Origin of the sequence: Micromonospora sp. NPDC049081, from assembly GCF_040648835.1 — a bacterium.
Lineage (GTDB): Bacteria > Actinomycetota > Actinomycetes > Mycobacteriales > Micromonosporaceae > Micromonospora > Micromonospora antibiotica.
Map to the genome: position 1 here is coordinate 774,192 of NZ_JBEZEK010000001.1, position 57,671 is coordinate 831,862.

51 protein-coding genes (1 of these 51 only partly in view) are annotated in these 57,671 nt (G+C 74.4%); 21 read left to right on the forward strand and 30 right to left on the reverse strand.

Annotated features, from left to right (window positions below):
* Positions 1-232: 232 nt before the first annotated feature.
* The 9 genes from AB0B63_RS02875 to AB0B63_RS02915 all read right to left on the reverse strand — a co-directional run bounded on the left by AB0B63_RS02875 (position 233) and on the right by AB0B63_RS02915 (position 11,637).
* The gene (locus tag AB0B63_RS02875) at positions 233-628 is read right to left on the reverse strand and encodes a DUF3040 domain-containing protein (protein WP_067301847.1); all 396 of its coding nucleotides are present in this window, start codon (positions 626-628) and stop codon (positions 233-235) included.
* A gap of 115 nt (positions 629-743) precedes the next feature.
* On the reverse strand, positions 744-2,006 hold the full coding sequence (locus tag AB0B63_RS02880) for a DNA polymerase IV (RefSeq protein WP_357014118.1): 1,263 nt from the start codon (positions 2,004-2,006) through the stop codon (positions 744-746).
* Between the two features lie 41 nt (positions 2,007-2,047).
* Positions 2,048-3,205, reverse strand: a complete 1,158-nt coding sequence (locus tag AB0B63_RS02885) for a nucleotide pyrophosphatase/phosphodiesterase family protein (RefSeq protein WP_357014120.1) — start codon at positions 3,203-3,205, stop codon at positions 2,048-2,050.
* Positions 3,206-3,273: 68 nt separating this feature from the next.
* Positions 3,274-4,044 (reverse strand): methyltransferase domain-containing protein, encoded by a 771-nt coding sequence (locus AB0B63_RS02890; protein WP_357014122.1) that lies wholly within the window; start codon positions 4,042-4,044, stop codon positions 3,274-3,276.
* A gap of 42 nt (positions 4,045-4,086) precedes the next feature.
* The gene (locus AB0B63_RS02895) at positions 4,087-4,266 is read right to left on the reverse strand and encodes a hypothetical protein (protein WP_067301863.1); all 180 of its coding nucleotides are present in this window, start codon (positions 4,264-4,266) and stop codon (positions 4,087-4,089) included.
* A 92-nt stretch (positions 4,267-4,358) separates the two neighbouring features.
* Complete coding sequence (locus AB0B63_RS02900; RefSeq protein ID WP_357014125.1) at positions 4,359-8,009, reverse strand: error-prone DNA polymerase; 3,651 nt, start codon at positions 8,007-8,009, stop codon at positions 4,359-4,361.
* A 434-nt stretch (positions 8,010-8,443) separates the two neighbouring features.
* The gene (locus tag AB0B63_RS02905) at positions 8,444-10,255 is read right to left on the reverse strand and encodes a DNA polymerase Y family protein (protein ID WP_357014127.1); all 1,812 of its coding nucleotides are present in this window, start codon (positions 10,253-10,255) and stop codon (positions 8,444-8,446) included.
* The gene (locus tag AB0B63_RS02910) at positions 10,252-11,043 is read right to left on the reverse strand and encodes a hypothetical protein (protein ID WP_357014129.1); all 792 of its coding nucleotides are present in this window, start codon (positions 11,041-11,043) and stop codon (positions 10,252-10,254) included. The genes AB0B63_RS02905 and AB0B63_RS02910 overlap by 4 nt, the downstream gene beginning before the upstream one ends.
* A 144-nt stretch (positions 11,044-11,187) precedes the next feature.
* On the reverse strand, positions 11,188-11,637 hold the full coding sequence (locus AB0B63_RS02915) for an SAV_6107 family HEPN domain-containing protein (RefSeq protein WP_208569751.1): 450 nt from the start codon (positions 11,635-11,637) through the stop codon (positions 11,188-11,190).
* Positions 11,638-12,138: 501 nt separating this feature from the next.
* Between AB0B63_RS02915 and AB0B63_RS02920 the strand changes: the two genes are divergently transcribed.
* From AB0B63_RS02920 to crtI, 9 genes are all read left to right on the forward strand, one after another.
* Entirely contained in the window at positions 12,139-13,536 is a 1,398-nt protein-coding gene (locus AB0B63_RS02920; RefSeq protein ID WP_357014132.1) for a ferredoxin reductase family protein, read from the forward strand.
* Positions 13,537-13,555: 19 nt separating this feature from the next.
* On the forward strand, positions 13,556-14,092 hold the full coding sequence (locus tag AB0B63_RS02925; protein ID WP_357014134.1) for an FMN-binding protein: 537 nt from the start codon (positions 13,556-13,558) through the stop codon (positions 14,090-14,092).
* The gene (locus tag AB0B63_RS02930) at positions 14,089-14,913 is read left to right on the forward strand and encodes an FAD:protein FMN transferase (protein ID WP_208569754.1); all 825 of its coding nucleotides are present in this window, start codon (positions 14,089-14,091) and stop codon (positions 14,911-14,913) included. Before AB0B63_RS02925 ends, AB0B63_RS02930 begins: the two co-directional genes overlap by 4 nt.
* Before the next feature lie 59 nt (positions 14,914-14,972).
* On the forward strand, positions 14,973-15,461 hold the full coding sequence (locus AB0B63_RS02935; RefSeq protein ID WP_208569755.1) for a YbaK/EbsC family protein: 489 nt from the start codon (positions 14,973-14,975) through the stop codon (positions 15,459-15,461).
* Positions 15,458-16,177: a monooxygenase gene (locus AB0B63_RS02940; RefSeq protein WP_357014137.1), complete on the forward strand. Its 720-nt coding sequence runs from the start codon at positions 15,458-15,460 to the stop codon at positions 16,175-16,177. The genes AB0B63_RS02935 and AB0B63_RS02940 overlap by 4 nt, the downstream gene beginning before the upstream one ends.
* A 10-nt stretch (positions 16,178-16,187) precedes the next feature.
* On the forward strand, positions 16,188-16,757 hold the full coding sequence (locus AB0B63_RS02945) for a GNAT family N-acetyltransferase (RefSeq protein ID WP_208569757.1): 570 nt from the start codon (positions 16,188-16,190) through the stop codon (positions 16,755-16,757).
* Entirely contained in the window at positions 16,754-17,650 is an 897-nt protein-coding gene (locus tag AB0B63_RS02950; protein ID WP_357014139.1) for a carotenoid biosynthesis protein, read from the forward strand. Before AB0B63_RS02945 ends, AB0B63_RS02950 begins: the two co-directional genes overlap by 4 nt.
* 100 nt (positions 17,651-17,750) lie before the next feature.
* Positions 17,751-18,875 (forward strand): glycosyltransferase family A protein, encoded by a 1,125-nt coding sequence (locus AB0B63_RS02955; protein WP_357014398.1) that lies wholly within the window; start codon positions 17,751-17,753, stop codon positions 18,873-18,875.
* Positions 18,876-18,885: 10 nt separating this feature from the next.
* A complete protein-coding gene (crtI, locus tag AB0B63_RS02960; RefSeq protein WP_357014141.1) occupies positions 18,886-20,373 on the forward strand; it encodes a phytoene desaturase family protein in 1,488 nt (495 codons plus the stop codon).
* A gap of 36 nt (positions 20,374-20,409) precedes the next feature.
* Here crtI and AB0B63_RS02965 read toward each other — a convergent pair whose 3' ends face one another.
* A complete protein-coding gene (locus AB0B63_RS02965) occupies positions 20,410-21,099 on the reverse strand; it encodes a CDP-alcohol phosphatidyltransferase family protein (RefSeq protein WP_208569760.1) in 690 nt (229 codons plus the stop codon).
* Positions 21,100-21,143: 44 nt separating this feature from the next.
* Complete coding sequence (gene metF / locus AB0B63_RS02970) at positions 21,144-22,061, reverse strand: methylenetetrahydrofolate reductase [NAD(P)H] (protein ID WP_219463984.1); 918 nt, start codon at positions 22,059-22,061, stop codon at positions 21,144-21,146.
* Positions 22,062-23,114: 1,053 nt separating this feature from the next.
* Between metF and AB0B63_RS02975 the strand changes: the two genes are divergently transcribed.
* A complete protein-coding gene (locus AB0B63_RS02975) occupies positions 23,115-24,197 on the forward strand; it encodes a polyprenyl synthetase family protein (RefSeq protein WP_208569763.1) in 1,083 nt (360 codons plus the stop codon).
* A 220-nt stretch (positions 24,198-24,417) separates the two neighbouring features.
* On the opposite strand, the gene AB0B63_RS02980 is transcribed toward AB0B63_RS02975, so the two are convergent.
* Positions 24,418-24,807 carry an Rv2175c family DNA-binding protein gene (locus tag AB0B63_RS02980; protein WP_208568675.1) on the reverse strand — a complete coding sequence of 130 codons (390 nt, stop codon included), beginning with the start codon at positions 24,805-24,807 and terminating at the stop codon, positions 24,418-24,420.
* A 143-nt stretch (positions 24,808-24,950) separates the two neighbouring features.
* Between AB0B63_RS02980 and pknB the strand changes: the two genes are divergently transcribed.
* Positions 24,951-26,939, forward strand: a complete 1,989-nt coding sequence (pknB, locus tag AB0B63_RS02985; RefSeq protein WP_208568676.1) for a Stk1 family PASTA domain-containing Ser/Thr kinase — start codon at positions 24,951-24,953, stop codon at positions 26,937-26,939.
* Positions 26,936-27,799 carry a deoxyribonuclease IV gene (locus AB0B63_RS02990; protein WP_357014146.1) on the forward strand — a complete coding sequence of 288 codons (864 nt, stop codon included), beginning with the start codon at positions 26,936-26,938 and terminating at the stop codon, positions 27,797-27,799. Before pknB ends, AB0B63_RS02990 begins: the two co-directional genes overlap by 4 nt.
* A gap of 156 nt (positions 27,800-27,955) precedes the next feature.
* On the opposite strand, the gene AB0B63_RS02995 is transcribed toward AB0B63_RS02990, so the two are convergent.
* From AB0B63_RS02995 to AB0B63_RS03010, 4 genes are all read right to left on the reverse strand, one after another.
* Complete coding sequence (locus tag AB0B63_RS02995) at positions 27,956-28,975, reverse strand: GntG family PLP-dependent aldolase (RefSeq protein ID WP_357014400.1); 1,020 nt, start codon at positions 28,973-28,975, stop codon at positions 27,956-27,958.
* 79 nt (positions 28,976-29,054) lie between these two features.
* Positions 29,055-30,461, reverse strand: a complete 1,407-nt coding sequence (locus AB0B63_RS03000; protein ID WP_208568678.1) for a class II 3-deoxy-7-phosphoheptulonate synthase — start codon at positions 30,459-30,461, stop codon at positions 29,055-29,057.
* Between the two features lie 67 nt (positions 30,462-30,528).
* Positions 30,529-31,005, reverse strand: coding sequence for a hypothetical protein (locus tag AB0B63_RS03005; RefSeq protein WP_357014149.1), 477 nt, complete (start codon positions 31,003-31,005; stop codon positions 30,529-30,531).
* 285 nt (positions 31,006-31,290) lie between these two features.
* Positions 31,291-32,925 (reverse strand): glycosyl hydrolase family 18 protein, encoded by a 1,635-nt coding sequence (locus AB0B63_RS03010; RefSeq protein ID WP_357014151.1) that lies wholly within the window; start codon positions 32,923-32,925, stop codon positions 31,291-31,293.
* A gap of 186 nt (positions 32,926-33,111) precedes the next feature.
* On the opposite strand from AB0B63_RS03010, the gene AB0B63_RS03015 reads away from it, so the two are divergent.
* Entirely contained in the window at positions 33,112-33,600 is a 489-nt protein-coding gene (locus AB0B63_RS03015; protein WP_357014153.1) for a glutathione peroxidase, read from the forward strand.
* Between the two features lie 745 nt (positions 33,601-34,345).
* On the opposite strand, the gene AB0B63_RS03020 is transcribed toward AB0B63_RS03015, so the two are convergent.
* Positions 34,346-35,149: an SGNH/GDSL hydrolase family protein gene (locus AB0B63_RS03020; protein ID WP_208568682.1), complete on the reverse strand. Its 804-nt coding sequence runs from the start codon at positions 35,147-35,149 to the stop codon at positions 34,346-34,348.
* Between the two features lie 227 nt (positions 35,150-35,376).
* Here AB0B63_RS03020 and AB0B63_RS03025 point away from each other — a divergent pair, with 227 nt between their 5' ends.
* Entirely contained in the window at positions 35,377-36,069 is a 693-nt protein-coding gene (locus tag AB0B63_RS03025) for an NADPH-dependent F420 reductase (protein WP_357014156.1), read from the forward strand.
* An 81-nt stretch (positions 36,070-36,150) separates the two neighbouring features.
* Here the strand turns inward: AB0B63_RS03025 and AB0B63_RS03030 are convergent, their stop codons facing one another.
* A complete protein-coding gene (locus AB0B63_RS03030; RefSeq protein ID WP_357014159.1) occupies positions 36,151-36,699 on the reverse strand; it encodes a GNAT family protein in 549 nt (182 codons plus the stop codon).
* A gap of 3 nt (positions 36,700-36,702) precedes the next feature.
* Entirely contained in the window at positions 36,703-37,197 is a 495-nt protein-coding gene (locus tag AB0B63_RS03035) for a GNAT family N-acetyltransferase (protein WP_307799461.1), read from the reverse strand.
* Between the two features lie 196 nt (positions 37,198-37,393).
* On the opposite strand from AB0B63_RS03035, the gene AB0B63_RS03040 reads away from it, so the two are divergent.
* On the forward strand, positions 37,394-38,257 hold the full coding sequence (locus tag AB0B63_RS03040; RefSeq protein WP_208568685.1) for a DUF4397 domain-containing protein: 864 nt from the start codon (positions 37,394-37,396) through the stop codon (positions 38,255-38,257).
* A complete protein-coding gene (locus AB0B63_RS03045; RefSeq protein ID WP_357014162.1) occupies positions 38,254-38,955 on the forward strand; it encodes a class F sortase in 702 nt (233 codons plus the stop codon). The genes AB0B63_RS03040 and AB0B63_RS03045 overlap by 4 nt, the downstream gene beginning before the upstream one ends.
* Before the next feature lie 154 nt (positions 38,956-39,109).
* On the opposite strand, the gene AB0B63_RS03050 is transcribed toward AB0B63_RS03045, so the two are convergent.
* The 5 genes from AB0B63_RS03050 to AB0B63_RS03070 all read right to left on the reverse strand — a co-directional run bounded on the left by AB0B63_RS03050 (position 39,110) and on the right by AB0B63_RS03070 (position 42,845).
* Entirely contained in the window at positions 39,110-39,463 is a 354-nt protein-coding gene (locus AB0B63_RS03050) for a DUF2203 domain-containing protein (protein ID WP_208568686.1), read from the reverse strand.
* A gap of 123 nt (positions 39,464-39,586) precedes the next feature.
* Entirely contained in the window at positions 39,587-40,405 is an 819-nt protein-coding gene (gene proC / locus AB0B63_RS03055; RefSeq protein WP_208568687.1) for a pyrroline-5-carboxylate reductase, read from the reverse strand.
* Between the two features lie 78 nt (positions 40,406-40,483).
* The gene (locus AB0B63_RS03060; protein ID WP_208568688.1) at positions 40,484-41,512 is read right to left on the reverse strand and encodes a 6-phosphofructokinase; all 1,029 of its coding nucleotides are present in this window, start codon (positions 41,510-41,512) and stop codon (positions 40,484-40,486) included.
* Between the two features lie 178 nt (positions 41,513-41,690).
* Positions 41,691-42,194 (reverse strand): pyridoxamine 5'-phosphate oxidase family protein, encoded by a 504-nt coding sequence (locus AB0B63_RS03065; RefSeq protein WP_208568689.1) that lies wholly within the window; start codon positions 42,192-42,194, stop codon positions 41,691-41,693.
* Positions 42,195-42,341: 147 nt separating this feature from the next.
* Entirely contained in the window at positions 42,342-42,845 is a 504-nt protein-coding gene (locus tag AB0B63_RS03070) for a polyadenylate-specific 3'-exoribonuclease AS (RefSeq protein WP_208568690.1), read from the reverse strand.
* 297 nt (positions 42,846-43,142) lie between these two features.
* Here AB0B63_RS03070 and AB0B63_RS03075 point away from each other — a divergent pair, with 297 nt between their 5' ends.
* From AB0B63_RS03075 to AB0B63_RS03090, 4 genes are all read left to right on the forward strand, one after another.
* Entirely contained in the window at positions 43,143-43,835 is a 693-nt protein-coding gene (locus AB0B63_RS03075; RefSeq protein WP_208568691.1) for a Crp/Fnr family transcriptional regulator, read from the forward strand.
* A 533-nt stretch (positions 43,836-44,368) separates the two neighbouring features.
* Entirely contained in the window at positions 44,369-48,034 is a 3,666-nt protein-coding gene (locus AB0B63_RS03080) for an adenylate/guanylate cyclase domain-containing protein (protein WP_357014402.1), read from the forward strand.
* A 542-nt stretch (positions 48,035-48,576) separates the two neighbouring features.
* Complete coding sequence (locus AB0B63_RS03085) at positions 48,577-49,419, forward strand: DUF308 domain-containing protein (RefSeq protein ID WP_357014166.1); 843 nt, start codon at positions 48,577-48,579, stop codon at positions 49,417-49,419.
* A 195-nt stretch (positions 49,420-49,614) separates the two neighbouring features.
* A complete protein-coding gene (locus tag AB0B63_RS03090; RefSeq protein ID WP_208568693.1) occupies positions 49,615-51,033 on the forward strand; it encodes a trehalose-6-phosphate synthase in 1,419 nt (472 codons plus the stop codon).
* Positions 51,034-51,107: 74 nt separating this feature from the next.
* Here AB0B63_RS03090 and AB0B63_RS03095 read toward each other — a convergent pair whose 3' ends face one another.
* The 6 genes from AB0B63_RS03095 to AB0B63_RS03120 all read right to left on the reverse strand — a co-directional run bounded on the left by AB0B63_RS03095 (position 51,108) and on the right by AB0B63_RS03120 (position 56,498).
* Positions 51,108-51,935 (reverse strand): alpha/beta fold hydrolase, encoded by an 828-nt coding sequence (locus tag AB0B63_RS03095; protein ID WP_357014169.1) that lies wholly within the window; start codon positions 51,933-51,935, stop codon positions 51,108-51,110.
* Positions 51,932-53,338: an NAD(P)-binding domain-containing protein gene (locus tag AB0B63_RS03100; RefSeq protein WP_357014171.1), complete on the reverse strand. Its 1,407-nt coding sequence runs from the start codon at positions 53,336-53,338 to the stop codon at positions 51,932-51,934. The genes AB0B63_RS03095 and AB0B63_RS03100 overlap by 4 nt, the downstream gene beginning before the upstream one ends.
* A gap of 156 nt (positions 53,339-53,494) precedes the next feature.
* Positions 53,495-54,181 (reverse strand): endonuclease/exonuclease/phosphatase family protein, encoded by a 687-nt coding sequence (locus tag AB0B63_RS03105; RefSeq protein WP_208568809.1) that lies wholly within the window; start codon positions 54,179-54,181, stop codon positions 53,495-53,497.
* A gap of 122 nt (positions 54,182-54,303) precedes the next feature.
* Entirely contained in the window at positions 54,304-55,251 is a 948-nt protein-coding gene (locus AB0B63_RS03110; RefSeq protein WP_208568696.1) for an ROK family glucokinase, read from the reverse strand.
* Between the two features lie 73 nt (positions 55,252-55,324).
* Positions 55,325-56,008 carry a hypothetical protein gene (locus AB0B63_RS03115; RefSeq protein ID WP_357014174.1) on the reverse strand — a complete coding sequence of 228 codons (684 nt, stop codon included), beginning with the start codon at positions 56,006-56,008 and terminating at the stop codon, positions 55,325-55,327.
* A 37-nt stretch (positions 56,009-56,045) separates the two neighbouring features.
* Positions 56,046-56,498 carry an SRPBCC family protein gene (locus AB0B63_RS03120; RefSeq protein ID WP_208568698.1) on the reverse strand — a complete coding sequence of 151 codons (453 nt, stop codon included), beginning with the start codon at positions 56,496-56,498 and terminating at the stop codon, positions 56,046-56,048.
* 236 nt (positions 56,499-56,734) lie between these two features.
* Here AB0B63_RS03120 and AB0B63_RS03125 point away from each other — a divergent pair, with 236 nt between their 5' ends.
* Positions 56,735-57,671: the 5' portion of a long-chain fatty acid--CoA ligase gene (locus AB0B63_RS03125; protein WP_357014176.1), read on the forward strand. The gene runs 863 nt beyond the window's last position; 937 of the gene's 1,800 nt are visible here — the first part of the coding sequence; the start codon lies at positions 56,735-56,737; its stop codon lies off the right edge, out of view.

Below are 57,671 nucleotides of genomic sequence, written 5' to 3' on the forward strand. Positions count from 1 at the left end.
GGACCGCTCGTGGGGTGATACAGCGGTGTCAGCCGTGCTGGACACCGCCACGTCGCCGCACGGGAGTGGGCCAGGGGTGGTGACGGGCGGCGTGGGGGCACCGACGGGCCCGGGTGGGCAGCCGGGCTGGCAGCAGAGCGCGGGCATGGCGAAATGACGGAGGTGGCCGGACCACAGGTCCGGCACCTACCGTCGTCGGCGACGCCCGTCCACCCTCACGGGTGGGCCGGGTTCAGCGATGTCCCTCCGGACGTTGCCGCCACCGATCCTCCATGCGGTCCAGCAGCGACGGCCGACGGCCGCCCCGGCCACGCGGACGACGACGACTCGTCGTGCCGCCCACCACGTGCAGGTCCGGTGACTGCGCCCGCCGGTGCGACTGCACCGCATAGCCCAACGCGGCCAGCATGACGACGAAGCCCGCCACTGCCAGTGGCGGTGTCTTGATCACCGCGCCGTAGACCAACAGGGCCAGGCCGACGACCACCACGCCGGCAGCGACGAGCAGGCGACGCCGCGTATGGAAACGCGGGTCGCTGGCGCGCACGGCCGAGGCGAATTTGGGGTCCTCGGCAAGCGACCGCTCGATCTGCTCGAACAGCCGCTGCTCGTGCTCCGAGAGCGGCACGGCACTCCTCCCCGGTCACGTTGGTCGGCCCGGTCGGGCCGACAGACCGTGGCAGCCATCCGGCTGCTTGCCGCCAAGTCTACGAGGGGGGTCGCGCGTCGGAAAGCGGGACGACCTATGGCCGACTGCTATTTTCCCCGCGCCGGGGATCACGTTTACCGAGCAGACTGGCCGGACCTATGACGGACCGCCCGAAACGGGCAGCCGCCGCGTCGGCGGCGGTCTCCGCTTCCCGCCATCCCCGCTCCGGTGCGCCCAGCGTGAGTTGTCGCGGTGTGTCGACCGCTCCCGCCAGTCCCTCCACCCGGACGCCGACCAGCCGGACCGGCTCACCCGGGTCGAGAACCGTCCAGAGGCCCCAGGACGTGTCAAATATCTCCCGGGCCACGTCGGTCGCCCCGTCGAGGGTGCGGGACCGGCTGACGGTGCGGAAATCGGACATTCGGACCTTGATCGAGATGGTCCGGCCGACCTGGCCGGCCGCCCGGAGCCGACTGCCCACCTTTTCGCTGAGGGCGAGCAGCGCGCGCCGGATCTCCTGCGGGTCGACGACGTCGACGTCGAAGGTCACCTCGGCCCCGATCGACTTCTCCACCTGGTCCGGGCTGACCGGGCGCGCGTCGCGCCCCCGGGCCAACTCGTGCAGGTGGGTCGCGGACGCCACACCGAGCGCCTTGCGGAGCATCCCGGCGGGTGCCTCGGCCAGGTCACCGATGGTGCGTAGGCCGAGCCGCCGCAGCGTCTCGGCGGACCGCTCCCCCACCCCCCACAACGCGTCGACCGGCAGCGGGTGGAGGAACTCCAACACCCGATCGGCCGGCACCACCAGCAGGCCGTCCGGCTTGGCCCGGGTGGAGCCGAGCTTGGCCACGAACTTACTCGGACCCACCCCGACCGAGCAGGTCAACGCCTGCTCGGCGGCGACCCGGGCCCGGATCCGCCGGGCGATGGCGGCGGGTGGGCCGAACAGCCGGCGGGCACCCGTCACGTCGAGGAACGCCTCGTCGAGGGAGAGCGGCTCGACCAGCGGGGTGACGTCCCGGAAGATCCGCATCACCGCGTCGGAGGCCGCCCGGTAGCGGGCGAAGTCGGGGGGCAGGTAGACCGCGCCGGGGCAGAGCGCGCGGGCCCGCGCGGTGGGCATGGCGCTGCGCACGCCGAAGCGGCGGGCCTCGTAGCTGGCGGAACTGACCACACCCCGCGGCCCGACCCCGCCGACCACCACCGGACGGCCGGCCAACTCGGGCCGGTGACGCACCTCGACGGAGGCGAAGAAGGCATCCATGTCGACGTGCAGGATCGGGCTGGCCGAGTCGTCGGCGTCGGGCCCGAAACGCGGGTCACCAGCACCACGCGGCAACGACTGGCTCCGGCCCATCACCGCAGGCTAGCCGCCCGGTACGACAACCGGCCCGGCGGTCAGCCCCGGACCACCAGCAGCGGCACGGTCATCTCCGCCGCGCTGTCCGCCCCGTGGTACGCCACCAGCCGGGACGCCGCCGGCGGCTCCGACCGGGTGGCCAGCACCGCGTACGTGTCGCGGCAGGTCACCACCACGTCACCGACCCGGGACAGGTGTTCCTCGGCGACCGGGCCGAACCAGCCCTCGGCCACCAGCTCCTCCCGGGTGCACACCCGGGCGGCCGGCCCGAGCACCGCCGACCAGGTGGCCACCACGTCGTCCACCGCCCCCGGCTCGACGTGCAGGTACCGCACCCGGGGCTCACCGGCGACCACCCGGATGCCGGCCCGCAGCCGCAGATCGGTGTCCAGGTCGAAACGGTGGGCCGCCGGCACGTCGAGCTGGCCGTGGTCGGCGGTGACCAGCAGCGCGGCGTCGGCCGGCAACCCGTCGACGAGCCGGGCGAGCAGGCCGTCCACCTCGGCGGCGGCGATCCGCCAGGGCGCCGAGTCGACCCCGCTGAGGTGCCCGTGCCGGTCCAGGTCGGGGTGGTAACCGGAGACCAGGGTGGGGCCGGCCCCGGCGGACAGCGCCGCCAGCATCGTCCGGCCCAGGGCGTCCACCCCGGCGGCGCCCCGGTAGTCGCCACCCCGGTTGGCGGCCAGGGTGAGCCCGCTGCCGGCGTACTCGGGACGGCTCACCACGCTCACCGCGACCCCGGCGGCACGGGCCCGTTGCCACTGGGTGCGTACCGGCTGCCAGTGCAGCGGGTCCGGGTCGCCGTGCCAGTCGATGTGGTTGAGCACCCGGTCGGTGCCGGGCACCCGGACGGTGAAGCCGAGCACGCCGTGCGCGCCGGGGGCCGCGCCCGCACCCAGGGTCACCAGGCTGGTCGGGGTGGTGGAGGGGAAGCCGGAGGTGAGCGGGCGGCCCACCGTCGCGGCCAGCCCGGTCAGGGTCGGGGCGTACCGGGCGGCGGTGGGCAGCTGGTACCAGCCGAGACCGTCGACGAGCAGCACGGCGACCCGGCGTACCCCGGCCAGGCCGGGGGCGAGCCCGAGCAGGTCGACCGCGCCCGGCACACCGAGCACGGCCAGCGCGCTTGGCAGCACGTCGGCCAGGCTGCCCCCGCCGTAGCGCGGCGACACCACCGCGAGCGGGTCTGCCGGAGGCACCGGCCCCGCCGCTCGGTCCACCGGCACAGCGGCCGGGGGCGGGGTCGTCCCGGCCGGGGGCAGGTCGGTCATGCCGGGCGGCGGGCGAACAGGTGCAGTTGGGCGGCGAGATCCCGGTAGGGCGGACGCCCGGCCAGCGCCTTCTCCAACTCGACCAGGGCACCCGGCTGACCGTCGGCGACGGCGGCGGGCAGCAGGTCGGCGAGGACGCGTACCCCGTGGATCTCCTCGACGGTGAGGCCGGCGGCGCGCAACAGGGCGGTGGCCTGCTCGGCGTCGAAGCGGCGGCGCAGCGTGTCCCGGGGGCCGGCGGCGCCGTCGGTGGCGGCGGCCAGCGCGGCGGCGACGTCCAGGTGACCGTTCATCGCCCGACCCAGCACGGCGGCGGCCCGCCCGGCGACCAGCACACTCGCCGCCCCACCGGGGCGCAACGCGGCGGCCAGCGCGGTCGTCACCGGCAGCGGGTCGTCGACCACCTCCAACACCGCATGGCACAGCACCAGGTCGACGGAGGACGGTTCGACCAGGCCGGTCAACGCGTCACCGTCGCCCTGCACGGCGCGGACCCGGTCGGCCACCCCGGCCTCGGCGGCCCGGCGGGTGAGGGCGGCGAGGGCGTCGGGGCTGGCGTCGACCACGGTCACCCGGTGGCCGGCCTGGGCGAGCGGCACGGCGAAGCCGCCGGTGCCGCCGCCCACGTCGAGCACGGTCAGCGTGTCGTCGGCCCGCCGGTCCAGCTCGGCGGCGAGCACCGACCAGATGACGGCGGTACGGGGGGTCAACGGCGGCTCGACGAACCGGCCTCGGGTGCTCTGCTCCACCCGGTGGAGCCTAGTCACCCGCCTCACCCGACCCCCGCTGGCGGTGCCGACGCCGACGGCTCAGATCTCGCCGCCGCCGGCCGGGTCCTCCTCGGCGCGGGACCGGCGGTCGTTCGCCACCGGGCCCTCGGTCACCTGGTACTCCCGCGGCTCGGCGTCCTGGGCGGGCGTCCAACCGGCGCCCAGCCGGGTACGCCGGGCGTTCGCCAGTCCACCGGTGTACGTGCTGTCCATCGTCACTGGTCATCCCCCTTGCCGCGCGCGTGCCACTCTGCCCGCGCGTGCCGGAAGTCTCCCGTCTCCCGGCCCGGAAAACCGTAATGTGGATCACTTCACCGGAAGTCGCGGGAGGCGGATTCCACCGGCGGCGTGATCGGGTCCAGCCGGTCGGCGGTGAGGTTGGTGACCCCCTCGTGCCGCTGCAACCGACCACGGACCACGAGGGCGCTGCTGGTGCGGGCGATTCGACGGTAGCGCTGCCACAGCCCCGGGGAGCAAGTGACATTCAGCATTCCCGTCTCGTCCTCCAGGTTGAGGAAGGTGACCCCACCGGCGGTCGCCGGCCGTTGCCGGTGGGTGACGATCCCGCCGACCCGGACCCGCCGACCCGACTCCACCCGCCCCAGCCGGGCGATCGGCACCGCACCCAGCGCGTCGAGCCGGTCCCGGACGAACCGGGCCGGGTGGGTCTCCGGGGACAGCCCGGTGGCCCAGACGTCGGCGACGAGCCGGTCCACCGCCTCCATCCCCGGCAGGGTCGGGGCCGCCGCGCCGGTCACCGTGCCGGGCAGCCGGCCCGGCCGGTCCTGGGCCGCCGCCCCGGCCGCCCAGAGCGCCTCCCGCCGGGTCAGCCCGAAACAGGCGAAGGCGTCCGCGGTGGCCAGCGCCTCCAGCTGACCCGCGGTGAGACCGACCCGCCGGGCCAGATCAGGCATGTCCCGGTACGCCCCGTACGCCGTCCGCTCCGCCACGATCCGCCCGGCCAGGTCGTCGCCGAGGGTACGCACCCCGCCCAGCCCGAGCCGGACCGCCGGACCGCCTAGCCCCCAGGCGTGCGGCGGTTCCCCCGGCACGCTCCCCCACCGGGTCTGCGGGGTGGACTCCAGCACCGCCCCGGCCCCACTGGCGTTGACGTCCGGCCGGCGGACCTCGACCCCGTGCCGCCGGGCGTCGTCGACCAGGGTCTGCGGCGCGTAGAACCCCATCGGCTGGGCGTTGAGCAGGGCGGCCAGGAACGCCGCCGGATGGTGCCGCTTGAGCCACGAGCTGGCGTACACCAGGTAGGCGAAGCTCATCGCGTGGCTCTCCGGGAAGCCGTAGCTGGCGAACGCGGTGAGCTTGCGGTAGACGTCGTCGGCCAACTCGCCGGTGATGCCCCGCTCGGCCATCCCGGCGTAGAGCCGGTCGGCGAGCTGCGCCATCCGCTGCACCGACCGTTTCGCCCCCATCGCCCGACGCAACTGGTCGGCCCCGGCGGCGTCGAAACCGGCCAGGTCGATGGCGAGTTGCATCAGCTGCTCCTGGAACAGCGGCACACCGAGGGTCTTCTCCAGCGCGTTGCGCATCAGCGGATGCGGGTACGTCACCGGTTCCTGGCCGTTCTTGCGCCGGATGTACGGGTGCACCGAGCCGCCCTGGATCGGGCCGGGCCGGATCAGCGCCACCTCCACCACCAGGTCGTAGAACTCGCGGGGTTTCAGCCGGGGCAGGGTGGCCATCTGGGCGCGGCTCTCCACCTGGAACACCCCGACCGAGTCGGCCCGGCAGAGCATGTCGTAGACCTCGGGGTCGTCCAACGTCATGTCGCCCAGGTCCAGGCTCATCCCGATCAGGTCGTAGCCGTAGTGCAGGGCCGACAGCATGCCCAGCCCGAGCAGGTCGAACTTGACCAGCCCGACGGCCGCGCAGTCGTCCTTGTCCCACTGGAGCACGCTGCGGCCGGGCATCCGCCCCCACTCCACCGGGCACACCTCGATCACCGGCCGGTCGCAGATCACCATCCCACCGGAGTGGATGCCGAGGTGCCGGGGGAAGGTCTGCAACTCGTTGGCGTACGCCACCACCTGCTCGGGAATGCCTTCGACGTCGACCGCCGCGACGGAACCCCAGCGGTCGATCTGCTTGCTCCAGGCGTCCTGCTGGCCGGGCGAGTAGCCGAACGCCTTCGCCACGTCCCGCACCGCCGACCGGGGCCGGTAGGAGATGACGTTGGCGACCTGGGCGGTGTGCTCCCGGCCGTAGCGGGCGTAGACGTGCTGGATCACCTCCTCCCGCCGGTCGGACTCGATGTCCACGTCGATGTCGGGTGGCCCGTCGCGTTCCGGGGCGAGGAACCGTTCGAACAGCAGCCGGTGCCGTACCGCGTCCACGTTGGTGATCCGCAGCGCGTAGCAGACCGCCGAGTTGGCCGCCGAACCCCGGCCCTGGCAGTAGATGTCCTGTACGCGGCAGAACGCCACGATGTCGTAGACCACCAGGAAGTAGCCGGGGAAGCCCAGCTCGTCGATCATCCGCAGCTCGTGCTCCAGCTGCGCGTACGCCTCCGGGTGCGCCCCGGGCGGCCCGTAGCGCTCGTGCGCCCCGGCCAGCGTCAGGTGGCGCAGCCAGCTCATCTCGGTGTGCCCCGCCGGCACCGGGTACGCCGGCAGCCGGGGCGCGACCAGGTGCAGGTCGAAGGCGAGTTCCGCGCCGAACTCGGCGGCCCGGGACACCGCACCCGGGTACGCGGCGAAGCGGGCCGTCATCTCCGCGCCGCTGCGCAGGTGGGCGGTGGCGGCGGCGGGCAGCCAGCCGTCGATCTCGTCCAGGCTGCGGCGGGCCCGGACAGCGGCCAGGGTGGTCGCCAACCGTCGTCGCCCCGGGCTGGCGTAGTGCACGTTGTTGCTGGCCACGGTGGCCAGCCCGGCGGTGGCGGCCAGCTCGGCGAGCGCGTCGTTGCGGTCGGCGTCGACCGGGTGCCCGTGGTCGGTCAGCTCCACCGCCACCGTCTCCGCGCCGAACAGCGCGGTGAGCCGGTCCAGCTCCCGGGCCGCCGCGTCGACCCCCGCGGTGAGCAGCGCCGCCGGCACGTGCCCCTTGCGGCAACCGGTCAGCACCAGCACGTGGTCGCGCAGCTCGGCGGCGACCTCCTCCAGCTCGCCGTAGACCGGCCGGCCCTTCTCCCCGCCGCGCAGTTGGGCCCGGGAGATGACCGACGCGAGCCGGGCGTACCCCTCGTGGCCGTGGGCGAGCACCAGCAGGTGCCGGCCCAGCGGGTCGGGCTCGCCCTGCTGCGGGCCGGGCAGCCCCAACGACAGTTCCGCCCCGAAGACCGTGGGCAGGTGCAGCGTACGGGCCGCCTCGGCGAACCGGACCACCCCGTAGAACCCGTCGTGGTCGGTCACGGCGAGCGCGGTCAACCCCAGCCGAACGGCCTCCTCGGCCAGCTCCTCCGGGTGGCTCGCCCCGTCGAGGAAACTGAAGTTGGTGTGCGCGTGCAGCTCGGCGTAGGGCACCGGGTCGTCCGGGCGGTCCAGCTCCGGCGGTGCGTACCGCTCACGGTGCCGGGTCCAGGCCGGTGAGTCGCCGCCGTCGGCCTCGGCGAGCGGGTCCACCACGTGCAGGTGCCGTTCCCCGCGCCGCCGCCCGCCCTGGGCCCCGCCGTCCCGGCCCCCGCTGTCCTGAGCCTCGCCGTCCTGAGCCCTGCCGTCCCGAACCCCGCCGCCCCGGGCCCTGCCGTCCTGGGCCCTGCCGTCCTGGGCCCTGCCGTCCTGGGCCCTGCCGTCCTGGGCCCTGCCGTCCTGAGACCTGCCGTCACGGAGGCGGTCGTCACGGGAGCGGTGGTCCGCGCCGCCGTCGGTGGTGGTGGACCGTCCGGACAGCACCCGTTCCAGCTCCGACCAGGGCAGTTTCGGATTGTGGAAGCTCATCCGGCCGCCCCGGTAGCGCGGGTCGGCCTTGTGCGGGCGGCGGTGGGACCGGGCGTGGCCACTAAGGGCAGCCATGGTCCTCCCGATGAGTGATATGCCGCTGAGGCATATTTATGCCGCTGAGGCATACCACTCACCCCGGAAACATCGTCGGGACGCGGGATGACCCCGGACGGAACACCGCACCGGTCGGCAGCGCAAGCGCCACCGACCGGACCCGACCGCCATACAGCCCGACCGGCATGCGGTCAGCCGACACGCGGTCAACCGGCAATGCCCGAACCGGCAGCACTCCGGCAGACCCGGAACCAGCGCGCACCCGACCGACCGGCATACCACCGGCCGACACATGGCCGACCTGCGCGCAGCCGGCCGATCCGGGTCCAGCCCGGAAAGGTCTCACCGGCGCGCACGAGACCAGCGCGAACGAGGCCAGCCCAGGCAAAACCAGCCCGGACCGGACCAGCGCGGTCCGAACCAGGCCGGGCCGGACCAGCCCGCACCACCGGTCAGTCATAGATCGCCTCCACCAGCCACCGGCCCGCCTCGACGGCCAGCAGCAGGGCGGCACCGTCGGCCAGGCAGACCTGGAACCGGGCCCGGCGACGGGCCTCGGCGGGGGCCCACCACCGCTCGTCCACCGGCCACGGGCCGGTCCAGCCGACGATCTCCGTCGGCGCGGTGCCGCCGACGGCCAGCCGGGCGGGCGCCGCGCTGACCACCAGCCGGGCGCTGACCAGCACCGGTTCCCCGGTGGCGTCGTGCACGGTCGCGGTGAGCGGGGCGGGCAGCACCACGGCCGGCGCGGGTGGCGGCAGTCGCCCCGGCCAGGGCGGTACGGGACCCGGCCGCCGTGGCCCGCCCCGCCCGGCACCCCCGGCCGCCGTCACCGCCCGCCCGGTACCACCGGCCCCCGTCACCGCCCGCCCGGTACCACCGGCCCCCGTCACCGCCCGCCCGGCATCAGCAGACTGCGTCACCGCCCGCCCGACGCCACCGGTCACCGCGCGCCCAACGCCACCGGACTGCGCCGCCGCCCGCCCGGCGGCACCAGGCTCCGCCTCGGTGACGCCCGGCAGTGGGGGCGGGCCGGGGCGGGCGGGGAGGCGTTCGTCGCCCCAGGGGACCAGGCGGGTCTGGTCGGCCGGGGACCGACCACCGCCCAGCACGGCGGTGACCACCGCCTCCGGACCGAGGATGCCCTGCACCCGGCTCAACGCCCGGTGTGCCCGGTCGCGTTCCTCGCCGACCTCCCCCCACAGGCCGGGTTGCAGCCCACCCCGGGACAGCAGCCCGTCGGGCACCAGCCGCAGCCGGATGATCCCGGCGGTCGGTCGGGCCGGTCGGGTACCGGCCCGACCGGTGCCGCCGGAGAGCCAACCGTCGAGCTGCCAACGCACCCGGTCGGCGATGGCGGCGGCGGTGAGCAGCCCGTCGTGCCGCCACACCCGGTGCAGTTCCTGGCCGTGCGCGGTGACCGCCTCGATGCCGAGCCGGGTGCAGGCCAGCCCGTGCCCGGCCAGCCGGTCGTGCAGCCGTTCGGCGAGCATCCGGGCGGCGAAGGCCGCCGCGTCGACCCGGTCGAGGGGTTCGTCGTGGTGGGCGGTGACGGTCAGGTCGACCGGGGGCTGCCGGACGGCGAGCGGCCGGTGGTCGTGCCCGGCGGCGAGCCGGTGGGCGAGGGCCCCGTCGAAGCCGAACCGGGCCAGCACGTCACCGGCGGGCAGCGCCGCGAAGTCGCCCAGCGTGCGTACGCCGAGCCGGCGCAGCAGGTCGGCCAGGGCCGGGCGGCCGATCGCCTCGACGGGCAGCCCCGCCAGGAACCCCGGCGTCCCGCCCGGCGGCACCACCTGACCGGTACGCGCGGCGAGGCCTGCGGCGAAGACCCCGTCGGCGATGCCGATCTGGCTCTCCACCGCGCAGGACTCGGCGACCTGTTCGACGATCCGCTCGGCGGCGGCCTCCTCACCGCCGAGGTAGCGGGCGGGCCCCCGGGCGGCGAGCGCGCAGACGCCGGGGCGGACCACCTCGACCCCGGCGGCGACCTCCTCCACGGCGGCGACGACCGGTTCGAAGGCGCGGGCGTCCCGACCGGGGTCGTGGTCGACGACGGTCAGCGTGGGGCAGCGCCCCTGCGCCTCCCGGCGGCGCAGGCCCCGGCGTACCCCGGCGGCGCGGGCCGGTGCGGAGCAGGACACCACCCGGTTGGCGTGCAGCACGGCCACCGGGCCGGTGGCGGGCACCCCGTCGACGATCTCGGCGGCGAGCACCGGCCAGTCCGGGCACCAGAGCAGCAGGGTGCGCACGGGCGTGCCGGTCACCCGGACCCGACCACGGTGAACCCGCCCGGCCGGGGCCCAACGAGGACGGCCGGTCCGACGGGGACGGCAGGCGCGGCAGGCGCGGCGGGGACGGCCGGTCCGACGGGGACGGCCGACGCGGCGGGGGGCACGACCCGGGTGAGCGCGTCGCCGGGCAGCCACATCGTGATCTCCTTGGGACGGGCCGCCGCTCCGCGTCCGCGTGCCGACACGGTGACCTCGCGGCGGCGCAGCCGGCCCCGCCCCGCCCCGAGCCCCTCCCAGACCCCCCGGACCACCTGGAGCGTCACGTCCGCACCGGTCCACCGGCCGTACGGGACGAGCACGCAGCCGCGCTGCCGGGCCCGGGCGGCCAGCCGGTCGGCGACCGGGGCGGAGACGGTGTGCGGCACGGCGGTCACCACCACGTCGACACCGTCGATCAGGGCGGCGACCACGGTGGGCCACTCCGGGCCGGGATGGGGCACCAGGGCCAGCCGGTCCAGGGCGATGCCGGCCTCGGCGGCGGCGCCGGCCCCGAACGTGGGCACCCCGACCACCGCGCACCACGACCCGGCCCGGGACGCCTCGGCGAGCAACGCCAGCACCAGGGAGGTGCCGCCGCTGCGCCGGGGTTGGCCGACGGTGACGGCGACGGTGCTGCCCCGGCGCAGCCCCCGGTGCGGCAGCAGGCCGGTCAGCTCGGGTGCCACCGGGAGCAGCCGGTGACCGACCGCCGGGTCCGGGGCGCTCGCCGGGCGTACCAGAGCGGCCAGTGCGGCGGAACCGCCCACCATGCGGCCCGCCATCGGACCAACCCCCCGTCGTGTCGTTGCGTGGATCAGGTGCACTGCGTGCTCGCCCGGACGCGGTGGGACGCTGCGTCGAGGTGCTCAGCGGGGCCCGGTGCCGGCCGGATCAGGTGCCCGGCGGGGACCCGGGCACGCCCCGGGTCAGGCGGCGAGGCCGTCGAGGGCGGGCTGGTGGGTCACGCCGAGCGCCTGCTCCACCACCGTCACGAACTGTTCGGCGGCCCGGAGCAGGTCGTCGGCCTCCCGAGCGTTCACCACCCGGGGTATGCCGGCCTCGGCGGCGGCCCGCTTGCCGGCGGCGGCGGCGAAGTAGCGGGACCACTCGTCCAGTTCGGGGGCGACCCCGGCGAGCAGCACCCAGACGCTGGTGATCCGGCGGCGGCGGGCGGGCGCGGGCCGGGCCCGGGCGGCCAGCAGGGCGGCGGCGGCGCGGAGCGCGGCCAGGTGGGCGGCGGCGTAGCGCAGCCCGTCGGGGCGGGTCTGGGCGGCCTCGGCCAGCCCTTGTCGGGCCACCGTGAGGAGTTGGGTCGGGGTGCGGTGCGGCAGCACGTGCGCGGGCACCGTCGGCGCCTGGGCCGGGTTGGTCGGCATGACTGTCTCCTCCGCGTGACCGGATCGGGCGGGACGCCCGGTGGAGGAGGTCCACCGGCACGATGCCCGGGGCGGGTGGTGCGGAGGAAGACGCACCGCTGGGGGCCGGCCGGGTGCGGATGCTTCCCCACACCACACCCGGCCGGCGAACCGGCGGGTTCGTCGCCCGCCGCCCGGGGGTCGTGGGCGGCGGGCGACGACCTGCCTTGACGGGACCGGGCTCGCGACTGCCCGGAACCCGGTGCGGTCCGCGAAACCGCACCTGCCCGGGTCGACGCCGCGAAACACCGCCCGGGGGCGCTGGAACGGGTGTGCGAGTGAATCGAACATCCGTTCTAACTGCTCTGACAGTACACCCTGCCCCCGACGAAAACGCAACGTCTGGCGTACGGCAGGCCAGCGGCGATTCCCAGCCGGCGCACAGCGACGGCAAAGCCTGGCCCGAGGTCACCGCCGCAGGGTGGACCACATGAGTGAAGGACCCGCCGGAACGACCCACGGATGAGCGCCACCGTCCTGGACCGGGGTACCCCGCGCCGACCGTTGCCCACCGCCCCCGGCTGGTGGGCCGACCTGGCCGGCAGCGCGGCGGTGCTCAGCCTGCTGGTCGTCGTCGCGCTCTGGACCGCCGACCGGGGGGTGCAGGAACTGCTCTCCGGGGTGGCCACCGGCCTCACCTCCGCCGGCCGGCTCACCGGCCTGCTCAGCGCCGACCTGATGCTCGTCCAGGTGGTGCTGATGGCCCGGGTGCCGCTCGTCGAACGGCGCTTCGGCCAGGACCGGATCGCCCGCTGGCACCGGCTGGCCGGCTTCACCTCGTTCCACCTGCTGCTGGCCCACGTGCTGCTGACCACCCTGGGGTACGCCGGCACCGCCCGGGAGAACCCCGTGACGCAGCTCTGGCTGCTGGTCACCGGGTACCCGGGGATGCTGCTGGCCACCGCCGCGCTGGCACTGCTGGTGCTGGTGGTGGTCACCTCCGTCCGGGCGGCCCGCCGTCGGCTGCGCTACGAGTCCTGGCACCTGCTGCACCTGTACGCGTACCTGGGGATCGGGTTGGCGCTGCCGCACCAGTTGTGGACCGGCGCGGACTTCGTCTCCTCGGCCGCCGCGCGGGCGTACTGGTGGACGGTGTACCTGGGGGCGCTGGGCAGTGTGCTGGTGTTCCGGCTCGGCCTGCCGGCGTACCGCTCGCTGCGGCACCGGGTCGAGGTGGCCGCGGTGGTCCCCGAGGCGCCCGGCGTCACCTCGGTCTGGTTGCGCGGGCGGGACCTGGACCGGCTGCCGGTCCGGGCCGGGCAGTTCTTCGGCTGGCGCTTCCTGACCGGCCCCGGCTGGTCCCGGGCGCACCCGTACTCGCTGTCCGCCCCGCCGACGGGCGACCTGATGCGGATCACCGTCAAGGATCTCGGCGACGACAGCTCCCGGGTGGCCACCCTGCGACCGGGCACCCGGGTGCTGCTGGAGGGCCCGTACGGGCGGCTGACCGGACAGCACTGGCGCGGCGGCGGGATCACCCTGCTCGCCTGCGGGATCGGCGTCACCCCGCTGCTGGCCCTGCTCCGGGAGCTGCCGTACGCACCCGGGCAGGCGGTGCTGCTCTACCGCGTGCGTACCCCGCAGGAGCTGGCCTTCCGGGCGGAGCTGGAGCAGCTCGCGGTCGACCGCGGGGTGTCGGTCCACTACCTGGTCGGTCCGCGCGGCCGGCAACCCTCCTGGCTGCCCGGTTACGCGGCCGGGCTCCCGGACGCCGAGGCGCTGCGCCGGCTCTCCCCCGGCATCGCCGACCACGACGTCTACCTGTGCGGCCCGGACGGTTGGGTCGACGCGGTGCAGGCCGCGACCCGGGCCGCCGGGGTGCCCGAGCGGCACGTCCATCACGAACGCTTCGCCTGGTGACGGGCGGGAAGGGGGAACCGTGCGACGGATCACCATCTGGCTGCTCTCCACGGTGACCGCCCTGGTGCTGCTGTTCAGCTACCGGACCAGCACCATGGGCGTCGGCGGGGGGACCAGCGCCGTCGCCGTCGACCGCGGCGGCACCACCCCCGGCTCCGGGGACACGCCCACCGGCACCGACCCGGGCTCGGGCGTGCCGGGCGGAGACACCGGCGAGGGCGCAAACACCGGCCAGGGTGGAAACACCGGCGACAGCGCAAGCACCGGCGACAGCGGCGGCGGAAGCTACGACGGGTCGGTGGCGCAGACCCGGTGGGGGCCGGTGCAGGTCCGGATCACCGTGGCGGGCGGGCGGATCACCGACGTCACAGCGCTCCAGGTGCCCGACGGCAACTTCCGGGACCAGCAGATCAACGACTACGCGGTACCGATCCTGCGGCAGGCGGCGCTCACCGCGCAGAGCGCCCGGATCGACACCGTGTCCGGGGCGACCGTCACCAGCGACGGTTACCGCGAGTCCCTCCAGGCCGCCATCGACGCGGCGCACCTGAGATGAGCACGCCGACGGGCCGGACGGTGGAGCTGGACCGGCGGGCCTGGGTGGTGCAGGTGATGGGGCTGCCGGTGAGCGTGCACCTGCGCGGCCCGGACGTGCACGACGACGCGGTCGCCGCCCGGGTGGAGCGGTTCTTCACCTGGCTGCGCGCGGCCGACGCGACGTTCAGCACCTACCGGCCGGAGAGCGAGATCGGACGGCTGGCCGGGCGGGAACCCGATCCGGCCACCGCGAGCCCGCTGGTGCGGGAGGTGGCGGAGCTGTGCGAGCTGGCCCGGACGCGCACCGGCGGCCGGTTCGACGCCCGGCGGCTGCCGCTGCCCACCGGCGGTGCCGGCTACGACCCGTCCGGGCTGGTCAAGGGGTGGGCGGTGCAGCGGGCGGCCGGGTGGCTGGCCGATCTGGCCGGGCACGACCTCTGTCTCAACGCCGGTGGGGACGTGGTGCTGCACGCCGGGGCGGACCGGCCGGCCTGGCGGGTCGGCATCGAGGACCCGGACCGCCCCGGCCACCTGCTGGACGTGCTGGACCGGCGCGACGGCGCGGTCGCCACCTCGGGCACCGCCCGGCGCGGCGCGCACATCGTGGACCCGCGTACCGGCCGACCGGCGACCGCGCTGCGGTCGGTCACCGTGGTCGGGCCGGACCTGCTCTGGGCCGACGTGTACGCCACCGCGGCGATGACCCGCGACGCCGACGACGCGCTGACCTGGCTGACCGGCCTGGCCGACCACGAGGCGCTGCTGGTGACCGCCGACGGCCGGATCCGGGCCACCGGGCACTGGCCCGGCACCCGTCCCGGGTCGCCGCCCGCCCGCTGACCCGCCACGGTGGGCGGCCGGGTGCGGGGTGTCGGGGCGTACCGGGGAGAATGGGCCGCATGCAGTCACACCCGAACGTGCAGGCGGTGCAGCGGGCGCTCGACGAGGCGGGCGCGCGGGACGGTTCCGGTGCGGCCAGCCGGGTCCGTCTGCTACCCGAGGCGGCGCACACCGCCGCCGCGGCGGCCGACGCACTCGGCGTCACCGTCGGCGCGATCGCCAACTCGCTGGTCTTCGAGGCCGACGGCACGCCGCTGCTGGTGCTCACCTCCGGCGCGCACCGGGTCGACACCGCCGGCCTGGCCGCCCAGCTCGGGGTGACCCACCTGCGCCGGGCCACCCCCGACTTCGTCCGGGAGCACACCGGCCAGGTGATCGGCGGGGTCGCCCCGGTCGGCCACCCCGGGCCGCTGCGCACCCTCGTCGACACCGCCCTGACCGGGCACCCGCAGGTGTGGGCCGCCGGTGGCGTACCGCAGGCGGTCTTCCCCACCACCTACCCGGAGCTGCTGCGGATCACCGGCGGCACCCCCGCCGAGGTGGCGTGAACACCACCCCGGAACTGGTCACCCTGCACGTGTGGCGGGTGCCCCGGGCCGCCGTCGGTCGGGCGTTGGCCCGGATGGCCCGGCATCCGTGGCAGCTGCGGCGCACCCCCGGCGTACGGTTCGGCAAGCTGCTCGGCACCGGGACCGGCACCGGCTTCGGCCCGGGGGACGCCGACCTGACCCGGTGGGCGGCGCTGGTGGTGTGGGACTCCCCCGCCGCGGCGGCCGGCTTCGACGCCTCCCCGGTCGGCCGTTCCTGGGCCCGGATCGCCCACGCGTCGGCGCGGCTGGAGCTGCGCCCGGTGACCAGCCGGGGCGAGTGGTCGGGCCGACGGCCGTTCGGCGATCCGGCGGGCGGCCGGGTCGACGGGCCGGTGCTGGCGCTGACCCGGGCCCGGCTGCGCCCCCGCCGGGCGCTCACCTTCTGGCGGGCCGTCCCGCCGGTCGCCGCCGCACTGCACGCCGCGCCGGGGCTGCTCGCCCGGTTCGGTGTCGGTGAGGCCCCGCTGGGTTGGCAGGGCACGGTCAGCGTGTGGCGCGACCCGACGGACCTCGTGGCCTTCGCGTACCGTCACCCGGAGCACCGCGCGGCGATCACCCGCACCCCCACCGAAGGGTGGTACGCGGAGGAGTTGTTCGCGCGCTTCGAGGTGCGCGCAGTGGTCGGGGACCGGTCGGTACTGGGCTGGGTCGCCGACGGTGATCCGCAACCGTGAGAGGACGCGCATGAGGTTGGTGCGGTGGACGCCGGAGGATCTCGTCCGGCGGCTCGACGACGTGGTCGCGGTGTACGGGGAGGCGATGGGCTACCGCAGCGACCTGCTGGAGGCCCGACGCGGCTACATCGCCACCCACGCCCGCCGGCCCGGGTTCCGCGCCGTCGCCAGCCTCACCAGCGAGGGCCACCTGGCCGGCTTCGGGTACGGCTACCTCGGCGCGGGTGGGCAGTGGTGGCACGACCAGGTCTACCGGGCGCTGGACCCGGACGCCCGGCAGCGCTGGCTGACCCACTGCTTCGAGGTGGTCGAGTTGCACGTCCGGCCGCCCGCGCAGGGGCACGGCCTGGGCGCCCGGCAGCTCACCGCCCTGCTCAGCATCGCCGAGGGCGGCACCACCCTGCTGTCCACCCCGGAGGCCGACGAGCAGGCGTCGCGGGCCTGGCGGCTCTACCGGCGGTTCGGCTTCGTCGACGTGCTGCGGCACTTCCGCTTCCCCGGTGACGAACGGCCGTTCGGGGTGCTCGGCCGGGACCTGCCGCTGCCCCGACCCGACACGTCCGGCCCGGCCTCGTCGTGACCCGCCGGCACGTCCCGTGGCTGCTGCTGGCCCTGCTGGTGCTGATCCAGATCTGCTACCCGCTCACCACCGGGGTCACCCGGGCCCGGCTCACCGTCGCCACGGTCGTGCTGGGTTACCTGCTGTCGGTGGGGCACGCGCTGCTCACCCGGGGTGCCCGTACGGCGGCGGCGCTGGTCGCGGTGGCCACCGGCGGCGGGTTCGCCATCGAGGCGCTGGGGGTGGCGACGGGCTTCCCGTTCGGCAGCTACGACTACTCGGGGGAGTTGGGGCCGAAGCTGGCCGGGGTGCCGTTGATCATCCCGCTGGCCTGGACCTGGATGGCCTGGCCCGCCTGGCTGGCCGCCGTCCGGCTGACCACGCCCGCCGGCCGACTGACCACGTCCGCCGGCCGGATGCCCGGCACCGCGTCGACCACCGGCCGAATGCCCGGCACCCTGACGCCGGCGGGGCACGTCGGGCGGGTGGCGTTGGCCACCGTCGGGCTGGCCGGCTGGGACCTCTTCCTCGACCCGCAGATGGTGGCCGAGGGCTACTGGGTGTGGCGCGACGCCACCCCGGCGCTGCCCGGACTGCCCGGCATCCCGGTCAGCAACTACCTGGGCTGGTTGCTGTTCGCGGTGCTGCTGATGAGCGCGCTGCGCCCGCTGGCCGGGCCGGCCGTCGCGGTCACCGACTCCCGCGACGACCCGATGTTCGCCCTCTACCTGTGGACGTACTTCTCCAGCGTGCTGGCGCACGCGGTCTTCCTCCGGCTGCCCGCCTCGGCGCTCTGGGGCGCGGTGGGCATGGCGGTGGTGGCGGTGCCGCTGGCGGTGACCCTGCTGCGCGCCCGCCGACGGCCCGCCGACCGGCCGGCACCGCGGCGGCGCGGCGTCGACACCCCGGCATGAGCGGCACCCGCCCCGGCCGACCCGCCCCGCCACCGCGCCGGCACCCGACGCCGGGACGACGACCGCACCCGGCCTGGTCGGTGGGGGCGCGGCGGTGACCGTGGTCGCGCTCGTGCTCGCCATCGCGGTGACCGCGCTGACCGCGCACACCTGGGTCAACGCCCGGTACTGGCTGCGCCGGCCCGCCGACGGGCCGGTCGGGGTCGACGAGACGGTGGCGGTGCTGCTGCCGCTGCGCGACGAGGCCGATCGGGTCACCCCGTGCCTGCGCGCGCTGCTCGCCCAACAGGGGGTGCCCGACCTGCGGATCGTGGTGCTCGACGACGGTTCGACCGACGGCACCGCCGGAGTGGTCCGCGCGGTCGTCGGTGACGACCCCCGGGTCACCCTGCACACCGGGGTCACCCCGCCACCGGGCTGGCTGGGCAAGCCGTACGCCTGCCACCAGCTCGCCGGGCACGCCGGACCGGACGCCACCGTGTACGCCTTCGTCGACGCGGACGTGGTGCTCACCCCGTACGCGGTGGCGGCGGCGGTGACCGAGCTGCGGGCGGCGCGGGCGACGCTGCTGTCGGCGTACCCGAGGATTCTGGTGCGGACGGTGGGTGACCGGCTGGTGCAGCCGCTGTTGCAGTGGTTGTGGCTGACCTTCCTGCCGCTGCGCGCGATGGAACGCTCGCCGCGGCCGTCGCTGGCCGCCGCCGGTGGGCAGTTCCTGCTGGTGGACCGGGCCGGCTACGAGCGGGCCGGCGGGCACGCCGCGGTCGCCGACCGGGTGCTGGAGGACATCGAGCTGGCCCGGGCGGTGAAACGCGCGGGCGGCCGGATCGCGCTGGCCGACGGCTCCCGGCTGGCCGCCTGCCGGATGTACGAGACCTGGCCGCAGCTGCGCGACGGCTACACCAAGTCGCTCTGGGCCACCTTCGGCCACCCGACGGCCGCCGCGACCGTGGTCGCCGCGCTGCTGCTGCTCTACACCGCGCCGCCGCTGCTGGCGGTGACGGCGCTGGTGGCGGGTTCACCGCCGGCCGCCGGGCTGGCCCTGACCGGGTACGCGGCGGGAGTCGCCGGACGGGTGGTCGCCGCCCGCGCCACCGGTGGCCGGGCCTGGCCCGACGCGCTGGCCCACCCCGGCTCGGTCGTGGTGCTCGGTTGGCTGACCCTGCGGTCGTACCATCTGCGGAAGCGGCGTCGCCTGTCCTGGCGTGGCCGCCCGGTCAGCTAGGAGGCGCGGCATGGCGCGGATCGTGGTCATCGGCGCCGGCGTGGGCGGGCTGGCCACCGCCGCCCGGCTCGCCGTCAGCGGGCACGAGGTGACCGTCTTCGAACGGTCCGACACCGTCGGCGGCAAACTCGGCAGGTACGTCCACGACACCCCGGCGGGCAGCTTCCACTTCGACACCGGGCCGAGCCTGCTCACCCTGCCGCAGGTCTTCCACGACCTGTTCGAGGCCACCGGCGCGAAACTCGACGAGTACCTCGACCTGACCCCGCTGGACCCGATCGTGCGGCACGTCTTCCCCGGCGGCGGGCCGGCCCTCGACTCGTGCGCCGACCCGGACGAGTTCGCCGCCCGCATCGGCGTCGCCCTCGGCGACCGGGCCGCCGCCGACTGGCGGCGGCTGTGGCGGCGGGCCGCCCGGGTGTGGACCGCGTCGCACCGGGACATCCTGCGGCGTACCGTCGACTCGCCGCGCGACCTGGCGGCGCTGGCCTGGCGGCTGGGTGACCTGGCCGCCATCGGGCCCGGCCGCACCCTGCGCGGGCTGGGCCGCAGCCACCTGTCCGACCCCCGGCTGCGGATGCTGCTCGACCGGTACGCCACCTACACCGGCGCGGACCCACGCCGGGCCCCGGCCGCGCTGGTCGCCGTCCCCTACGCCGAGCTGACCTTCGGCGGCTGGTACCTGCGCGGCGGGCTGGGCACCCTGGCCGACGCGCTGCTGTCCCGCTGCCTGGATCTGGGCGTGACGGTCCGCACCGGGGAGACCGTCACCCGGATCGACGCCGCCGGTGGCCGGGTGCACGGGGTACGCCTCGCCGGGGTCCACGCGCCCGTCCCCGCCGACGTGGTCGTCGCCAACGCCGACGCGCTCACCGTCTACCGGGACCTGCTGCCGCACCCGGGGCGGCTGGCCGCCCTCACCGACCGCAGCCTGGCCGGTTTCGTGCTGCTGCTCGGGGTACGCGGCGACTCCGGGCTGGCCCACCACAACGTCTTCTTCCCCACCGACTACGACGCCGAGTTCGACGCCGTCTTCGGTGACCCCGGGCGGGGGGTGCGGGCCCGACCGGCGACCGACCCGACAATCTTCGTCACCGTGGCCGACGACCCGACCGCCCGCCCGACCGGGCACGAGGCGTGGTTCGTGCTGGTCAACGCCGCCCGCCACGGCACCGCCCCGGACGCCGTCAACTGGCGTCGGCCGGGGCTCGCCGACGCGTACGCCGACCGGATCCTCGACGTGCTCGCCGCGCGCGGGGTCGACGTCCGCGACCGGCTGGTGTTCCGCGAGACCCGTACCCCCGCCGACCTGGACGCCGCGACCGCCGCGCCCGGCGGGTCGATCTACGGCACGGCCGGTGGGCTGCTCCGCCCCGCCAACCGGGGGCCGGTGCACGGGTTGTGGCTGGTCGGCGGCTCCACCCACCCCGGCGGCGGCCTGCCCATGGTCACCCTGTCGGCGCAGATCGTCGCCGACGAGATCGGCCCCGCCTGGTAGGTCACCGCCCCTGCCCGGCCCGTCGGGGCGGGCGGGTCAGCCGGCGTCGAGCAGGGCGCGGCGGACGGTGGACAGCAGCTGCCCCAGGCCGAAGCCGGCCAGCAGCACCCAGACGGCGGTGGCCATGGTGATGGTGCCGGCGGTCAGGTCGAGGTCGATGAGCCCGGTCAACCCGGCCAGCAGCAGCCCGACCAGGGCGACGCAGACCCGGGTGGGCCGCTCCCCCACGGTGACCGCACCGATCTCCCGCATCCCGGCGGCGACCGCGCGGGCCCGCACGTACTCGTGCAGCCAGGACAACGCGCCGGCCGCGACCACCAGCGCGCCGGGCGCTCCGATCAGCCAGAACGCCGCCAGCCAGGCGATCTCACCGAGCCGGTCGGCGACCGAGTCGTAGACGTAGCCGAGCCGGGTGGTCCGGCCGGTGGCGACCGCGACCGCCCCGTCGACACTGTCGGCGACCGAGGCCAACAGCACGAACAGCGCGCCGACGATCGGGCCCTGCGCCGACCGGACGCTGAACAGCGGCACGCACAGGCAGAGCAGCACCCCGCCGACGGTCACCGCGGTCGGGGTCACCCGCAGCCGCCCCAGCACATAGCCGACGTGGTACGCGAAACGCAGCCAGGCCCGGACCACCGGCGCCGCGACCCGGGGGTCGAAGCCACCGTGCAACCGCGCCCACGCGGTCGCGTACTCGTCCCATTTCAGCTGTGTGCCCACCATCGGTCAACCGTCGCGGCCTGGTCGAGGTGTCGGGGTCGACGCGTTCACACCCGGGCGTCGGCCCGCAGGCTGCGCCACACCTCCCGGGTCGCGGGAGAACGGTTGAGGGTGATGAAGTGGATGCCGGGCACCCCCTCGTCGAGCAACCGGGCGCACATCTCGCTGGCCTGTTCGATGCCGAGCCGGCGGACCGCCTCCGGGTCGTCGGCGACCCGGGCGAACCGCTCGGCCAGTGCGGGCGGGAAGGGCGCTCCGGACAGCTGCACCGAACGTTCGATGGTGCCGATCTGGGTCACCGGCATCACCCCGGCCAGGATCGGGGTGTCGCAGCCGGCCGCCGCGACCCGGTCGCGCAGCCGCAGGTAGTCGTCGGCGTCGAAGAACATCTGGGTGATGGCGAACTCCGCGCCGGCCCGACACTTACGCACGAAGTGCGCGGTGTCGCTGTCCACGTCGGCCGAGCGGGGATGCTTGTAGGGGAAGGCGGCCACCCCGACGCTGAAGTCGCCGGCCTCCCGGACCAGCCGGACCAGGTCCTCGGCGTAGTCGACGCCCTCCGGGTGCCGGATCCACTCCCCTCCCGGGTCACCGGGCGGGTCACCCCGGACGGCGAGCACGTTGCGCACCCCCACGCCGGCCAGCCGTCCGATCACGTTGCGCAGCTCGGCGACGGAGTGGTTGACGGCGGTCAGGTGCGCCATCGGCAGCAGCGTGGTCTCGGTGGCGATCCGTTCGGTCACCGCGACCGTGGTGTCCCGGGTCGAACCACCGGCCCCGTAGGTGATCGACACGAACGACGGGCGCAACGACTCCAGCTCCCGGATGGCCTGCCAGAGCAGCCGCTCGCCCTGCGCCGTCTTGGGCGGGAAGAACTCGAACGAGAACGTCGGCTGGCGGTCGCGGATCAGCTCCCCGATCGCCGGCTGGGGATTGGGAAGGACAGAGGGAAGACCGAGCGCCACGTGACGACTCTAGCGGGCGACGCGGCCCGACCCCACGCACTTCCCACCAGAGCATCGACACCCGCCGAAACCCGGCCGACCGACGCCGTCGCCACGCGGCGGCGCACGTCGTGACCCCGGGGTGGAAACGTCGTACGCCGGGGGTAGAACGGACGGGCGCGGGTGGCGTCGGTCGGTGCCGACGCCCGGGGTCACGCGCGGGGGTCGGCCACCGTGACCGGCGGCATCCCGGCCGTGCTGTGGGGCGGACGGGCACGGCCGCGTCGACACCCACCGGAGGACCGATGACCCCGTCCGACCCGAGCCTGCTCGGGCCGCTGATCACCCAACTGCGGCTGGCCCGTGGGTGGAGCCAGCAGCGGCTCGCCGACGAGCTGTGCGCCACCGCCGGCACACCCACCCTGACCCGGCACGAGGTGTCCCGGTGGGAACGGGCGGTACGGGTGCCGGGCGACCGCTGGCGACGGCAGCTCGCCGTCGTCCTCGACGCTCCGATCGGGTCCCTGGCCGGCGGCCCGCCCCGCGACCGGCAGGCCGCTCCGACCCGGCGGGCCGACCCGACCCGGCGAGCCACTCCCACCCGGCAGACCGACCCCACCCGACCTGCCACTCCCACCCGGCAGGCCGCTCCGACCCGGCGAGCCGCTCCGACCCGGCGAGCCACTCCGACCCGGCAGGCCGCTCCGAAGCCGACCCGGGCCGGCAACGCCGCTCCGGGTCGATGGATCGAGCCGGGTCCGGACGGGCCGACACCGCAGCGGCGTCGGACCGGTCCGACGCCGGGCAAGGGACCGGGGTCGGGCGGCGGTCCTGTGTCGGGCGGCGGTCCCATGTCGGGCAAGGGACCCGTGTCGGGCGGCCGTCCCGTGTCGGGCAAAGGACCCGTGTCGGGCAAAGGACCGGGGTCGGGCAAAGGACCGGGGTCGGGCAACGGTCCGTCCCGTCCGGCGGGACACCCCGGCCGCCCGGTCGGGCGGGGTCGGGGTGGCGACCGGGATGACGCGCCGAGCCGCTGGTGAGGCGGCGGCGGTGGGGACCGGCTAGCGTCGTGGCGTGACCCACGCTGCTCCCGTCTCCCCTGTCGACCGTGCCGGCCTGCGGCAGCGCGTCGACAAGGCGCTGACCGAGTTCCTGTCCGGCCGGCGCAGCTGGATGGCCGGCATCGACGAGGCACTGGCCCCGGTCGCCGAGGCCATCGAGGGGTTCGTGCTCGGTGGCGGCAAGCGGCTGCGTCCGGCCTTCGCGTACTGGGGGTTCCGGGGTGCCGGCGGGGTGGACGCCGACCCGGTGGTGACCGCCCTGGCGGCACTGGAGTTCTTCCAGGCCAGCGCGCTGATCCATGACGACCTGATGGACCGGTCGGACACCCGGCGTGGTGAGCCGGCGGTGCACCGACGGTTCGCCACCCGACACCGGGCGTCCGGCTGGCACGGTGATCCGGACAGCTTCGGCGACGCGGCGGCGATCCTGCTCGGTGACCTCTGCCTGGTCTGGTCCGACGAGCTGCTGCACTCCGCCGGACTGGCCCCGCACACGGTGGCCCGGGCCCGACCGGTCTTCGACGAGATGCGCGGCGAGGTCACCGTCGGGCAGTACCTCGACGTGCTCACCCAGGCGACCGGGGAGGTCTCGCTGGAGCGGGCCGGCAAGGTGGCCCGGTACAAGTCGGCCAAGTACACCGTCGAGCGGCCGTTGCTGCTCGGCGCTGCGCTCGCCGACGCGTCGCCCGACGTGCGTACCGCCTACTCGGCGTACGGGTTGCCGCTCGGTGAGGCGTTCCAGCTCCGCGACGACGTGCTGGGGGTGTTCGGCGACCCGGCGCAGACCGGCAAGCCGGCCGGGGACGACCTGCGCGAGGGTAAGCGCACCTACCTGGTGGCGGCGGCGGTGGAGGTCGCCGACGAGGCCGGCCGGGACCTGCTGCTCAGCCGGCTCGGCGATCCGGAGCTGGACGAGGACGGGGTGGCCCGGCTCCGCGAGCTGATCAGCGCCACCGGCGCGTTGGCCCGCACCGAGCAGCGCATCGTCACCCTCACCGACACCGCCCTGGCCGCCCTGGCCGGCGTCGACCTCGACACCGAGGCCCGCCAGGCCCTGGTCGACCTGGCCATAGCCGCCACCCGCCGCGCCGACTAACCCCCTCCCCCTCCCCCGCCTCCCTCCCCGCCCCACCCCGCCCCGCCCGCCCGCCCGCCCGCCCAATCACGTTGATCAAGAGGTTTCGGTCACGAATGGGCCGTCAGATGACCCAAACCTCTTGATCAACTGACCCAAACCTCTTGATCAACGCGGGCGGGGGCAGGGGTTGGGGGTTGGGGGTGGAAAGGCCGGGGGGAAGGGTGGGGCGGGGATCGGGCTAGAAGCCGAGGGCCTGGGCGCGGCGTTTCACCTCGCGGGCGTGGTCGCCGCCGAGGGTGACCGCGCCCGTGCCGCCGGAGAGGGTGTCGTCGGGCTCGTAGAGCCAGCGCAGGGCGGCCTCGTCGTCATAGCCGGCGTCGGCGAGCAGGTTGAGCACGCCGGGCAGGTGCTTGAGCACCGTCTTGTTGGCCACCAGATCGGCGGGGATCCGGCGGACGCCGTCGCGACGGACGGCGATCAACTCGCGGTCCCGGATCATCTGATGGACCTTGCTGATCGACAGGTCGAGCCGCTCGGCGACGTCGGGGAGGGTGAGCCACTCGGCCGGGTCGCGGGGGCCGCCGAGGTCGCTGTCGGCAGGCTGGTCGGCGGGTACGGAATCGGTCACCGGACCACCCTGCCACGTCACCCGGCCACCCGTGCAGCGGCACCCCGTCGGGCCTGGGTGAGCGCGCCGGGACGGACCGGCGGGGAGCCCGGCTGTAGCATCCTGTTCAACCTTCACCCTCAGGACACATAGACTCCCTGCCGATGGACATACAGGTCGCCGACACGTTGCTGGGCTCGCTGCTCGACGGGCGCTACCGCATTCGCGGCCGCGTGGCCCGTGGCGGCATGGCGACCGTGTACACCGCCACCGACGAGCGCCTGGAGCGTACCGTCGCGGTGAAGATCATCCACCCGTCCCAGGCCGCCGAGGCGCGGTCGCGGCTGGCGGGCTTTCCGGACCGGTTCACCGACGAGGCCAAGGCCATCGCCCGGCTGACCCACCCCAACGTGGTCGCCGTCTACGACCAGGGCACCCACCAGGGGCTGCCCTACCTGGTGATGGAGTACGTCCGGGGTCGCACCCTGCGTGAGGTGCTCGCCGAACGCCGCCGGCTGAACCCCGACGAGGCGCTTGCGATCATGGAGCAGATGCTCGCCGCGATCGCCGCCGCGCACCGGGCCGGACTGGTCCATCGTGATGTCAAGCCGGAGAACGTGCTGGTGGCCGAGGCGCCCACCGGCGGGGTCGCCAATCTGGTCGACAGCGTGGTCAAGGTCGCCGACTTCGGCCTGGCCCGCGCGGTGGAGGCCAGCGCCGAGGAGGGCGACGGCAACCAACTGATGGCGACCGTCGCGTACGTGGCACCGGAGCTGGTCACCGACGGACGCGCCGATCCCCGTACCGACGTCTACTCGGCCGGCATCGTGCTGTTCGAGATGCTCACCGGCCGGGTGCCGTACGACGGGGACCGCCCGGTCGACGTGGCCTGGCAGCACGTCGACCGGGACGTCCCGGCCCCGTCGGTCCTGGTGCCGGGCCTGCCCCGGGTGCTCGACGAGCTGGTCGCCCGGGCGACCCGACGGGACCCGGGCGCGCGTCCGGCCGACGCGGGCGCCCTGCTGGCCGAGGTGCAGGTGGCCCGGGACGACCTGGGCAACCCGAATGCGCACACCGCCGTGCTGGGTCGGGTGGCCGAGGAGTTGCCGGCGGTGGCCCAGCCGACGATGGTGGTCGCGGCGGTCACCCCGGTCACCCGGCCGACCTGGGCGCGGCTGCCCGAGCCGGCCGCCCCGCAGCGCCCGCACCGACGCCGGGCCACCGAGAGCGCCGGCCTGGGGTCCCGCCTGGCGGAGCTGCGTACCCGGGTGATGGGCACCCCGCGCGGCCGGCTGTCGGTGGCGGCGGCCGTGGTGGTGGTCGGCCTGCTCGCCGCGATGGGCGGCTGGTGGGTGGGGGTGGGCCGCTACACGGTCGCGCCGCAGCTGGTGAACCTCAGCCGGGCCGATGCGCAGGCGCAGGCGGACCGGGCGGGTTTCCAGCTCGACTTCGCCGCGCCGCGCTACGACGAGAAGATCCCCCGCGACGGGGTGGTCGCCCAGGACCCGGGTTCGGCCGCCAAGATCCTCAAGGGTGGCACCATCACGGTGACCCTCTCCCTCGGCCCGGAGCGGTTCCCGCTGCCGGACGTCGTCGGCAAGGAGTTCGGCCTGGCCGAGGCCGACCTGACCGGCGCGAAGCTGGTGGTCGCCAAGGGCAGCCCCCGCTATGACGACAACCTGCCGGCCGGGGTGGTGGTGGACACCAACCCGAAGGTGGGCACCGAGGTCAAGCCGGGCACGAAGGTGACCGTCATCCTCAGCCGGGGCCGCGCCCCGATCACCGTGCCCGACCTGGTCGGCAAGAGCCTCAACGACGCCCGGTCCGCGTTGTCCCAGCTCGGGCTGGTGGTGGCCGAGACAACCTACAAGGAGTCCGACAAGCCCCGCGACGAGGTCCTCGGGCAGAGCCCGGCCGACGGCGCGGGCGTGGAGAAGGGCACCAAGGTCAAACTGGAGGTCAGCAAGGGCCCGCCGCAGGTGACCGTCCCACGGGTCGTCGACCTGCCCTGCCAGCAGGCCAAGCAGCAGCTGGAGGGGGCCGGGTTCACGGTGAACGTCCAGTTCAACCCCAACGGCACCGTCCGGTTCCAGAACCCGGGCGAAAACTCGCAGGTGCCGCCGGGCACCCCGGTCACCCTGGGCTGCCTGTGAGCACCCGCCGGCCGGTCGGCTCGCACACCCCCACCTCTGGTGGGCTGGCCAGGGCCGCCCTGCCGTACGTGGACGCGGCCGGCTCCCAGGTGGTGCAGGTCTACGTCGCCAACTCGCGGGGCTGGGCGTTGCCGCCGGGCGACCCGGCTCAGGACGCACTGTTCGCCGAGGGTTGCGCCGCCCGGGGCGTGCCCGTCTACATCCACGCGTCGCTGCTGGTGAACCTCGGCTCGCCCACCCCGGCGACGGTGGAGAAGTCGACGCTGACGCTGGCGCACGCGTTGCGCCGGGGGCGGGCGATCGGTGCCCGGGGCGTGGTGTTCCACGCTGGTAGCGCGGTCGACGCCGGTTACGCCGAGACCGCCCTGCGGCAGGTACGCGAGTCGCTGCTGCCGCTGCTCGACGAGATCACGGCCGGCGGCGGTCCGCTGCTTCTGGTGGAGCCGAGCGCCGGTGGCGGCCGGTCACTGGCCTCCCGGGTGGAGCACCTCGGCCCGTATCTGGACGCGGTCGACCGGCATCCGGGGCTGGGCGTCTGCTTCGACACCTGCCACGCCTGGGCGGCCGGGCACGACCTGGCCGTGCCTGGCGGCATGACGGCGACCCTGGACACCCTGGTCGCCACCGTGGGGGCGGACCGGCTGAAGCTGATCCACGCCAACGACTCCAAGGACCTGTGCGGCTCCACCCGGGACCGGCACGAGAACATCGGCAAGGGCAACATCGGCGAGCCCGCCTTCGCCGAGCTGATGACCCACCCGGCGACCGCCGGCATCCCCGTCGTCGTGGAAACCCCCTCGGACAAGCACGAGGGCCACGCCACCGACATAGCCACCCTCACCCGCCTCCAAACCCCCTGACCCCTCCCCCGCACACCCTCCCACCCGCCGCCCCCCCGACTCGGCATCCCCCCGCTCGGCGTCCCCGGTGATCAAGAGGTTCGCGTCAAGTTTGATCTCCAGGCTGACGCAAACCTCTTGATCAACACCCGAAGGGGCGGAGGGGGCGGATGGAGGTTAGGGGGTTAGGAGGTGGGGGAGGATCTTGGTGGCGTGGTCGATGGCGGCGTCGTCGAGGTCGAGGTGGGTGACCAGGCGGGCGGTACGGGGGCCGAGCACCGACAGCAGCACCCCCTCGGCGCGGGCGGCGGCGGCCAGGGCCCGCGCGTCGAGCCGGTGCCCGGTCAGGTCCAACGGGACGATGTTGGTGCGTACCGGACCGGCGAGCACCCCGCACGGGGCGAGCGCCTCGGCGAGCCGGGCGGCGCGGGCGTGGTCGTCGGCGAGCCGGTCGAGATGGTGGGCCAGGGCGTACCGGCCGGCGGCGGCGAGCACCCCGACCTGCCGCATCCCGCCCCCCATCCGCTTGCGCAGGAACCGGGCCCGGTCGATCCGCTCGGCGCTGCCCACGACCAGCGAGCCGACCGGTGCGCCGAGGCCCTTGGACAGGCAGACCGACAGGGTGTCGAAGAGCGCGCCGTACTCGTGCAGCGGCACCCCGTCGGCGACGTGCGCGTGCCAGATCCGGGCGCCGTCGCAGTGCAGGGCGAGGCCGGCGGTGTCGGCGACCCGGCGCAGCTCCCGCAGGGTCGCCAGCGGGATCACCCCACCACCACCCCGGTTGTGGGTCTGCTCCACGGCGATGGCCCGGGTCGGCACCGCGAAGTAGCCGTCCGGCCGGATCATCGCCGCCACCACGCCCGGGTCGAGGTCCGCGCCGACGGCCGGCCAGGTCCGGGTGGAGATCGCACCGTACGCCGCCGCCGCGCCGACCTCGTACGTGACCACGTGCGCGTCGGCGTCGCAGAGCAGTTCGTCACCCGGTGCGACGACCAGTTGCAGGGCGATCTGGTTGGCCATCGAGCCGGTCGGGGCGAAGAGCGCCGCCTCGTGCCCGAAGAGCGCGGCGACCTCGGCCTCCAACGCGTTGACCGTCGGGTCCTCGGCGTAGACGTCGTCGCCGACCTCGGCGGCGGCCATCGCCTCGCGCATTCCGGCGGTGGGCCGGGTCACCGTGTCGGAGCGCAGGTCCACCACCGGGCCCGGGTCGCCGGGGCGGCCGGAACGCGCCGGGCCCGGCCCGCCCGTCGGGGCACCGGCGAGGTCGGCCGGATGGTCAGCCACGGAGCATCTCCGCGACCAGGAAGGCCAGCTCCAGCGACTGCTGGGTGTTCAGCCGGGGGTCGCAGGCGGTCTCGTACCGGCCGGGCAGGTCGAGGTCCTCGATGCCCTGGGCGCCGCCGAGGCACTCGGTGACGTCCTCACCGGTCAGCTCGACGTGGATGCCGCCGGGGTGGGTGTCCAGCCCTCGGTGCACCTCGAAGTAGCCGAGCACCTCGTCGACGATCCGGTCGAAGTGCCGGGTCTTGTAGCCGTTCGACGACTCGTGGGTGTTGCCGTGCATCGGGTCGCACTGCCACACCACCTTCGCCCCGGCGGCGGTGACCTTGGCGACGATCGGCGGCAGCGCGTCGCGGACCTTGTGGTTGCCCATCCGGCTGATCAGGGTGAGCCGGCCCGGGATGTTCTCCGGGTTGAGCTTCTCGCACAGCTCGATCGCCTCGTCCGGGGTGGTGGTCGGGCCGAGCTTCACCCCGATCGGGTTGGCGATGCGGGAGATGTAGTCGATGTGCGCGCCGTCGAGCTGCCGGGTCCGCTCGCCGACCCACAGGAAGTGCCCGGACAGCCCGTACGCCCGGCGGTCGGAGACCCGGGTGAGCGCCCGGTCGTACTCCAGGGCCAGCGCCTCGTGGGAGCAGTAGAGGGTGACGGTACGCAACGCGTCGTCCTCGGTCATCCCGCAGGCCCGGATGAACGCGATGGCCCGGTCGATCTCCCGGGCGATCGCCTCGTAGCGCTCCCCCGCCGGGGAGTTCTTCACGAAGCCCTTGTTCCAGTCGTGCACCGCGTGCAGGTCGGCCAGTCCGCCGGCCAGGTAGGCGCGCAGCATGTTCATCGCGGCGGCCGAGTTCGCGTACGCCCGGATCATGCGCTGCGGGTCGGCGACCCGGGCGGCCGGGTCGGCCTCCAGCGCGTTGATCATGTCGCCGCGGTAGGCGGGCAGGCCCCGGGCGTCGGTCGGCAGCGACCGGGGCTTGGTGTACTGGCCGGCGACCCGGGCCACCTTCACCACCGGCAGGGACGCGCCGTAGGTGAGCACGATCGCCATCTGGAGCAGGGTGCGGGCGTTGGCCAGCAGGTGGCTCTCGGTGTTGTCGGCGAAGGTCTCGGCGCAGTCACCGCCCTGGAGCAGGAACGCCTTGCCCTCGCAGACCAGGGCGAGCTTGCGCCGCAGCTGGTCGACCTCGTAGGGGGCGACCACCGACGGCACGGTGTCGAGCACCTTGCACACCTCGGCGACCTGGGCCGGGTCGGACCACGGCGGGGTCTGCTGACGGGGCAGTTCGCGCCACCGGTCGAGGCCGAGCGCGGCGTCCTCGGCCGAGTCGACGGTGGGGCGGCTGGTCTGCAGCCCGGGGCTGCTCACGGCGGGGTAGCTCAGCTGATGCCACTCATGGCGCATGGGAGAAAGCGTACGGCGACGGTCTGGACGCTGCGCCCCCGAGGGGCGGGGTTCCGGAAGGTGGGAGTCAGGGGGTGACCGACGGTGCCGGGGTGTGCCCGCCGGGTTCCTCGCCCGCGATGCACCAGTCCGCGCCGTCGCGGGTGACGGTGAACAGCAGCGGCCGGGTGGTCTTCTTCGACCCCACCGAAACGGTCACGGTGGTGCTGACCTCCTGGCCCTTGGCACCGGTCCGGATGTCGGTGATCGTCGTGGCGGGCACCGTGAAGTGGTCGGCGAAGTCACCGTTCGGCCCGGTTGCGGCGGCGTCGAAGCCCGCCTGCATCGTCGCGCAGAGCTGGTTGCGGCCGGCGGCAGGGTCCTTGGCCGCCATCGCGTCGAGGTACGCCTGCACCCGCTCGCGGGCCTTGGTGGCCGCCTCCTGGGCGGGGACCCGGGTGGGTCCGCCGTCGGCCTCGTCGTCCCCGCCGAGACCGCAGCCGAGCAGGGCGAACGGCAGCAGGGCCAGCGGTACGACGCCGGCGGTGCGGAACCTGCGGCCCATACGTCCTCCCCGGGTGCGGATGTCGACCGGCCCCTGGGGCGGTTGTCGACCGGATGCCGAGCGGCGAGTCTGCCACACCGCACCCGTGCGGTGGCAACCCGTCACGGCCGCGCCGCCCGAGCCGGCCGGCGTTTCGTCCGACGGGACCGCCCGACGCCGGAAGCTGACCACCCTACCCGGCACGGGCCGACCCGGACGGGCGTCGGACAGGCCCTGGCCGCAGCCGGGCGGGGAGGGACCGGTGGCCGGTCCCTCCCCGCGCGGGTGGTGCGTCGGGCGCTCGGCTCAGCCGAGGCCGCCCTTGATGGCGCCGATCAGCTCACCGTTGCTCGTGTCGCCGGAGAGTTCCCAGAAGAACGCGCCGCCGAGGCCCTGGTTCTTCGCGTAGGTCATCTTGCCGCCGATGGTGGCCGGGGTGTCGTAGCTCCACCAGTTGCTGCCGCACTTGGCGTACGCGGTGCCGGCGATGGTGCCGGTGGCCGGGCAGGTGTTCTTCAGCACCTTGTAGTCCTCGATGCCTGCCTCGTAGGTGCCGGGGGCCGCGCCGGTGGCGGTGCCGCCCGGGGCGGCCTGGGTCACCCCGGTCCAGCCCCGACCGTAGAAGCCGACGCCGAGCAGCAGCTTGTTGGCCGGTACGCCCTTGGACTTGAGCTTCTGGATCGCCGCGTCGGAGTTGAAGCCCTGCTGCGGGATCCCGGTGTACGAGGTGAGCGGCGAGTGCGGGGCGGTGGGGCCCTGGGCGTTGAACGCGCCGAAGTAGTCGTACGTCATCGGCATCAGCCAGTTGAGGTTGCCCACCGCACCGGCGTAGTCGGTGGCGTCGATCTTGCCGCCGTTGCTGCCGTCGGCGGTGATCGCGGCCGTGACCAGGGCCGACGAGCCGAACTTGGCCCGCAGCGCGGAGATCACGCTCTTGAACGCGTTCGGGCCGCTGCTGTCACAGCTCAGACCGCAGGCGTTGGGGTACTCCCAGTCGACGTCGATGCCGTCGAAGACGTCCGCCCAGCGCGGGTCCTCGACCAGGCTGTAGCAGCTGTCGGCGAACGCGGCCGGGTTCTGCGCGGCCTGGGTGAAGCCACCCGACCAGGTCCAGCCGCCGAAGGACCAGATCACCTTCAGGTGCGGGTACATCTTCTTGAGCTTGCGCAGCTGGTTGAAGCTGCCGCGCAGCGGCTGGTCCCAGGTGTCGGCGACGCCGTCGACGCTGTCCGCCGCCGTGTACGCCTTGTCGTAGTCGGCGTAGCTGTCCCCGATCGTGCACCGACCGCCGGTGGTGTTACCGAAGGCGTACAGGATGTGGGTGAGCTTGGCGGCGGAGCCGCTGGTGGCGATGTTCTTGACGTGGTAGTTGCGGCCGTAGACGCCCCACTCGGCGAAGTAGCCGACGACCTTCTTGTCCCCGCTGGGCGGGGTGGTCGTGGGTGGCGGGGTCGTCGGGGGCGGGGGCGTCGGCGGGGCGGTGGTGGGCGGGGCCGTGGTGGGCGGCGGGGTCGTCGGCGGCTTCGTGGTGGGCGGGGTGCCGCCGCCGCACGACGCGCCGTTGATCGTGCAGTTCAGCGGCGCCCTGTACGGCCCGGTGCCGTTGTAGCCCCAGCTGAAGCTGGCCCCCGGGGCGAGCGGCCCGGCCCAGCTCTTCTTCACCGCCACGTAGTGGTTGCCGCTGTTGGTGACGTCGGCGTCCCAGAAGCTGCTGATGGTGGTGCCGGACGGCAGGTCGAACTCGATGCGCCAGGTGCTGACGCTGGCACTGGAGCCGTTGGCGACGGTGACCCGCCCTTCGTGGCCGGTCCCCCAGTCCTGGGCCGAGGCGAATGTCGCGGTGACGCTTCCGGCGCCGAACGCCGAGGTCACCGGTACCGCCGCCACGGTCAGCGCCATGACGGCGCCGGCCCAGAGGGCGCGGCGGAGCGATCTCTTCATGAGGCGCCTCCTCAAACAGTTAGGAAACTTTCCAAATCGATGGGGAGACGCTACTCACACCGTCATCACTTCGTCAAGATGCGCATCCGTCGATTCATCACCGGCCCGGGGCGACGGGACGAGCAGCGGACCCGCCGGCGGGACGAGCAGCGAAGCGGGCGGCGGCCCGGGCGCTAACCTCGCCACATGACCGTCTTCGACATCGAGATCGACGCCCTGGCCGGTGGGCCGGCCGACCTGGCCGGCTACCGGGGCCGGGCACTGCTGGTGGTGAACGTGGCCTCCCGCTGCGGCCTCACCCCGCAGTACGCCGCCCTCCAGGCGCTGGCCACCGAGTACGCCGACCGCGGCCTGGTGGTGCTCGGCGTACCGTGCAACCAGTTCGCCGGGCAGGAACCCGGCACGGCCGCCGAGATCGGCGAATTCTGCCAGGTCAACTATCGCGTCACCTTCCCGCTGACCGAGAAGGTCGACGTCAACGGCCCGGCCCGGCACCCCCTCTACGCGGCGCTGGTCGACACTCCCGACGCCGAGGGGCACACCGGCGACGTCCGGTGGAACTTCGAGAAGTTCCTGGTCGCCCCGGACGGCACGGTCGCCGCCCGGTTCGCGCCGACCATCACGCCGGACTCGGCCGAGCTACGCGCCGCCGTCGAGAAGGTTCTCCCCGCCTGACAGCGCGTCCCCGCCTCTCCGGAGCCGGCCACCGACCCGACCCACCCGCAATGGTCGCGACGGTGGCCGGCTGAGCCACCCTCGGTCAGCGCACCCCCAGCTACCGAGCCCCGCCCACCGAGCCCCGCCCACGACGCGGACCGGCCGCGCCGGCACGAAGACCCCTTCCCGCCCTTTCGAGCTGACGACACCAACGAGTCACCCCTCGAACAGGGCCGGGTCGCTCCCCTGCGGACACGGCGAGTCACGTCCTTCCCTCGCCCGGGCACCCGGGGTGGTCAAGGGGTGCCGCTGGCCGAGGAAGGTGCGCCGGACCGACGGCGAGACCCACCCCCGCCCGGCAGCGCCGTCCGCCCCGGCCCCGGTGACGACACGCCACGTGATCCCCTACCGGGCACGACACCCCACCCGGCCCGGATGGCAGCCAGGGACCCGGGACCGAGCAGCGAGCCGGCAACGTCATCAGGCAATCAGGGACCCGGGACCGAGCAGCGAGTCGTCAACGTCATCAGCTCGAAAGCGCCCGCAACGACATCGGTAGGTGGGCCGGCGTCCGGCACTCGACCGGGCGGCCCACCCACGCTCGGAAGCCGACGCACCTGCACCCGGGGAGCAGACCGGAACAGGGACACCCGTGGACCCGACCCCGCCGGACAGGATGCCGCAGACCCACCCGACGGCCGTGACCGCGCCGACCCGGGCGGGGCGACGCGGTCACGGTGGAGCCAACGGGACGCGGTTCAGGTCAACCGGCGGCGGAGCGGAAGACCGGGTAGTAGCCGCCGGACTGCCCGGCCGCCGTCGGGTGGTACGAGACGCCGAGGTTGGCGAAGTTCAACGCGTGCAGCCACTTCTCGCCGTAGCTGCACAGCTGGTGACCGACGAAGATGGACCGTACGTCGGCGAACGTGAAGCCGGCCGAGGTGGCGGCGGTACGGGTGATGTCGTCGATCAGGTTGATGCCTTCGTTGATCTTCGCGCGGGAGTTCGCGCTGAGCCCCACGCAGACCGTGCCGAGCTGGTAGAAGACCGGGTAGCCGACGACCACCACCCGGGCCGACGGCGCACGCGACCTGATCCCGTTGTAGACGGTGGCGAGCTTGGCGGGCAGTTCCGCGCGGGCCTTGTTCTCGGCGGCCTGCACGGCCGCGACGCACTGGGTCTCCCCCTGGAGCACGCAGGTCGACATGATCGTGGTGAACCCGACGTCGTTGCCACCGATGGTGACGCTGACCAGGGTGGTGGTCGAGGTCAGCGCGGAGAGCTGGTTGTTGACCACGTCGGTGGTGGTCGCGCCGGAGCAGGCCACCGACTTGTACGAGGCCGGCTTGATGTTGGTGTTGTACAGCGCCGGATACGCGTTGCTGCTGCGCTGACAGGAGCCGCTCTCGGAGGTGTAGCTGCCGGCGCCGACACCGGAGGCGTACGAGTCGCCGAGGGCCACGTACCGGTCGGTGGGGGCGGCCTGGACGGGCACCGCCGCGCCGAGGGTCACGCCGATGGACGCCGCGAGACTCACGGCGAGGGTCACGAGTCGGGATCTCCGCACGTCGCACTCCTGGGGGTTAGGAAGTGGTGGTGGGAGATAGATATCACTCAATCATGTGTTTGGGGAAGGTTGTCGATGGGTAACAGGGGTGACTAGGGGTTCATCCGCACGTGACGTCGCCGTCGGACAGACGACCCGGCCGGGCCGACGTGGACGGTCGACATCGGGCGCACAACCCACCGGTCAGGTCGGGAATACGCACCCACGCCGGCCGGTTGGTCACCGGCATGACAACTGTGGGACTCATCGGCAGCGGCAACATCGGCAGCACCCTGGCCCGGCTGGCGGTCACCGCCGGACACGACGTGGTGCTCAGCAACTCACGCGGCCCGGAGACGCTCAAGGACCTGGTCGACGAGTTGGGCATACGGGCCCGGGCGGCCACCCCGGCCGAGGCGGCGGCAGCGGGCGACCTGGTGGTGGTCACCATCCCGCTGCGCGCCTACCGGGACGTGCCGGCCGCGCCGCTCGCCGGCAAGACCGTCATCGACACCAACAACTACTACCCGGAGCGCGACGACAGCTTCCCGGACCTGGACGACGAGTCGACCACCACCAGCGAGCTGCTCCAGCGGCACCTGCCGGAGTCGCAGGTGGTCAAGGCCTTCAACAACATCTACTTCAAGCACCTGCTCGCGCTGGCCCGCCCGGCGGGGGCCGCCGACCGCACCTCGCTGCCGGTAGCCGGGGACGACGCCGGGGCCAAGGCCGAGGTCACCGCGTTCATCGACTCCGTCGGGTACGACACCGTCGACGTGGGGCCGCTCGCCGAGGGCTGGCGGTTCCAGCGGGACACCGCCGCGTACGGCGTCTTCTACACCGCCGACCCGGCGGCCGGCTACGAACAGCCGGGCCTGCCGACCGACGCGCAGCGGCTGCGCGACGCCCTGGCCGCCGCCCGCCGCTACGCCGACGTCTGACCGGTACCACCACCGCACCGGCCGGGACGGCAGCCGCGAGGCCCGTCCCGGCCGGTGCGGCCGGCGGGCGGCCCGCCGTGGTCAGCGAGGAGCCTGCCACTCGTCGGCCAGCACCGCCCACACCTCCATGTCCACCCGGCCCGCCGGCCCCCGGGCGACCTGACGCAGGGTGCCCTCGTGCCGCATGCCGAGCCGCCGGGCCACCGCGATGCTGCGGACGTTGCCGACGCTGGTCCGCCACTCGACCCGGTGGATGCCGCGTTCCCGGATCGCCCAGTCCACGATCCGGGTCGCCGCCCGGGTCACCAGGCCCCGACCCTCGGCGGCCGGCTCCAGCCAGCAGCCCGCCTCCGCCACCCCCGTCGCCGTGCTGAACGACACGAACAGCACCCCGCCGACCAGGACGCCGTCGAGCCAGATCCCCCAGATGCCCCCGGCGTCGTCAGCCCACTTGTCGGCCGACCGACGCAGCACCCGGCGGGCCGCCTCCAGGTCGGTGGCCACGAAGGACGCACCCACCCACGGGGCGATGTGTGCCCGGGCCCGCTCCATGTGGGCCAGGAACTCCTCGGCCTGCCACGGTGCGAGCGGACGCAGCTCGGCGTCCCCGGTCAGCGGTAGTGCGAACATCCGTCAGTTCCTCCGGTATGCGACGGGCAGGCTCAGCCGCAGCGTGGGCCCGGGAGTGGGGACGAAGCCCAGCGACCGGTAGAGCGGCTCGCCGTCGGTCGAGGCCCGCAGGTCGACCTTGCCGACCCCGCGCTGCCGGTACCAGTCCAGCAACGCCTCCAGGCAGGCCCGGGCGTAGCCGCGCCGACGGTGCACCGGCTCGGTGGCCACGTTGAAGACGTACCCGGTCAGGCCGTCGGGGTTGCCGGGGCCGCCGAGACGCTGCTCGATGGTCCCGGTCGCGCAGGCCGCCAGGACGCCGGGCCGGGCCGGGTCGTCGACGACGAAGACCGCCATCAGGTCGGCCGGCTCGGCCAGCCGCCGGTGCAGCACCTCCCGGGACGCCTGCTGCCAGGGCCCCGGTGCCGGGTCCAACTGGTCGATGTCGGCCAGCATCACCCCACGCAGGCGAACGATCTCACCAGCGTCGGCGACCACGGCCCGTCGAACGTTGATCACGAACGGACGGTACCGGATGCCCCGGGCGGACCGCCGACCCGAACCGCGCCGACCCGGGACCGCCGACCGGAAACGACGGAGCCGGCCCGGAACCGCGCCGACCGGAAGGTGCCGGAACACGACGTCCGGCCAACTTGCGATCGGGTCCCGCTCACGGGACGCTGGGGGTCGGGACCGACACCACCTCGGAGGCGAGATGCCCCAGCTCCCCACCGTGCCGCGTCGGCTGCTCGCCGCCGCCGGCACGCTCCTGCTCGGCACCGCGCTGGCCACCGTCGGCATCGCGCCGGCCGGGGCGGCGGCCGGCGACGTCGGCTACGTCCGGCTCGCCCACCTCTCCCCCGACACCCCCGCCGTGGACGTCTACCTCTCCGCCCCCGGCAGCGCCGCACCGCAGGTCTTCCCCGCCGTCGGCTACGGCGTCGTCTCCCGCTACCTGCCCCTGGCCGTCGGCCGCTACGCGGTGGCGATGCGGCAGGCCGGCACCCCGGCCAGCGAACCCCCGGTGCTCACCACCGAGGTGGACCTCGGCGCGGGCGAGGCGTACACGGTGGCCGGGGTGGGCCGTTACGCCGACCTGGGCCTGCGGGTGCTCGCCGACGACCTCACCGCCCCGGCCCCCGGCCAGGCGAAGGTACGGGTCGTCCACGCCTCCGTGCGCGCCCCGGTGGTCGACGTGACGGCCGACGACGGGCCGACCATCGCCGACGCCGTCCGGTTCGCCACCACCACCAACTACCGGCAGGTCGAGCCGGGTCGTTGGCGGCTGCGCCTCGGCGGCGGCAGCGGCCCGAGCACCGACGCCGAGGTGACCCTCACCGGCGGGCGGGTCTACTCGCTGCTGGTGCTCGACGGCAAACGGGGCGGACTCACCACCGAGCTGCGCGAGGACGCCCGGGGCGGCGGGGTCGCCCCGGCCGGTGGCGTGCCGGCGGGAGCGGGAGGGCTGGCCGGGGACGGGCCCGGGGCGTACCCGATGGTGGCCGGCGGGGTGCTCGCGGGGGCCGTGGTGGTGGGGGCGACGGTGCTGGTGCGGCGACGGCGGCGACCGGTCTGGTGACCAGGCCCGGCTTTGCGATCCGCCGGCACCGCGCCCGCCGGACGCCGGCCGCCGCCCTGGTCGCGGCCGGGGCGGTGCTCTGCCTGGCCGCCGGCACCGGCGTCGGCCTGGCCACCGACACGCGCCTGACCGGCGACTCCGCCCGCCCGGCCGATCCGGCCGGCACCTGGCAGCCCGGCTGCGCGGCCGGTTGCGCCACCAGCGCCGGCACCCCCCGCGCCACCCCGACGCCGCCCACCCGGGTACGCGTGGCGCGGATCGGCGTCGACTCCCCACTCACCGCCCTCGGGCTGGACCGGGCCGGCACCCTGGTCCCCCCGGCGGACTTCACCCGGGCCGGCTGGTACGGCGGCGGCCCCGCGCCGGGCGACCCGGGACCGGCGGTGATCGCCGGGCACCTCGACTCGCGGCGCGGCCCGGCCGTCTTCGCCCGCCTCGGCGAACTGCGCCCCGGCGACCGGATCGAGGTGTGGCGGGGCGGACGACGGGTGCCGTTCCGGGTCACCGGCGCGCTGCGCACCCCGAAGGACGCCTTCCCCACCGCCACCGTGTACGGCCCGACGCCCGGCCCCGAGCTGCGCCTGATCACCTGCGGCGGCGACTTCGACCGACGGGTCGGCCACTACCGGGACAACGTGGTGGTCTTCGCCGTCGCCGACGCACCGGCCGACCCCCTCCCCCGCTCCGCCGCCGACTGACCCACCCGGCCACCCGCCGAGCTGGCCTGCCCCGGGTGTCGCGCGCGATCTTGGAGTTCTGGTGCCGATTTCGCGGTGACACACCCCTTTTGCAACCCACCACAACTCCATGATCGACGCGGAGGGGTGGGGGTGCGGGGTGGGGGTGGGGGGGTTAGCGGATGGGGCGGCGGCCGGCGAAGCCGCACTCGACGCGGTGGTACCAGCGGACGTCGGGGTCACCCTCCAGCCAGCACCAGAGCACCGCCCGGCCCTCGTGTTCGCCGGGGAAGTCGAGCAGCACCGGGGCGATCCCCTTGACCTGGATGTCGTGCGAGTTCAGGTCCTCCAGCACGCCGTGCAGCCGGGCCTCCAGGGCCTTGACCTCGGCCCGGCCGCCCAGCGCCGACATCCCCGGGCCGGCCAGGTCGGCCCGCAGCTCGGCCAGGTCGGCCCGGATGCCGATCAGCTCGTCGATGCGGGGATGCAGGGTGGCGACCAGGTACCGCGCCTGGGCGAGAGTGAACACGGGGCCAGTATGGGGCACCCGGGTGATCCGCACCGACCCGCCCGCCGGCTTCAGTACCCGTTCGGGCGGCGGGCCGAGATCCGCGGTGCCGTCGGCCCCCGCCCCGGACACGGCGAGCCCGGGTCAGTCGGCCTGGGCGGCGAGTTCGCGGGCACGGTCGCGGGCGGCTTCCAGCGCCGCCAGCAGCGCCGCGCGTACCCCGTGCTTCTCCAGCTCGCGGATGGCGGAGATGGTGGTGCCGGCCGGCGAGGTGACGGCCTCGCGGAGCTTGACCGGGTGTTCGCCGGAGTCGCGCAGCATCACGGCCGAACCGATCGCGGTCTGCACGATCAGCTCGTGCGCCACCTGCCGGGGCAGGCCGAGCAGGATGCCGGCGTCGATCATGGCTTCGACCAGCAGGTAGAAGTAGGCCGGGCCGGAGCCGGAGAGGGCGGTGACCGCGTCCTGCTGCGACTCGGGCACCCGCAGGGTCGCCCCGAGCGGGGCGAACATCTCCTCGGCCAGGGCCAGGTGTTCGCCGGTGGCGTGGGCGCCGGCCGAGATGGCGCTCATCGCCTGGTCGACCAGGGCCGGGGTGTTGGTCATCACCCGGACCACCGGGGTGCCCTCGGGCAGCCGGCGGCTGAAGAAGCTGGTGGGCAGCCCGGCGCAGAGCGAGACGACCAGCTTGTCGGCCGGCACCTTGGGGCCGATCTCGTCCAGCAGGACCCCCGCGTCCTGAGGTTTCACGGCGATCGCCAGCACCGCCGCCTCGGTCACGGCGGTCAGGTTGTCGACCACCCGTACGCCGTACCGGGTGGCCAACTCCTCGGCCCGGACGGGGCGGCGGGCGGTAGCCAGCAGGCGCTGCGCCGGCCACCCGGACCGTAGCAACCCGGAGAGCACCAGCTCGCCGATCTTTCCCGCCCCGATCACCGCGACGGTGTGTCTCGCCGACCCCATGTCACCCTTCCGTCCCGCTCGTCCGGTCCCGTGCCCCTTCCCCTCCGGCGCTGCCGAGGGGAAGGGGATGGGCTGCGATCAGCTGCCGAAGAAGACCTCGGCCTCGTCGTAGCGCTCGATCGGGACGGTCTTCAGCTCGCGGGTGGCCTCGGCCAGCGGCACCCGGACGATGTCCGTGCTCTGCATCGCGACCATCTTGCCCCAGTCACCCTCGTGCGCGGCGTCGATGGCCTGGAGGCCGAGCCGGGTGGCGAGCACCCGGTCGAACGCGGTCGGGGTGCCACCGCGCTGGATGTGCCCGAGCACGACGGTACGGGCCTCCTTGCCGGTCTTGGCCTCCAGCTGCTCGGCCAGCCACTGGCCGATGCCACCCAGCCGGACGTGCCCGAAGGCGTCCAGCTCCTGGTTGTGCAGGACCATCTGACCGTCCAGCGGCTGGGCGCCCTCGGCAACCACGACGATCGGGGCGTACTGGTGCTGGAAGCGCTTCTCGACGTAGCCGGCGACCTGGTCGACGTCGAACTTGCGCTCCGGCAGCAGGATCACGTTGGCGCCGCCGGCGAGGCCGGCGTGCAGGGCGATCCAACCGGCGTGCCGGCCCATCACCTCGACGACGAGGGTGCGGTGGTGGCTCTCCGCGGTGGTGTGCAGCCGGTCGATCGCCTCCATGGCGATGTTGACGGCGGTGTCGAAGCCGAAGGTGTAGTCGGTGGCGCCCAGGTCGTTGTCGATCGTCTTCGGTACGCCGACCACGTTGACGCCCAGCTCGTGCAGCTTGGTGGCGACGCCCAGGGTGTCCTCGCCGCCGATCGCGATCAGCGCGTCCACGCCCTGCCCGGCGAGGTTCTCCTTGATCCGCTCCACGCCGTTCTCGATCTTGAACGGGTTGGTGCGGGACGAGCCGAGGATGGTGCCGCCGCGCGGGAGGATGCCCCGCACCTCAGGAATGCCGAGCGGCTTGGACAGGCCCTCCAGCGGACCCTTCCACCCGTCCCGGAAACCCACGAACTCGTGACCGTAAGTAGCGACGCCCTTACGGACCACCGCTCGAATGACCGCGTTGAGACCTGGGCAGTCGCCGCCGCCGGTGAGCACGCCGATACGCATGATCTGCTCATCCTCCTGGAACGTCAGGTGAAGCCCGGATAAGCCCCAGGATATGTGTCCGCTCAGACCATCGGCGTCGTTGCCGGCCCGGGGCGGGCCGTCAGTGCGCACTGTAGTCGGCTCAGGTGCACGCCGACACCGCGCCCCGGCCGGTCCCGCCCACCCCGGCGGCTACCGGTCAGTAGCTGACCTCGTGGTTCTCCCCCGCCTCCGGCGGCCTCCCGGTGACCGCCGCCCTGGCGAACCCGAGCAGGTTGACCACCGTGCCACCCGGGGAGTCCCAGTACTCGGCCGAGCTGGCGTGCACCTTGAGCAGGGTCAGCCCGGGGGTGTCCAGCCCGTCGGGGAACCAGGCCTTGAACAGCGGGTTCCACAGCCGCTCGGCCCGGCCCCGGTCGTACGCCTCCTGGGCGGTGCCGGCGATCGACACCCAGGCGTGGTGGCGCTGGTCGGAGAAGGCGACGTTGACCTCCGGGTTGACCCGGATCTGACGCACCTTGGCGGAGTCGGCGTAGGCGAAGAACCACAGGTCGCCGTCGAACTCGGCCGCCTGGAGCGCCATCGGCCGGCTGAGCATCCGACCGTCCACGCCGATCGTGGTCAACATGCAGATCCGGGCGTCCCGGATCAGCTCGGTCACCCGCCGCCGGGCGTCGGTGATGGTGGTCGCGTCGTCGGCCATGGCGCACTCCCTCGGATCGGCTCGCCCGGACCCGGTGCCCCCGACGGGACCAGCCAAACCTGCTGATCGTCACGGGCTGTCATGAGCCACCCGGCCAGCCAGGGAGCGGCCGGGCCGCCGGCCGGACCCGACGGACCGGGCCGGGGCTCAGACCGGGCGGGCCGTCATCGCCCGCCAGCGGGCCAGGTTGTGCCGGGCGTCGACCAGCGCGTCGTGCCGGTCGGCCGCCGCGTCCGGCAACCGGGGACGGCCGACGTCGTCCCAGAGCTGCCGCAGCTCCTTGGTGAACCGGGGGATCTCCCGGGGCAGCGCCGGCATCGCCCCCCAGAGCTGGGCCAGCACCACATGGTCGTACGCGGCGTACCAGGCCCACAGCTCCAGCTGCTCGTTCGGCCGGTCGCGGACCGGCTCCAGCAGGAACTCGTGCAGGTCGTCGCGGATGCGGGCCCGGGAGCGCCAGGCCCGGTCGGCCGGCGACGGGAGCTTGTCCAGCACGTTGCGGCGGACCCAGGGCACGGCGCGGGAGTCGTCGAACTCGGTGGAGACCGCGTAGAACTCGCGGCCGTACTCGTCGACGACACCGATCGACACGAGGTCGACGCTGCGGCCGTCCTCGATGAATTCGCAGTCGTAGAAATAGCGGTAGACCATCGCCGTCCATCCTCGCCCACCGCCGGTGACCGCCGACGGGCGGGGCGGCACCGGAGCGTCCGGGTGGGCGGTGCCGGAGCGTCCGGGTGGGGCTCCAGGGCCGTACCCTCGGCGTCCGCCGCAGCTCCGGAGTGTCACGGAAAGGTTTACAGGGGTGTACAGCAAGCGACTGGGCCGTCATGATCTGATGTGTACCGCTACCGGACGCCGAACCGGTGTCAGTTCACCTCTGCAGGGGCCGTCAGGGTTCACCCGGTGAGCGAAATTTGTGGTCCTTGACCGGGGAGGGGTGGGGCGGTGGAGATGCGCCTACCGGAGCCGGGTGACGCCCTCACGGGGGTGGAGATGTTCGCCGGGTTGGAGCCCGAGGTCCGCCAGCGGGTGATCGCCGCAGCCGTGCCGCGCACCTACCGTAAGGGTCAGCTGCTCTTCGTCGAGAACGATCCCGGTGAGTCGCTGATCGTCCTGCGTCGGGGGGCGGTGGCGGTGTTCCGCACCGCGCCGACCGGAGAGCGTGCCGTGTTGTCGGTCATCCGACCACCGGACGTGCTGGGTGAGGTCTCCCTGCTGGACGCCTCCACCCGGTCCGCCTCGGCCGAGGCGATCGAGGACTGCGCGGCGCTCGCCCTGTCCCGTCCGGCCTTCATGGAACTGGTGCACTCCAACCCGCGCATCCTGGACGCGGTGATGCGGTCGCTGGGCGCGCTGATCCGGCGGCTCACCGAGCAGAACGCCGACCATGTCTTCCTCGACCTGCCCGGTCGGGTGGCCAAGACGCTGGTCCGGCTGGCCGGCGAGAGCCAGGCCCCGATGATCACCATCGAGCTGAACCAGAGCCAGCTGGCCGAGATGGCCGGTGGTTCCCGACAGAGCGTCAACCAGGCGATCGGCTCCTTCGCCAACCGGGGCTGGCTGCGTACCGAGGGACGCCGGATCGTGGTCACCGACGTGGCGGCGCTGCGCCGACGCGCCGGCATGAACGACCGCTGACCGACGCTCCCCGGCGGACGCCCGCATCCCGGCGACGGCGGCGGGTTTCCCGGCGGGGCCGGGATGCATGACGGTGGCACCGACAGCGGCGTGGCCGGCGGACCTGGTCCGCCGGCCACGCCGGTCACTCACTTGCCGCTGTCGTCCGCGGGCGGGGCACCCGGTCCGGGCCCGATCTCGTCCGGCGGTGTGCCTGGTCCGGGCCCGATCTTCTGCGGCTTTGACGGCGAGGTCGTGGTCGTGCCAGTGTCCGAGGACGCCTTGCTGTCGGGATTCTCCACCATGCCCTGTTCCTCCATTCTGGCGAGAGTGACCGCGTCGACGTCGACCGTCTCCCCGGGAGACCGGACGGTACCGTTCGGGTCGGTCCAGTAGCCGGACAATCGCACCTGCACGGCACTCTCCTGACAGTGAGTTTTCCTCGTGAGGAACACTAGTGGCGGCCGACCAGCGGCAGGGTCCGCCCGCACGTCGGGTACCCGACTGGCCCGCCGCAGCGGGATAATGGGACCTCCTCACGTACGGAGTTCGTCATCGACCTCAAGTGTGGACACTGCTCCCGGGCGGCGGGACCGGACGACCGCTTCTGCGGCGGCTGCGGACAGGCGCTGTCGCTCGGCTGTGCGTCCTGCGGGCACGGCAACAACCCCGAGGCCAACTTCTGCACCAACTGCGGGCAGCCGCTGCGTGACCACGGGGTCACCGTGCAGGAGGACCGCCGCCAGGTCAGCGTGCTCTTCATCGACATCGTCGACTTCACCACGTACGCCGAGCGGGCCGACCCGGAGCAGGCGCGCAGCCTCCAGCAGGCGTACTTCGCCACCGTCCGCAAGCTGGTCCACCAGTACGGCGGGGTGGTCGAGAAGTACATCGGCGACGCGGTGATGGCGCTGTTCGGTGCCCCCGTCGCCACGGACAACGACGCGCTGCGCTGCGTACGGGCCGGTCTGGAGCTGCAACGCAATCTGGCCCGGCAGGCCGCCGGCCCGCACCCGCCGCTGGGTTTCCGGGTGGGCGTCGCCACCGGTGAGGCGCTGGTGGACCTCTCCGCCACCCGTGACGGCGGGCAGGCGTTCGTCACCGGCGACGTGGTGAACACCGCCTCCCGGTTGCAGGCGCTGGCGCCCACCGGCGGGGTGGTCGTCGACGAGAGCACCTGGGCGGCGACCCGACACGAGTTGGAGTACGTCGACCGGCCGGCGGTCACCCTGCGGGGGCGCTCGGCGGTGAGCCGGATCTGGCTCGCCGTACGGGCCCGGCCGCGCAGCGGCCCGCAGGCCGCCGAGCTGACCCCGATGGTCGACCGGGAGCACGAGCGCGGGCTGCTGGTCAGTGCCCTGCACCGCACCGTCAACGAGCGCACCTCCCAACTGGTGACCGTCTTCGGGCCGGCCGGGGTGGGCAAGAGCCGGTTGCTGCGCGAGTTGTCCCGGCACGCCGCCAACCTGCCCGGCCACCGGGTCACCTGGCTGGTCGGGCAGTGCCCGCCGTTCGGTGAGAACGTCACCTACGCCGCCCTGGCGGACATCGTCAAGGGGTGGCTGGGGGTGCCGGAGGGCGACGACCCGGAGCCGCTGCGCGACCGGCTGCGCCAACGGCTGGGCCAGCTCGGCGATCCGCACGCCGCCCGGTTGGCCAACGCCCTGGGGCCGCTGCTCGGGGTCGCCGCCGGCACCCGGCTCAACTCGGGGGAGACCGAGGCGGCCTGGCGGCGGTTCCTGCTCGCCCTGGCCGGGCAGGGGCCGACGGTGCTGGTGTTCGAGGACATGCACTGGGCCGACCAGGCGATGCTCACCTTCGTCGAGCAGCTCGGCGCGGCGGCCCGGGGCGTACCGCTGCTGGTGGTGGCGACCGCGCGGCCGGAGCTGCGGGAGCGGCAGCCGGCCTGGACCGGCACGATCAGCGGGGCGATGTCGATCTCGGTGCCGCCCATGCACGACGCGGACATCGACACCCTCTACTCGCTGCTGCTCGGGCAGGCCGCGCTGCCGGCGGCGGCCCGTGAGCCGCTGATCGAGTTCGCCGACGGCAATCCGCTCTACGCCCAGGAGTACGCCCGGATGCTGATGGACGGCGGGCTGCTGGAGCCAACCGCCCGGTTCGCCCCGGCCGGCACCAGCGACATGCCGCGCACCGTCCAGGCCGTCATCGCCAACCGGCTCGACCTGCTCGACCCGGCGGACCGGGCGGTGCTCCAGGCCGCCGCCGTGGTGGGGGTGCAGTTCTGGCCGGTGCCGGTGGCGACCGCGCTGGGGCGGACGGTGGAGTGGGTGGAACGGGCGCTGGACCGGTTGCAGCGCCGGGACATGGTCTTCGAGCTGCCCGCCTCCACCATGGCCGGTCAGCCGGAGTACCGGTTCCGGCACATCCTGGTCCGCGACGTGTGCTACCAGCGGCTGCCCCGGGCGGAACGGGTGCTGCGCCACCAGCGCACCGCCGACTGGCTAGCCCAGCTCACCGACGCCGGGCAGCAGGACCTGGCCGAGGTGCTGGCCAACCACCGCTGGACCGCCCACGAGATCGCCCGGACGGTCGGACTGGACCCGACCCCGTACGCGGTGGCGGCCCGGACGGCGTTGCACCAGGCCGCCCGCCGGGCGTACGAGCTGCACGCGTTGGAGAACGCCGCGACGTTGGTCGGGCGGGCCCTGGCCGTCGGCGGGGACCCCGACCCGGGGCTGGAGCTGTTCGCCGCCGAGCTGGCCTTCTTCCGGGACGGGGACGCCTTCCTCGTCGACGGGGGGACCGAGGTGCTGGCCGGGCTCACCGAGCGGTTGGCCGCCGTCGGGGACCGTGCCGGCGCGGCCCGCGCCTGGACCCGGCTCGCCACCGCCGCCTGGAGCCGGGCCGACCGGTCCGAGACGCTGCGTTGCCTGGACCGGGCCAACGCGATCTACGCGGAGTTGCCGGAGTCCGAGGAGAAGGCGGAGGCCCTGCTGGAGCTGGCCCGGGTCCGGATGCTCAACGCCGAGACCGATCAGGCCTGCGTGGCGGCCCGCGCGGCGGTCGAGCTGGCCGAGCGGCTGCTGCTGCCCGAGGTACGCGCCAATGCGCGGATCACCCTGGCGGTGGCCCGGTACATGGCCGGCGAGCAGCAGGCGTACGCGGAGCTGGCCGAGGTCGCCGAGCAGTGCCGGGTGGACCGGTTGGCCAGCCGACGCCGGGCGGTACACAACCTGGCCTGGGCGGCGCAGGAGGAGGGTGACCTGGCCCGGTCAGCCGAACTGGTCGACGAGCAGCGCACGCTGGACCCGGGTGGCGGGCACAGCCTCGCGACCAGTTTCGCCGACAAGTGGGCCCGGGCGTACTACGCCGGCGACTGGGTGGCGGCGCTGGAGCTGGGCACCGAGTCGACCCGGCTGCCGACCGCCGAGTGGGACCTGCACATCGTCGCGATCTCGGGGTGGATGCGCGCCCTGCGCGCCGACGACCCGCCGACCCACCCGACGGCCCGCCCACCGGCTCGTCCTCCGGCCGGCCAGCCGGCTCATCCGCTGGTGCCGATCCAGCCCGGCCCGGCCGACGAGGGGCCCCGGGCGTCGGCCCCGACCCGCCACACGCCGAGCGGTCCCGGGACGTCCGGCCCGGAGGCACCCGACGCCGAGGCAGCCGGCCCGGGGTCGGGCGACGCCGGGGCGGACGATCACGATCTGGTGTCCCGGGCCCTGGTCGCGGCGCGGCGCAGCGGTTTCCACCGGGTGTTGCAGTCGACGCTGGCGCACGCCGCGCTCTGCCGGGCGGTCCGGGGCCGCCGGGACGAGGCGATGCGGCTGCTGGTGGAGTTGGACGAGGACTGGGGCCGGACCCGGATGATCCCGTTCGCCGAGTGGGTGCCGGCGGTCGGTCACGTCGCCGCGGTGCTCGGCCCGCAGGCCGCCCGGCTGGTGCACGACATGCTCGACCGGTCCCCCCGGATGACCCCCTGGGCGGAGGCCGCCGGGCAGGTCGCCGACGCCACCCTGGCGCTGGCCGACGGGGACGCCGAGCGGTCCGCCCGGCTGTTCCGCACGGCGGCGCAGAGCTACGCCCGGATGACCGACACCACGGACCACGTGCTGACCACCGCGCTGTCGGTGCGGGCGCTGGCCGTCGCCGACCCCGCCCAGGCGGCGGCCACCATCGACCGGGTACGCGACTTCGCCGATCGCAACGACGTGCCCGGTCTGCTCCGGCTCGCCACCCCGGCCCCCGCGACCTGACCCCGCCCACCACCCGCCCGGTCCGGGCCGACCCGGGCCAGGACGGGCCGGGCACCTTGATCGACTTGCTCGGGCCGTTCGCGGTACGGGGATACCCGGTGAAGTATTCCGTTTCGCGCCGGATGTGAGTTCTTGCAGACACTGCCCCGGAACGGGCCGCTGGAGAGCGTTCGGACCCGCCGCCGACGCGGGGCACCGGACCGCCGACGGGCAGGTCGACGGCGCCTCCCCCGGCAGCGGATGGCCCCGCCCCGCACGGCGCAACGACGCCCAGTTGCACTACCAGCCGGTACGGCCACGGTTCGCGGCCCCCCACCCGGGCCGGGACTCCCGGTCCGGAGAGTCCGACAGCTCGCCCGGGGCGGCCGGACGATCGTCCACGACGGTGACCGACGGGGACGCGGCCGGCCCGGAGCCGACGAACCACGAGCGGCACGCCACAACGCACTCCCGGAACGGGGTGCCGACGTGTCACGATTCAGAGCACGGCGTACGGGGCGCCGACACGACCGCACCGGGAGGTGCGCGGAGGAGGATGTCCGGTGTCAGCGGGTGGTGCCCGCCGGGGACGGCGGGACAACGGGCTCGACGCGAGCGAGTACGCCGTCGCGGGCGACGTCGATCCGCGCGTCGGCGAGCACCTGCTCGACGTGCTCGCCGCAGGCGGGATCGCCGCCTATCTCCAGCCCTCCGCCGACCTGAACCCGATCACCCGGACCACCACCGTGCCGTCCCGGCCGGTCGACCGGCTCTACGTGGACCGCTCGCACCTGACCACCGCCCGGGACTACCTCACCCAGCTCGCCGACGAGGCGACGCCGGAGCCGGCCCGGGCCGAGCCGGACGTCGACGCCGAGTGGGAACGCCTGGTCGCCGCCTTCCACACCGCCCCGACCGCCGGTAGTCATCCCTGGCCGGCCGCCGAGGACGTCGACGACGAGCCGACCGACCCGACCACCCGGGCCGGTGGATCGACGACCCGGGCCGACGAGCCGACCGGCCCGACCGCCACCGACGTGCGGCGGCTGCCGTACGCGGCTGACATCTCCGGCATCTCGGTGACCCCCCGGGGCCGGCAGGACGAGCCGTCGCTGCTGGACGGTCTGGACACCTTCGGGGCGGACCTGCCGGACGATCCGGAGGAGGGGTACACCCCGCCGCCACCCCCGCCGCTGCCCCGGATCTCCAAGTACGCGGTGGTCGGCGTGCTGGGGATCGTGCTCGGTTTCGTCCTGTTCCTCAATCCGTCGTTGCTGCCGGTGGACGCCTCGATGGTGACCCTGCTCGGTTTCACCGGCATCCTCGCCGGGTTCGTCACGTTGATCTGGCGACTGCGCCCCGGTGACGAGGACGACCACGACCCCGACGACGGCGCGGTCGTCTGAGTCCCCACCCCCTGCACATCACCGCCCCCGCCGTCGACCTTCGCCCGCATCCCGGGACACCGTCACCCCCACGCCGGGCGTAACAGTGGTGTAACTTACGGTCAGTAGGAATACCGCTGTAGGTCACTTCGCCCACCGACTGCCCGGTTGTTCCTTGCTCGCGTGGTCGGTCCCCTGCCGATCGGAATGCCCGAGATGCGACAGAGTTCCCTGGTGGTGGTCGCCAACCGGCTCCCCATCGACGACAGCGTGGCGCCCGACGGCGCCTGCGAGTGGCGCCGCAGCCCCGGCGGGCTGGTGAGCGCGCTGCACCCACTGCTCCGACAGACCCCGGCCACCTGGGTGGGCTGGGCCGGCGGCACCGGGCCGGCGCCCGTGCTGCCCGACGTGGACGGCGTGCACATGCAGACCGTCCCGCTCAGCGCCGACGACCTGCGCGACCACTACGAGGGCTTCGCCAACGCGACCCTCTGGCCGCTCTACCACGACGCCGTCGAGCAACCCGAATACCACCGCCGCTGGTGGGAGGCGTACCAGCGGGTCAACCAGCGGTTCGCCGAGGCGACCGCCGAGGTGGCCGACCCGGGCGCGGTGGTCTGGGTGCAGGACTACCACCTGCAACTGGTCCCCGGCCTGCTCCGCGAGCTACGGCCCGACCTGCGGATCGGCTTCTTCCTGCACGTGCCGTTCCCACCGCCGGAGCTGTTCATGCAGCTGCCCCGCCGGGCGGAGCTGCTACGTGGGATGCTCGGTGCCGACCTGATCGGTTTCCAGCGGGCCCAGGCGGCCCACAACTTCGCCCAGCTGGCCAGCAAGGTCCTCGGGCTGCCCGCCACCGACCGGCGGATCGGCGTGCAGGACCGGGTGGTGCGGATCGGGGCGTACCCGGTCTCGATCGACACCGCCGAGATGGCGGCGCTGGCCGGCCGGCCGGACGTCACCGCGCGGGCCCGCCGGCTGCGGCACGACCTGGGCGATCCCGAGCGGGTCATCCTCAGCCTCGACCGGATGGACTACACCAAGGGCATCGAGCAGCGGCTGAAGGCCTACAGCGAGCTGCTCGCCAGCGGTGACGTCAAGGTCCGCGACACGGTGCTGGTGCAGGTCGCCATGCCGAGCCGGGAACGTGTCGGCCAGTACCAGATCCTGCGCGAACGGATCGAACGCGAGGTCGGCCGGATCAACGGCGAGTTCGGCCGGGTCGGCGAGCCGGCCATCCACTACCTCACCCAGCCCTTCGACCGGGCCGAACTGGCGGCGCTCTACCGGGTCGCCGACGTCATGGCGGTCACCCCGCTGCGCGACGGGATGAACCTCGTCGCCAAGGAGTACGTAGCCGCCCGGGTCGACGACACGGGTGCGTTGCTGCTCAGCGAGTTCGCCGGAGCGGCGGCCGAGCTGGACCAGGCGTACCTGGTCAATCCGCACGACCTGGAGGGGCTCAAGCAGGGGATCTTGTCGGCGTTGCGGGCCGGGCCGGACGACGTCGGCGACCGGATGCGGGCGATGCGCGACCACCTGCACCGGCACGACATCCGGGCCTGGGCCCGCTCCTACCTCAGCGCCCTGGACGACACCGGCTCGCTGCTCACCCGGCTCAGCAGCACCGGCTGACCCGCCGCCGGCCCGGCTACCCCGGCAGGGTAGCCGGTGTCCGCCGAGCCGGCGAGCCGGCCACGGGGCGGCGGTCAGCGGCGGCCCGGCTCCTTGACCAGCCAGTCCAGGAGGGCGTCCAGCGGCTCCTGCCACCGGGTGTCCAGCATCAGGTCGTGGCCCATGCCGGGGAAGAGCAGCGGGGCCGCGCCGTACCTGCCGGCCGCCCGGGTCAGGGCGGCCGGCGGGACGACCCGGTCGTCCGGGCTGCCCAGCACCAGCACGGGTGGGTGACCCACCGCCGGCTCGGCCGGTCGGCCGGCGAGCAGCTGCCACTGGGCCCGCCGGTCGGCCCGCCCCAGCCGGGCCAGGTGCCGCCGGACGTCCGCGTCGGGCAGTTCCCGGCTGAACAGCTGCCGGCGGTGCAGCCGCAGCGCCCCGCCGAACAGGGCGGGCAGCGTGCCGACCGGGTTGGCGCGCAGCGCCGCGAGGGCCGTGGCCGGGCCACCGAGCACCGGCGCGACCAGCACCGCGGCCCGGGCCGGATACCGCGCCAACGCGTGCGACACCACCAACGCCCCGGCGCCGTGCCCCACCAGCACCGCCTGCCGCGGCAGCTCCGCCGCCGCCTGGACCACATCATGGGTGTACGCCCGCAGCGTCGCCCCCGGCGCAGGTTCGCTGCCGCCGTGCCCGCGCAGGCTCACCGCGTACGCGGGAAAACCGCGCGACGCGGCGTGCTCCAGCCAGTGCTCGGCGAACGCCCAGGCCCCGTGCCCGAACCCCGGGACGAACAGCAGCGGTGGGCATCCCTCGTCCAGCTCGGGCACGGCGCTGAGCACCTCCCGGCGGGCCGCACGGACCGGGTGCGCCCACTCCCGGCCCCGCAGGATCCGTACCCGCTCCTCGGTCGTCCCGCTCACTTGCCCTCCAAGTCGTCGAGGGCGCGCTGCACCGCGCGCAGGTAGTCGACGTGGCCCACCTCGAACCAGTGCCGGCTGCTGTCCTTGACCCTCCCGGCGTACCGCTCCCCCGCGCCGGCCGCCACCCGGGACGCGAAGGCGGCGGCCCGCTGCGGCCGGTCCCGACGCAACCGCAGCGACCGGGCGAAGAGCACCGTCTGCCAGTGCGCCAGGGTGAACAGGCCCGAGTCGGGCTGCAACAGCCCGGCCACCGCCAGGGTCGGGTGGCCCGGCGGGAAGGCGTGCAGCCAGAGCCGGGGCCGGCCGGAGCCGTCGGCGTCGCCGAGGATCTGCGGGTCGAGGAACTCGAAGCGGGGCAGGTAACCGGTGGCGAAGACGACCAGCTCGGGGTCGATCTCCCGGCCGTCGGTGAGGCTCACCCCGCCGGGATGGAACCGGGCCACCTCCGGGACCGGGGTGATCTCGCCGTGGCCGACGTAGTAGACTAGTTGGCTGTTGGCGATCGGGTGCGTCTCGTAGACCCGGTGGTCGGGCTTCGGCAGCCCGAACCGGGTCAGGTCGCCGACGGTCAGCCGCAGGGTCCGGTGGTAGAGCCACTGCCGCAGCCGCAGCGGCACCCGCCACGACAGCAGCGCGTCGTTGACCTGGTCGGCGGGGCGGCCGAGGACGTACTTGGGGGCGTACCAGTAGCCGCGGCGGGTGGAGTGCCAGCAGCGGGACGCCTGCTGGGCGGCCTCGACGGCCAGGTCACAGCCGGTGTTTCCGGCCCCGACCACCAGCACCCGCTTGCCGCGCAGCTGGGCGGGGTCCTTGTAGGACGAGGCGTGCATGACCTCGCCCCGGAACTCCTCCAGCCCTTCGTAGCCGGGCAGCTTCGGTGACCAGTTGTGCCCGTTGGCGACCAGCACGGCGGCGTACCGGGAGGTGCGTTCGGGGCCGTACCCGCCGGTGCTGCGGGTGGTGACGTCCCACCGGTCGCCGTCGACGGGTTCCACCCGGACCACCTCGGTGCCGAACCAGATGTGCCGGCGCAGGTCGAAGTGGTCGGCGTACCGCTCGAAGTAGGACAGCACCTGACCGTGGTGCGGGTAGTCCGGCCAGGAGTCCGGCATGGGGAAGTCGGGGAACTGGGTGAACGGCCGCGACGAGATGAGGTGGGTGCTGGCGTACACCGGGCTGCGGTCGTGCCGCCAGTTCCAGGCACCGCCGACGCCGGTTTCCCGTTCGTAGCAGTCGACGCCGAAGCCGTGTTCGGTGAGGTTCTTGACGGCGGTGAGGCCGCTGGCCCCGGCCCCGATCACGCAGACCGTGTCGCCCCGGTCGGAGACCGGCCGGCCGTCCCGGCTCGGGGCGGGCGTCGTGGTCTCCGGATCGGGCCGGCCGTGCTCGGTGGAGGAGGGCACCGGAAATCTCCTTTGATGCGGCCAGGTACGCCGGTTCGACGGGCATCCTCCCCGTACCCGCGTCCCGTTGTCCAGCCCGGCTCGCGGGGGCCCGGACCCGGCGACGGCTGCTCCCCGGCCGGCGGCGTCGGCCCGCCGGGGAGGCCTGCCGGCCGGTCAGCCGGCGGCGGGCAGCAGCAGGTCGACCAGGACCGGGAAGTGGTCGCTGGCCCGGCGGGTCGTCGGGGTGTCCACCACGTCGTAGCCGACGACCTCGACGCGTGGGTCGACGAAGAGGGCGTCGATGCGCCGGCGTGGGTTGGTGCACGAGTAGGTGTGCCGGTCGGCCGCGTCGGCGGCGACCGCGGCGTCGACGAGTCCGCTCGCGACGGTGCCCCAGGCCGGGCCGTCCGGGCCCTCGTTGAGGTCGGCCCCGAAGACCACCGGCAGGTCGCTCGCGGCCAGTTCCCGCTTGAGCAGCGCGGCCTGGCCGGGGCGTTCGGCCGGGTCGGTGGCCAGGTGCGAGCCGGCCAGCAGGAACCGGGCCCCGCCGACCTGACAGCGGGCGTACGCCGCGCCACGCAGGTGCCGGCCCGGGGTGAGCGGGAACCGTTGGCAGTGCGTCCCGGTCACCCGGACCCGCAGGCTGGTCAGCAGCAGGTTGCCCAGCGAGGGCAGGCCACCGGCGGCCACCACCAGGCCGAACGAGTCGGCGAGGGTGGCGGACTTCTGCCGCCACCGGAACCGGCGCGGCGCCTCCTGCACGATCACCACGTCCGGGGCGGCCTCGCGGACCACGCTGGCCAGCGCCGCGGTGTCGTCGCGCTGGCTGTGGATGTTGTACGACACCACCCGCAGCGGCACCCGGGCGGCGTCGGTCGGGGCGGCCCCGGCGGGGGCACCCGACCCGGCGGCCCCGGCGGCGGCGGGCCTGGCGGCGGTAGGGCTGGTGGGGCCGGCGGCGGCCGGGTCCGGCGGTGCGGCGGTCACCGGCGGCGGGCCAGGTCGGCGGCGCCGATGACGCCGGCGGTGTTGCCCAGCTCGGCGGGGCGCACCTGCGCCACCGGGAGTCGGCTGCGCTGGGCCAGCGCGTCGGCGAAGGACCGCCGGGTCGGGCCGAGCAGCAGGTCACCGGCGTCCACCACGCCGCCGCCGACCACCAGCACCTGCGGGTCGAGGATCTGGGCCATGTCGGCGAGGCTGGTGCCGAGCCAGCGGCCGATCTGGGCGAACGCCTCGGCCGAGATCGGGTCGCCGGCCTGCGCGGCGGTGGTGACCATCGGCCCGGTGATCGCCTCGGCCTCGCCACCGGCCAGCTCCAGCAGGGCGGTGGCCCGCTGCGGCTCCTGTCGGGCGCCGGCCCGGGCGAACCGGACCAGGGCGCTGCCGCTGGCGTACTGCTCGATGCAGCCGAGCCGGCCGCAGCCGCACTGGTGGCCGTCGGGGACGGTGAGCATGTGGCCCAGCTCGGCGGCGATGCCGTTGGCGCCACGGACCAGCTCACCGCCGAGCACGATGCCGCCGCCGACACCGGTGCCGATGGTGAACATGACCATGGAGTCGTCGGCGTCGCGGGCCGCGCCGTGCCGGAACTCGGCCCAGGCCGCCACGTTGCCGTCGTTCTCGACGATCACCGGCAGCCCGGTGGCGGTGCTGACGTAGTCGCGCAGCGGTTCGTCGCGCCAGGCCAGGTTGGGGGCGAAGAGGACGGTGGAGCGGGAGGCGTCGATCCAGCCGGCCGCGCCGATCCCCACCGCGTCCACCTGGTGGCCGGTGGACAGCTCGGTGACCAGCTCGATGATGACGTCGCGGGTCTTGCCGACGTCGTCCGCGGGGGTGTCCCGCCGGGCCTGCACGAGAACCCGGCCGGTGTCGTCCACGACACCGCCGGCCACCTTCGTGCCACCGACGTCGACTCCGATGGTCAGCGTCACCGCGGCCACTCCCCTCTGCTGTGCTGCCCGGCATCGACCGAAACAGGCCGTACGCTGCCGGGATGTCCGGTGGTCAGGCCCCGTCGCCTGGTGCGTCCCCGTCCACGCCGGCCGGCGCGCGCGAGGCGGGCACCACGTGACCGTCGGCCGTGGGCCGGACCTGCTGGGCCGGCGCGGCCGGCCCGGCGTCGTCGACGGGCGGTGCGGCGACGGCCGGTGCGACCGCGTCCTCCGCCCGGGTGGCGGCGGACCAGACGTCCCGCTCCGGCGCCGACGCAGAATCATGCCCGGTGCGGGTGGCCTCGCGCCACACATGATCGGCCTCGGAATCGGAAGGGCCGCCCCGACCTGTCGTCGCGCTGGCGTCACCGGGCGTCCCGTGGGATGCTTCCCCGCCTGCGGGCGGGGCGAACGCCCGCATCAGGCTGGCGATTCCGGCGGCCAGGTCCCCCGCGCCGGTGGCGAGCCGCTCGGCGAACTCGGGACTGGGATCGCGCAAGGCGGTGACAGCCCGGCAGATCGGACAGATGCAGCACTCGGGTGATCCGGTGGCGAAACCCTCCGCCCGGTGGGTGCCGGCGGTCGGCCGGGCCGCGCCGGCACTGTGACCGAGGACACCCGAGACGATCCCACCGAGCGGACCCCACGGTCCCGTCCCCGACCCGGTGCCGGCGGAGGCCAGCCGGGCCGTCGCGAGCAGCGTGGCGACCAGCCGTTCCGCTTCCTCCCGGGCCGAGCCCGGTTCCGTTGCGCCCATGGTCGGCTCCTCCGTCGTGTCGCCGGCCGTTGTGTCGCTACGCCGCACCGGGTGCTTCTACCCGGCGCTTGAGCTGCTTCAACGCCGTATCCATGATCATTTTCTCGGCTTTGCGGCGAAACATGCCGAGCATGCCCACCGACAACTCGACCTCAAGCGTGTAGGTCACCGTGCAGGTGCCGTCCGGGTTGCCGACCAGGTCGTACGAGCCACGCTGGGTCTTCTGCATCTTCGAGGGTGCCACCAGGTGCCACTCGACGCGGGAGAGGTCCTCGGCGTACTCGTAGGCCAGCACGTACTCGTCGGCCATCACCCCGGCGTCGATGGTGAACCGGACCTGGCTGGCGTAGCCGTCCTCGTACTCCTCGACGACCTCGGCCCGACGCACCGCCTCGGTCCACCGGGGGTAACTCGCGAAGTCACAGATGACCGCCGCCACCCGGTCCGGTGACGCGCCGATGATGATCGACTGGGTGGAGGAGTCCGCCATGGGGGGAGGCTACCCGCCGCCTCCGCCGGCCGCCCCGCTCCACCCCCGAAGCCGGGTCCCGGGCCGCCCCGCAGCGGGGCCGGGGGTGGCCCGCCGCGGGCTCCCGGGCCGTCCCCGACGGGGTCCGGGCCGGTGGGGCGGGCAACCTGCCTGGGGCGTTCGGTGGGCCGGCCGGGTAGGTTTCGACCATGCCGGCCCGAGGTCGGCCCGGCCAGTGCGAGCACGAGGGAGTGCAGGTGCGCGAGTTCTCCGTTCCGCCGATCGTCAGCATCGGCGACGCGGCAAACCTGACCGACCCGGTCTGGGACAACGCCGAGGCGGCCCCGGACGCGGTGCAGTTCGTCCGGCCCGCCGCCGACGGCAGCGCCGGGACCGACGTCACCTGCCGGCAGTTCCGCGACGAGGTCGTGGCGGTCGCCCGGGGCCTGGCCGGCGCGGGGGTGGCCCCCGGTGACCGGGTCGCCCTGATGAGCCGCACCCGCTACGAGTGGACCCTGCTCGACTACGCCATCTGGGTGGCCGGCGCGGTCACCGTCCCGATCTACGAGACGTCCAGCGCCGAGCAGGCCGCCTGGATCCTCGCCGACTCCGGCGCGGTCGCCGTGGTGGTGGAGACCAACAGCCACGCCACCCTGGTCGCCGGGGTCCGCGACCGGCTGCCCGAGCTGCGCGACGTCTGGCAGATCGAGCTGGGTGGGGTGAACGAGATCGTCGCCGCCGGAGCGTCGGTCGACCCCGCCGAGATCGAGCGCCGCCGCACCTCGGTCAGCGCCGACGACGTCGCCACGATCATCTACACCAGCGGCACCACCGGCCGCCCCAAGGGCTGCGTGCTGACCCACCGCAACATGTACGCCGACATCGCCAACGCGGTGCCGGTGCTGCCGAACCTGTTCCGGCCGGGGGCCTCGACCCTGCTGTTCCTCCCCCTGGCACACGCCTTCGCCCGGCTCATCCAGATCGGGGTGGTGCAGGCCCGGGCCACGATGGCGCACTGCGCCGACACCCGGGACCTGGTCGCCCAGCTCCAGGAGTTCCGGCCGACGTTCGTGCTCTCGGTGCCACGGGTCTTCGAGAAGGTCTACAACGGCGCCCGGCAGAAGGCCCAGGCCGACGGCAAGGGCGCGATCTTCGACCGGGCGGAGAAGGTCGCCATCGCCTGGAGCGAGGCGC

What these genes read in the sequence shown, in the direction of transcription:
- AB0B63_RS03010 (WP_357014151.1), bottom strand. Translation starts at nt 32,925, where the DNA reads ATGAAGAGATCGCTCCGCCGCGCCCTCTGGGCCGGCGCCGTCATGGCG.
- AB0B63_RS03025 (WP_357014156.1), top strand. Translation starts at nt 35,377, where the DNA reads ATGACAACTGTGGGACTCATCGGCAGCGGCAACATCGGCAGCACCCTG.
- AB0B63_RS02910 (WP_357014129.1), bottom strand. Translation starts at nt 11,043, where the DNA reads ATGGCGGGCCGCATGGTGGGCGGTTCCGCCGCACTGGCCGCTCTGGTA.
- AB0B63_RS03120 (WP_208568698.1), bottom strand. Translation starts at nt 56,498, where the DNA reads ATGGCGGACTCCTCCACCCAGTCGATCATCATCGGCGCGTCACCGGAC.
- AB0B63_RS03015 (WP_357014153.1), top strand. Translation starts at nt 33,112, where the DNA reads ATGACCGTCTTCGACATCGAGATCGACGCCCTGGCCGGTGGGCCGGCC.
- AB0B63_RS03005 (WP_357014149.1), bottom strand. Translation starts at nt 31,005, where the DNA reads ATGGGCCGCAGGTTCCGCACCGCCGGCGTCGTACCGCTGGCCCTGCTG.
- AB0B63_RS02900 (WP_357014125.1), bottom strand. Translation starts at nt 8,009, where the DNA reads ATGGCTGCCCTTAGTGGCCACGCCCGGTCCCACCGCCGCCCGCACAAG.
- AB0B63_RS02920 (WP_357014132.1), top strand. Translation starts at nt 12,139, where the DNA reads ATGAGCGCCACCGTCCTGGACCGGGGTACCCCGCGCCGACCGTTGCCC.
- AB0B63_RS03090 (WP_208568693.1), top strand. Translation starts at nt 49,615, where the DNA reads ATGCGACAGAGTTCCCTGGTGGTGGTCGCCAACCGGCTCCCCATCGAC.
- AB0B63_RS03040 (WP_208568685.1), top strand. Translation starts at nt 37,394, where the DNA reads ATGCCCCAGCTCCCCACCGTGCCGCGTCGGCTGCTCGCCGCCGCCGGC.
- AB0B63_RS02915 (WP_208569751.1), bottom strand. Translation starts at nt 11,637, where the DNA reads ATGCCGACCAACCCGGCCCAGGCGCCGACGGTGCCCGCGCACGTGCTG.
- proC (WP_208568687.1), bottom strand. Translation starts at nt 40,405, where the DNA reads ATGGGGTCGGCGAGACACACCGTCGCGGTGATCGGGGCGGGAAAGATC.
- AB0B63_RS03115 (WP_357014174.1), bottom strand. Translation starts at nt 56,008, where the DNA reads ATGGGCGCAACGGAACCGGGCTCGGCCCGGGAGGAAGCGGAACGGCTG.
- pknB (WP_208568676.1), top strand. Translation starts at nt 24,951, where the DNA reads ATGGACATACAGGTCGCCGACACGTTGCTGGGCTCGCTGCTCGACGGG.
- AB0B63_RS03000 (WP_208568678.1), bottom strand. Translation starts at nt 30,461, where the DNA reads ATGCGCCATGAGTGGCATCAGCTGAGCTACCCCGCCGTGAGCAGCCCC.
- AB0B63_RS02965 (WP_208569760.1), bottom strand. Translation starts at nt 21,099, where the DNA reads ATGGTGGGCACACAGCTGAAATGGGACGAGTACGCGACCGCGTGGGCG.
- AB0B63_RS03065 (WP_208568689.1), bottom strand. Translation starts at nt 42,194, where the DNA reads ATGGCCGACGACGCGACCACCATCACCGACGCCCGGCGGCGGGTGACC.
- crtI (WP_357014141.1), top strand. Translation starts at nt 18,886, where the DNA reads ATGGCGCGGATCGTGGTCATCGGCGCCGGCGTGGGCGGGCTGGCCACC.
- AB0B63_RS02945 (WP_208569757.1), top strand. Translation starts at nt 16,188, where the DNA reads ATGAGGTTGGTGCGGTGGACGCCGGAGGATCTCGTCCGGCGGCTCGAC.
- AB0B63_RS02935 (WP_208569755.1), top strand. Translation starts at nt 14,973, where the DNA reads ATGCAGTCACACCCGAACGTGCAGGCGGTGCAGCGGGCGCTCGACGAG.
- AB0B63_RS02930 (WP_208569754.1), top strand. Translation starts at nt 14,089, where the DNA reads ATGAGCACGCCGACGGGCCGGACGGTGGAGCTGGACCGGCGGGCCTGG.
- AB0B63_RS03070 (WP_208568690.1), bottom strand. Translation starts at nt 42,845, where the DNA reads ATGGTCTACCGCTATTTCTACGACTGCGAATTCATCGAGGACGGCCGC.
- AB0B63_RS03060 (WP_208568688.1), bottom strand. Translation starts at nt 41,512, where the DNA reads ATGCGTATCGGCGTGCTCACCGGCGGCGGCGACTGCCCAGGTCTCAAC.
- AB0B63_RS03030 (WP_357014159.1), bottom strand. Translation starts at nt 36,699, where the DNA reads ATGTTCGCACTACCGCTGACCGGGGACGCCGAGCTGCGTCCGCTCGCA.
- AB0B63_RS02880 (WP_357014118.1), bottom strand. Translation starts at nt 2,006, where the DNA reads ATGGGCCGGAGCCAGTCGTTGCCGCGTGGTGCTGGTGACCCGCGTTTC.